This is a genomic window from Streptomyces sp. NPDC046860 (genome assembly GCF_040645115.1).
Classification (GTDB): Bacteria; Actinomycetota; Actinomycetes; order Streptomycetales; family Streptomycetaceae; genus Streptomyces.
In genome coordinates this window covers 222640-271481 of sequence record NZ_JBEYXQ010000009.1, presented here as the reverse complement: position 1 = coordinate 271481, position 48842 = coordinate 222640, and the positions used below count along the sequence as shown (strand labels likewise).

Genomic DNA, 48842 nt, shown 5'->3' with positions numbered 1-48842 from the left:
CACTCGCCGTCCGGCACCAGCGGGAACCGGGAGACCCGCAGCGTCTCCAGGTCCAGCAGCCACACCCACGGATGCCGTACGGCCCGACGCCGACGCCGCCGGCCGCCGTGCGGGGCGGGCCCCGGCGGGCTCGACGGCGGCGAGCACGCCAGCGGGGAGCAGCACGGTGGCGGTCGTACCGCCGTAGGGGGAATCCCCGAGGGCGACCTCGATGCCGTGCCGGGCGGCGAGGCGGCCGACCACGTACAGGCCGAGCCGTTCGTGCCGGGTGGGGTCGAAGGTGTCCGGGTCGCTGAGGGTGCTCGCGGCCTCCTCGCGCTGCCCGGGGTCGAGGCCGAGGCCGCGGTCGTCGACGCGCAGGACGAGCCGGCCGTCCTCGTGCCCGGTGCGCAGGGTGACCTCGGTGTGCGGGGGCGAGAACAGGGTGGCGTTCTCCAGCAGTTCGGCGAGCAGGTGCACCACGTCGGCGACGGCGTCGGCGGCGATCCCGTCCCCCGGCATGGGCGGCACGACCACGCGGGCGTACGCCTCGATCTCGCTCACCGCCGAGGCGACCACGTCCGCGACCGGGACCGGGCCGCGCCAACGGCGGCCGGGTGCCGCGCCGGAGAGGATGATCAGGCTTTCGGCGTGGCGGCGCATCCGGGTGGTGAGGTGGTCGATCCGGAAGAGTTCGCTCAGCACGTCCGGGTCGTCGGTGCGGCGCTCCAGGGTGTCGACGAGTTTCAACTGCCGGTGCACCAGCGCCTGGTTGCGGCGGGCGATGTTGAGCAGCACGGCGGACAGGCCCCGGCGCAGGGCGGCCTGGTGGACGGCGGCCTCGACGGCGGCGAGGCGGGCGGTGTTGAAGGAGCGGCCGACCTGGCCGATCTCGTCGTCGCGCACCTCGTCGGCGGCCAGCGGCGGCGCCTCGGCCGCCGCGTCGACCCGTTCGCCCGCGCTCAGGCGCCGCATGACGTCGGGGAGCTGGCGGGTGCTGAGCAGGTCGGCCGCGTCGCGCAGGTTCTCCAGGCGGCGCGAGACGCGCCCGGCGCCGCGCACGGCCAGCCACAAGGAGAGCGAGGCGGCGGCGAGTCCGACCGCGCCGACGACGGCCGCCTTGGTCAGCTCCCGGTAGGCGAAGGCGCGTCCGCGTGCGGCGGAGTTCTCGGCGGCGCTGGAGCACAGCCGCATGTAGCGGTGGACGGCCCGGTCCGCGACCGACCGCCAGGTGTCGGCGGCCACCGCCCGGTCCGCGCCGTCGACCCCGGCGGCGAGCAGCGCGTCCTCGGCCTGTTCCAGCGCCCGGTGGAGGTCGCCGTCGCGGAACTCCTCGTACAGGGCGTAGGAGTCGGCGGGCAGGTCGGGCGCGTAGGTCCGCTCGAAGAGGCGGCGGTCCTCGATGGTGGCGGTCAGCAGGGCGTACTGGGCCGGGGTGAGGGTGCCGGCGGCCCGCGCCCCGGCGACCAGGGCGTCCTCCCGGGAGACGAACTCCCGCACCCGCACCAGCTCGATGACGGTCTGCGACTCCCGGGCGAGCTGTCCGGCCTGGAGGGCGGTGAGGGCGGACTGCACGGCGAAGCCGGGTTCGACGAGTGCGCTGTACTCGGTGACGGCCCGGTCCCAGCCGATCCGCCGGGACAGGACGTCGCGGCGCAGCGCGTCCAGCCCGCCGGCGGCGGTGGCCATGGTGTCCAGGGCGCGGCGCTGGCGTGCCGAGAGCCGGTCCCGGTCGCCGCCCGCGACGGCCCGCCGCATCGCGGCGACCGCGCGGTCGGTGCGGCGCTGCTGGGCGAGGAGCGCGGCCGCGGGGGCAGCCGCGCGGGGGTCGCCGAGGTAGGCGGCGGTGACGCGGCGCTCGATCTGGATCTGTCCGATCGCGGTGTCCACGGGGGTGCCGTAGTCCTCGTACACCCCCTGGAGCCGGATCAGGGACCGTAACTCCCCGGTGACGGAGACCATGGCGAAGCTCCACAGCACGGTCAGCGCGAGGGCCGGGGCCAGGGCGAGGGCGACGATACGGCCGCGGACGGTACGGGGACGGCAGACGGGCCAACGCATGGATCACCTGCCGGTTACCAGTCGGTAGAAAGTGCCGGACAACCTACGGGATCGCTCCGGGGAGCGCAATGGTCACCTTGGGTGGCCCGGCCCCTGCCGATCAGCCCGGCGCGCCCGAGGAGAAGCGCCGCAGCAGCGGCGAGAGCACCAGCACCGACTTGGTCCGCTCCACGAAGGGCTCACCGGCGATGCGCTCCAGGACCCGCTCGAAGTGGCGCATGTCGGAGGCGAAGACCTGGGCGATCGCGTCCGCGTCCCCGGTGACGGTGGAGGCGGCCACGACCTCCTGGTACCGCTCCAGGCCGCGCAGGATGGTCTCCGGCGAGGTGTTGCGGCGGCAGTAGATCTCGATGTACCCCTCGGTCTCCCAGCCGAGGGCCGCCGGGTCCACGCGGACGGTGAACCCGGTGATGGCTCCGGTGGCCCGCAGCCTGTCCACGCGCCGCTTCACGGCGGGCGCCGACAGGCCGACCAGTTGCCCGATGTCCGCGTAGGAGCGGCGGGCGTCCTCGGCGAGGGCGTGCACGATGCGTTCGTCGAGATCGTTCAGCACAGGGGGTCGTTCACTTCTCCGGGCGGGTCGTGTTCTCTACGAAGTAGAACACGACCCCCGGCCCTCGCCGAACCCGGAGACCTCCCAGGTGGGAGGCGTGGACCGGGTCAGCTCCAGCTGGCGTGCAGGGGCATGCCCTCGGCGTACCCGGCCGCGCTCTGGATGCCGACGACGGCCTTCTCGGCGAACTCCTCCAGCGAGCCGGCGCCCGCGTAGGTGCAGGAGGAGCGGACGCCCGCGATGATCGAGTCGACGAGGTCCTCCACGCCCGGGCGGGCCGGGTCGAGGAACATCCGGGAGGTGGAGATGCCCTCCTCGAAGAGACCCTTGCGGGCGCGGTCGTACGCCGACTCCTCGGAGGTGCGGTTGCGCACCGCGCGGGCCGACGCCATGCCGAAGGACTCCTTGTACAGGCGGCCTTCGGCGTCCTGCTGGAGGTCGCCCGGCGACTCGTAGGTGCCGGCGAACCAGGAGCCGACCATCACGTTGGAGGCGCCGGCCGCGAGGGCCATGGCCACGTCGCGGGGGTGGCGGACACCGCCGTCGGCCCAGACGTGCTTGCCGTACTTCTTCGCCTCGGCGGCGCACTCCAGCACGGCGGAGAACTGCGGGCGGCCCACACCGGTCATCATCCGGGTGGTGCACATGGCGCCCGGTCCGACACCGACCTTGATGATGTCGGCGCCGGCCTCGATCAGGTCGCGGACGCCCTCGGCGGAGACGATGTTGCCCGCGACGATCGGGATCTCCGGGTCGAGGGCGCGCACGGTGCGGACCGCGCTGATCATCGACTCCTGGTGGCCGTGCGCGGTGTCGATGACGAGGGTGTCCACGCCCGCGTCCAGCAGCTGCTTGGCCTTGCCGGCGACGTCGCCGTTGATGCCCACGGCCGCCGCGACGCGCAGCTTGCCGCCGGCGTCCACGGCCGGGGTGTACAGGGTGGCGCGCAGGGCGCCCTTGCGGGTCAGGATGCCCGCGAGACGGCCCTCTGCGTCGACGGCCGGGGCGTAGCGGCGGTTGGCCGCGTCGAGGGTGTTGAACGCCTCGCGCGGGTCGATGCCGGCGTCGAGCAGCAGCAGGTCGCGGGACATGACCACTTCGAGCTGGGTGAAGCGGTCGACCCCGCTGAGGTCCTGGTCGGTGACGACACCCACGGGCCGGTAGTCGGCGTCCACGACGACCCCGGCGTTGTGCGAGCGCTTGGGCAGCAGGGCCAGCGCGTCGGCGACGGTCTGGTGCGGGGACAGCACGATCGGGGTGTCCAGCACGAGGTGACGGCTCTTCACCCAGGTGACGACCTCGGTGACCACGTCGATGGGGATGTCCTGGGGGATGACCACCAGGCCGCCGCGCCGGGCCATCGTCTCCGCCATGCGGCGTCCGGCGATGGCGGTCATGTTGGCGACGACCAGCGGGATGGTGGTACCGGTGCCGTCCGGGGTACCGAGGTCCACCGCCTGCCGCGAGCCGACCGCGGAGCGGCTCGGCACCATGAAGACGTCGTCGTACGTCAGGTCGTAGGCGGGCTGGATGTCATTGAGGAAACGCACGTGCCGCACATCCCAGTCGATCAGAGGTGACCCCCTGACGGGTGCGCCAGGGGGAAAGAGCACGTACTTCATTCTCCCATGGCAGGGCCCGGGACATGCCCCCACCGAACCTCCAGGGACGGCGGTCAGCCCTTGGAGGAACCTCCGAGGGCGAGCACGACGTCGAGGAACGCGCTGCGGTCGGCCGCCTCGGACAGCACCTCGCGAGCGATGCGCCACTCCCCGGGACTCGACTCGGCGAACGGCTCCCAGTTCCGTACGACGACCAGCAGACCGCGCTCGACGGCGGCCGGGGGCCAGACGGTGGTGTCGGAGAGCGAGTCCAGCAGGGCGTCCCAGTTGCGGCCGAACCAGTCGGGCAGGTCCAGGGCGCGCGCGGCCCGGTCCATCAGGCCGGCCTTGTCGTGGACACCCCCGAGGTCGAGGGTGACCGCGTACCGGTCCCCCAGGTCTTCGCTCATCTCAGCACCGCCCGGAACGAGTTGTAGTGGTCTTCGGTGTAGTAGAACTCCCCGCCGTCCCCGGTGACGATGCGCCGGGCGCCCCGGTCGCGGGCGGCGGGGGTGGGCACGGTGTACTCGTGGTAGTAGCCGCGCGGATGCTTCGGCAGGTGGCCCTCGAAGTTCGAGAAGACGATCCCGTCGCGCCCGTACGGGTACGGGCCGCCCCGGTCGATCAGGGCGAGGGTCCGCCGGGCCTCGGCGGGCAGCCGGGACTCCGGGACGGTGGCCATGCCCTTCGCCCACACCGGGGCCGAGCCTGCGGGGGCCGCCGTCCGCGAGGCGGACGGGGGCGCGGTGGTGGTGCCGGACCCGCCGCAGCCGGCCAGCAGGACGCCGAGGACGGCCAGCACGGCGGCGAACAGCCGCAGGGGCGCTCGGGTTCCGGTGGGGACCTGGGGGACGGACCGCGACAGCATGCCGCCGATGCTGCCACGGCCGGCCGGCCGTGGCAGCGTCGCGCCGCTCCGACGGCGTGTGGCCGTCAGATCCCGTCAGATCCCGTCTGGTCCCATCAGATCCCGTCCGGGTCCGCGCGGCTGAGCGCGGGCTTCGGAGCGGGACCCGCGGTGAGCAGGTAGTCCGCGGCCGAGGTGTCCGTCACCAGGCTGGTGACCAGCCCGGAGCGGAGCACCGCGTCGATCGCCGGGGCCTTGCGCTGGCCGCCCGCGATGGCCACGACCTCGGGGATACGGCGCAGTTGGTCGGTCTTGACCGTGATGCACCGCTCCCCCAGGTCCCGTCCGATCCGGCGGCCCTCGGCGTCGAAGAGGTGCGCGGACATCTCGGCGGCGACACCGAGCGAGGCGTAGTGCGCTCGCTCCTCGTCGCTGAGCATGTCGTGCACCGTGGAGATGCCCGGCTCCCAGGAGCCGATGGAGACGCAGGCGACCGTGACCTTGTCGAAGTACTCGAAGGCACGGGCGATCCCGGTCTGGTTGCGCAGGGCGGCGGCGGTGGCCTCGTCCGGCAGCAGCATCGGCGCGTAGATGGGGTGGGCGTCCCCGCCGGACACCTGGGCGGCGCGGCGCACGGCCTCCACGGAGCCGCGCTCCGCGGTCCCGGCGTCGTACACGCCCGTCAACTGCACCACCGTGCACGGCGGCAGCCGGTCGAGCGCGGCCGCCATGTGGATGGTGGAGCGGCCCCAGGCGAGACCGAGGACGTCGCCCTCGTCGACGAGTTCACCGAGCAGGTCGGCCGCGACCTCGCCCAGGTTCTCCGGGTCGGGGGTCTCCTCGGCGTCGGCCGGGGACTCGACCACGACGGCGTGTCTGAGGCCGTACCGGGCGCGGAGCGCGTCGGAGCGCTCGGCGTCCAGCTCGGCCGGGACGCGGATCTCGATGCGTACGAGATCCCGTTCGAGGGCGGTCTCCAGGACCCGGGCCACCTTGAAGCGGCTGACGCCGAACTCCTCCGCGATCTGGATCTTGGACTTGCCCTCCAGGTAGAAGCGGCGGGCCATGGCCGCCGCCTGCACCAGCTCAGCGGGTCCCATCCGCATGGCTGACCGGCCCGCCGACATACCCGACACGGCGATCTCCTCACTGCTGTTCACACTCTGGATTCGCCGTTCATCCTCGCAGATCCGGCGCTGCGAATCCGCCCTGATGGGCGGCCTTCTCTCAACCGTTCACCTCGGTGTGGCTCAGTGGCCGCACGCCCAGGACGAATCGGCGATCGCGCGGTCCGCCTGAGCGCGCAGCGCGCGCACCGCTTCGGCCGGGTCCTGGGCGCCGTAGACGGCCGATCCGGCCACGAAGACGTCCGCTCCGGCCTCCGCGCACCGCTCGATGGTCTCGGCGGAGACACCCCCGTCGACCTGCAGCCACATCTGCAGCCCGTGCCGGGCGATCAGCTCGCGGGTGCGGCGGATCTTGGGCAGCGTGATGTCGAGGAACGCCTGCCCGCCGAAGCCCGGCTCGACCGTCATGATCAGGAGCATGTCCAGCTCGGGGAGCATGTCCTCGTACGACTCGATCGGCGTCGCCGGCTTGAGGGCCATGGCCGCGCGGGCCCCCTTGGCGCGGATCTCGCGGGCGAGCCGGATCGGGGCGTGGGCGGCCTCCACGTGGAAGGTCACGGAGGATGCGCCCGCCTCGACGTACTGCGGTGCCCAGCGGTCGGGGTCCTCGATCATCAGGTGGCAGTCCAGCGGGATGTCCGTGGCGCGGGCCAGGGACTCCACGACCGGGGTGCCGAGGGTGAGATTCGGGACGAAGTGGTTGTCCATGACGTCGACATGGAGCCAGTCGGCGCCCTCGACCGCCTTCGCCTCGTCGGCGAGGCGGGCGAAGTCTGCGGACAGGATGCTGGGGTTGATCTGCGCGGCCATGTGCCAAGCCTGCCATGCCCCTCCGGGGGGTGCGGAGTCAGGCCCTGGGTGGTGGGGGCGGTGTTCGGGTGCGGGCCCGCTGTGGCTTGTCGCGCAGTTCCCCGCGCCCCTGGGTGGGCTCGCCTCGGCGGAGTCCCAGAGGTGCTCCCGGCTTCTCACGCCGTGCGGCGGATCAGGGCCAGGTACATCGCGTCGGTGCCGTGGACGTGGGGCCAGAGCTGGATGTCGGGGCCCTCGCCCAGGCCGGGGACGCCGGGGAGGAGGGGGCGGGCGTCGATCAGTTCGGCCCCGGGGTGCTCCTTGAGGAGGTCGGAGACGACCGCGCGGGTCTCGGCGAGGTGGGGGGAACAGGTCGCGTAGCCGACCACGCCGCCGACGCGGACGGACTCCAGGGCGGTGCGGAGCAGGCCGCGCTGGACCGGGGCGAAGTTCTCCAGGTCCTCGGGGCGGCGGCGCCAGCGGGCCTCGGGACGGCGGCGCAGGGCGCCCAGACCGGTGCAGGGGACGTCCATCAGGACGCGGTCGAAGGTGCCGGGGCGCCACGGGGGACGGGTGCCGTCGGCGGTGATCACCTGGTACGGGCCGGGGTTGCCCGCCAGCGCCTTGGCGACCAGGCCCGCGCGGTGCGGCTGCTTCTCCGAGGCGAGGAGCGAGGCGCCGCGCTCGGCGGCGAGGGCGGCCAGCAGCGCGGCCTTGCCGCCGGGGCCGGCGCAGCCGTCGAGCCACTTCTCGTCCGGGCCGTCCAGCGGCGCGTTGGCGAGGGCGAGGGCGACGAGCTGGCTGCCCTCGTCCTGCACACCGGCCCGCCCCTCGCGCACCGCGTCGACCGCGCCCGGCTCGCCGCCCTCGGTCAGGCGCACCGCGTACGGCGACCAGTCGCCGGCGACGGCGGCCTCCTCGGCCAGCAGCTCCTCGGCGGTGGAGCGTCCGGGCCGCGCGACGAGGGTGACCTCGGGCCGCTCGTTGTCCGCGGCGAGGAGTTCCTCGATGCCGGCGCGGCCGCCGCCGAGGGAGTCCCACAGCGCGGAGACGACCCAGCGCGGGTGGGAGTGGACGACGGCGAGGTGGTCCTCGGGGTCCTCGTCGTAGGGCGGCGCGACCCGCTCCAGCCAGCCGTCCAGGTCGTGCTGGGCGATCTTGCGGAGCACGGCGTTGACGAACTTGGCCCGCCCGTCGCCGAGCACCACGCGGGCCAGCTCGACGGTGGCCGAGACGGCGGCGTGGGTGGGGATGCGGGTGCCGAGCAACTGGTGCGCGCCGAGGCTCAGCACGTCCAGCACCGGCGGGTCCACCTCGCGCAGCGGGCGGTCGACGCAACCGGCGATGATCGCGTCGTAGGTGCCCTGGCGGCGCAGCGTGCCGTAGACCAGCTCGGTGGCCAGAGCGGCGTCCCGTGCGTCGAAGTCGCCCTTCTCGCGCGCCTTGCGCAGCAGCGGGGGCAGCACGAGGTTGGCGTAGGCGTCGCGTTCGTCCACCGCGCGCAGCGCGTCGAAGGCGAGGACCCGGACGGGGTCCTTCTTGGGGCGCCGGTAGGGCTTGGCGGGCCGCTGCGGACCGCGGGACTGCTCGCTCACGAGAAAGGTGCTCCGGATGTGCGTCAAGGGGGGTGCGATCACCAGCGTACGTCGGCGGACCGTCACCCCCCACTCGCGGGGTGTCAGGCTCCGAGCGTCTCGCCCTCGGCGATGCGCGCGCCGCGCGCCCAGTCGGCGGCCCGCATCGGCTTCTTGCCCTGGGCCTGCACCCACAGCAGTTCGACGGCGTACGAGCCGGTGCCGACGTGCACGCTGTTCTTGCCGACGGCGAGCTGTCCGGGCGCGAGACCGGTCCGCTCGGGCGCGGGCGCGGCCTGGACGAGCTTGAGCCGCTCGCCGCGGAAGACGGTCCAGGCGCCGGGGGCGGGCGTGCAGCCGCGCACCACCCGGTCGACGCGCAGCGCGGGCGCCGCCCAGTCGACCCTGGCGTCCTCGACCGTGATCTTCGGCGCGAGGGTGATGCCGTCGGCGGGCTGCGGTACGGCCTTCAGGGTGCCGTCCTCGATGCCGTCCATGGTGGCCACGAGCAGCCCCGACCCGGCGAAGGCGAGCCGGGTGAGCAGGTCGCCGCTGGTGTCGGTGGGGCGGATCTCCTCGGTGACGGTGCCGTACACCGGGCCGGAGTCCAGGCCCTCCTCGATGAGGAAGGTGGAGGCGCCGGTGATCTCGTCGCCCGACATGATCGAGTGCTGCACGGGCGCCGCGCCGCGCCAGGCGGGCAGCAGGGAGAAGTGCAGGTTGACCCAGCCGTGGGCGGGGATGTCGAGGGCGACGCGGGGCAGCAGGGCTCCGTAGGCGACGACCGGGCAGCAGTCCGGGCCGATCTCCTTCAGCCGCTCCAGGAAGGCGGCATCGCGCGGGCCGGCCGGCTTGAGCACCTCGATGCCGGCCTCCTCCGCCCGGTCGGCCACGGGCGAGGCGACCAGCCTGCGTCCCCGGCCCGCGGGCGCGTCGGGCCGCGTGACGACGGCGGCCACCTCGTGCCGCCCGGAGGCGATCAGAGCGTCCAGAGCGGGAACGGCGACCTCGGGGGTACCGGCGAAGACGAGCTTCATGGGAGGGATCGAGCCTCTCGAGCGGCGGCGGACGGGCAGCGGACAAGTCTATGACCGCCTCCGGCCCCGGGGTTCCGCCCCCTGGGGTCCTCCGGCCTCCCGGGCCGGCCGGGAACGGGTGGTGCGCGGGTGGGCGACCCGGCGTACGGACACACCCCGCGCGCCCCACCCCGTGACCAGCGGAGCGTCCACGCGTTGTCAAAAGAGAGTTGACCACCTCGGGGCCGCTTCGGCCGCCCAACTTCCTTTCAACGCCGGTTCGAGAGGCTTGTCCATGGCCGACCACGCAACCCACGACGCCCAGGCCCGTGCCAGCCTGCACTTGCTGGTGCGGGACATCGAGCGGGTCCGCCGGCAGGTGGACGCGCTGCGCACCCTCACCGCCCAGCTCGGCAACGTCTACCGCCCCCGCCGCTCCGGCCCGTCCACCGGCTTCGTCGTCTACGGCCGCGCCCCGGCCCCGACGGTGCGCCTCGCCCAGGAACTGAGGGACAGCGTCGAGACCCTGGTGACGGCGGCCGTGGACTTCGACCGTTCGCTCGGCTTCTCGTGGGACGCGGTGGGTTCCGCGCTCGGCGTCACCAAGCAGGCCGTGCACCGCCGTTACGGCGCCCGCCGCGCGGCCGCCCAGGCCGCGGCCGAGGCGGAGCGCGCCACCGAGCCGTCGGGGACCCGCACCATCAACACCGGCATGCCGACCGTCCCCGCGGCCCGGTCCATGCCGACCCAGCCGACCGCGGGCAGCCCGACGCTACGCGACGACCCCCGGCCCCCCGCCTTCCCCGGCCCGCGCAGCGGCTGACCCGGCCCCGGTCCACGCCCTCCCGGCCCCACCCGGGAGGGCGTTCGCACGCCCCACTCCATGCGGACCCCGCAGGTGGGCGTCTAGCCGATGTCGGGCGGGTCGATCCGCACCCGAACCGGCTCCGCGTTCCCGCGGGCCATGCGGGCCGCCTGGGCCGTCTTGAGGGCGGCGGCCAGGGCGGAGCCGCTGCCCGGCGGCACCCTGATCAGCGCGCGTTCCCACTGCTCCCCCGGCGGGGGCGCGCCGGGCCTGCGCGGCCGGCCCGGAAGGGTCGGGGGCAGGGGCACCGGGCCGAGCACCTCGGCGTCCGGGGGCAGGGCGACGGCGGCCAGGAATCCGGCGACCGCCTCGGGCGTGCCGGACACGGCGGCCATCCGCGACACGGGCGGGAAGCCCAGCTCGGCCCGTTCGGCCAGCTCGCGCACCGCGAACCCGGCGGGGTCCCAGCGCACCAGCGCCTGCACGGGCCGCAGCGTCGGTTCGGCCACGACCACGACGGTCCCGCCCGCGCCCTGCGGCCGCACCAGCGCCGCCGCCGCGATCCACCGGCGCAGCGCGTCCTCGCCGGAGCGCAGGTCAGGGCGTCCGAGCATCGCCCAGCCGTCGAGCAGCAGCGCGGCCGCGTAGCCGCCCTCGGCGACCGGTTCGGCGCCCGGTGTGCTCACGACCAGGGCGGGCGCGTCCGGCACGGTGTCGAGCACGTGCTCCCGGCCGGAGGTGCGCACCGGGACGGCGGGGAACGCCCGCCCCAGCTCCTCGGCGGTCCGGCGGGCGCCGACGACCTGGGCGCGCAGCCGGAAGCCGCCGCACTCGGGGCAGTGCCAGGAGCGCTCGCCCCGCCCGCACCACTCGCAGCGCAGCGCCCCCGAGTCCTGCGCCTGGAGCGGCCCCGCGCAGTGCGCGCACCGCGCGGGCGCCCGGCACTGGGCGCAGGCCAGGCGCGGTACGTATCCGCGCCGGGGCACCTGCACCAGCACCGGTCCGCTCTTGAGCCCCTCGCGGACCGCCTGCCAGGCGAGGCTGGGCAGGCGGGCGGCGCGGGCGGCCTCGTCGCGCGCGAGGTCGCCGTCGCCGACGGTCCGCACCAGCGGGGCGGCGCGGCGGACCTGGTCGCGGCCGGCGGCCAGGGGGCGCGCCCAGCCGCTCTCGACGAGCTGCGCGGCCTCCACCGTGCAGCTCCGGCCGCCCACCAGGAAGGCGCACCGGTCGAGCGAGGCGCGCAGCAGCAGGACATCGCGGGCGTGCGGCTGGGGTGCGTGCTGTTCGCTGTGGCTGTCGTCGCCGTCGTCCCAGATGGCGACCAGTCCGAGGTCGCGTACGGGCGCGAACATGGCGGCGCGGGTGCCGACGGCGGCACGGACGGAGCCGCGCCGCACCGCGAGCCACTGCGCGTACCGCTTCTCGGGTCCGGCGTCGGCGGTGAGCAGGGCGTGCCGGCCCTCGCCGAGCAGCGCGGTCAGGGCGGCGTCGACCCGCGCGGCGGCCCGCCCGTCGGGTACGACGACCAGCGCGCCGCGTCCGGAGGCGAGGGTGGCGGCGACGGCTCGGGCGGTCTCCTCGCTCCACTCGGGTCCCGGCAGGGCGTTCCACACCGCGCGGGGGGAGCCGCCGGAGGCCAGGGCGTCGAGGAAGGCGGGGCCGTGCTCGTAGCGCGTCCAGGTGCCCGCGTCCGGGGCGGGGGGCGCGGGCAGGGGCTCCGGGGAGGGGCGTTTCTCCGCGCGGGCGCTGCGCGGCGGCACGGCCAGTTGCAGCACGTCGGCGAGGCTGCCCGCGTACCGGTCGGCGACGGCGCGGGCGAGGCCGAGGAGTTCCTCGCCGAGCACCGGCTCCGGGGAGACGACCTGGGCGAGGGCGGCCAGCGGGCCGGAGTAGTCGGACTCGGCCCGGCGTTCGATCAGGTAGCCGTCGATGAGGCCGCCGCCCTCGCGGCGGCCGTCGCGCACCCGGTGCCGTCCGGCGCCGAACCGCACCCTGACCCGCACGCCGGGCTGGGCGTCGGCGTCCATCTCGGCGGGCACCGCGTAGTCGAAGCAGCGGTCGAGGTGGAGGACGCCCTTGTCGACGAGCACCCGGGCGACGGGCAGATGCTCCGCCAGCGCCGCCCCGCGCCAGGTGCGGGGCTTGGCCCGCGGTACGTCGGCCTCGCGCACGCTCTCCCGGATGAGCGCGAGCTGCTCCGGCGGCGGCCCCTCGGCCCCGCCGTCCCCCGGCCCGTTCTCGCTGCTCACGCTTGCATTCTTACCAAACACCACCGACAGTGCCGCCCGCCCGGGCGCCCGGAGCGCGCCGAGGCCCGGCGCCCCTCGGAGGGGAGCCGGGCCTCGGTTCTCGCGGTGCGGGTCAGACGCCGGCGGCCTTGCGCAGCGCGTCGACGCGGTCCGTGCGCTCCCAGGTGAAGTCGGGGATCTCACGGCCGAAGTGGCCGTAGGCCGCCGTCTGGGCGTAGATCGGGCGCAGCAGGTCGAGGTCGCGGATGATCGCGGCCGGGCGGAGGTCGAAGACCTCGTCGATGGCCTTCTCGATCTTCTCGGGCTCGATCTTGGCGGTGCCGAAGGTCTCGACGAAGAGACCGACGGGCTCGGCCTTGCCGATCGCGTAGGCGACCTGGACCTCGCAGCGGGAGGCCAGGCCCGCCGCCACCACGTTCTTCGCGACCCAGCGCATCGCGTAGGCGGCGGAGCGGTCCACCTTGGACGGGTCCTTGCCCGAGAAGGCACCGCCGCCGTGGCGGGCGAAGCCGCCGTAGGTGTCGATGATGATCTTGCGGCCGGTGAGGCCGGCGTCGCCCATCGGGCCGCCGATCTCGAAGCGGCCGGTCGGGTTGACCAGCAGGCGGTAGCCCTCGGTGTCGAGCTTGATGCCCTCGTCCAGCAGGGCCTTCAGCTCGGGCTCGACCACGAACTCGCGGATGTCGGGCGCGAGCAGCGACTCCAGGTCGATGTCGGAGGCGTGCTGGCTGGAGACCACGACGGTGTCGAGGCGGACGGCCTTGTCGCCGTCGTACTCGATGGTGACCTGGGTCTTGCCGTCGGGGCGCAGGTAGGGGATGGTGCCGTTCTTGCGGACCTCGGAGAGGCGCTTGGACAGGCGGTGCGCCAGGAAGATCGGCAGCGGCATCAGCGTCGGCGTCTCGTCCGAGGCGTAGCCGAACATCAGGCCCTGGTCGCCCGCGCCCTGCTTGTCCAGCTCGTCCTCGTCGCCCTCGACACGGGACTCGTACGCCGTGTCGACGCCCTGCGCGATGTCCGGGGACTGCGCGCCGATGGACACCGAGACGCCGCAGGAGGCGCCGTCGAAGCCCTTCTTGGAGGAGTCGTAGCCGATCTCCAGGATCTTCTCGCGCACGAGCTGGGCGATGGGCGCGTAGGCCTTGGTGGTGACCTCGCCGGCCACGTGCACCAGGCCGGTGGTGATCAGCGTCTCGACGGCGACGCGGGACGAGGGGTCCTCGCGGAGCAGCGCGTCGAGAATGGTGTCGCTGATCTGGTCAGCGATCTTGTCGGGGTGACCTTCGGTCACGGACTCCGAGGTGAACAGGCGACGGGACACAACGCTCCCTGGGGTTGCAGCGGCTGCTGGCTGATCATTGAAGGACCACGCCGGGAGCTGCGCCCAGCGTCGTCCGTGAACAGTTTATCGGTCGCACCTGACTCCGCGGCCACCCGTTCTCGCCCAGCGAGAACGCTGTGACCTGCGGCACAGGCATTCTGCACGCTGGTGCGCGGCGTTGAACAGATCCGCCACGCGCCATCGCGGTGTGAAAAAAAGACTCCGAGTGGCCGAAAATGACCGTCCCGTACGGCCCAGCCCGGTCAGGCCAGCCGGGGCGCCACGAGGTCCCAGACGATGTCGGCGAGCGCCTCTTTCGGTCCGTGCGGTACGGCCGTCTCGGTGCCGTCGGCGCCGAGGACCACCGCCTCGTTCTCCTCCGAGCCGAACGTCCGGCGCTCCCCCACCTCGTTCACCACGAGCAGGTCGCAGCCCTTGCGGGCGAGCTTGGCACGGCCGTTGGCGAGGACGTCGTCGGTCTCGGCGGCGAAGCCGACGACGACCTGGCCGGGGCGGGCGCGCTCGGCGGAGATCTCCGCGAGCACGTCGGGGTTGCGCACCAGGGCGACCGGCTCGGGCTCCTGGCCGTCCTTCTTCTTGATCTTCCCGCCCGCGTAGACGGCCGGGCGGAAGTCGGCGACGGCGGCGGCCATGACCACCGCGTCGGCGTCGGCCGCGGCCTTGAGCACCGCCTCGCGGAGCTGGACGGCGGTGCCGACGCGCACGATGTCCACCCCGGCCGGGTCGGGCAGCTCGGCGTTGGCCGAGACCAACGTCACGCGGGCGCCGCGCGCGGCGGCGGTCCGGGCGAGGGCGTACCCCTGTTTGCCGGAGGAGCGGTTGCCGAGGAAGCGCACCGGGTCGAGCGGCTCACGGGTGCCACCCGCCGAGACGACCACGTGCCGCCCGGCGAGGTCGGGTGCCCGCACGCCGCGCGCCAGGACCCTGCGGCAGACCTCGAAGATCTCCGCCGGGTCGGGCAGCCGCCCCTTGCCGGTGTCGACGCCGGTGAGGCGGCCGACGGCCGGCTCGATGACGACGGCGCCCCGGCGGCGCAGGGTGGCCACGTTCTCCTGGGTGGCCGGGTGCTCCCACATCTCGGTGTGCATCGCCGGGGCGAAGACCACCGGGCAGCGCGCGGTGAGCAGGGTGTTGGTGAGCAGGTCGTCGGCCAGGCCGTGGGCGGCCTTGGCGAGCATGTCGGCGGTGGCGGGCGCGACGACGACCAGGTCGGCGTGCTGGCCGATGCGGACGTGCGGGACCTCGTGGACGGCGTCCCAGACCTCGGTGGAGACCGGGTTGCCGGACAGCGCGGACCAGGTGGCGGCGCCGACGAACTGCAGCGCGGACGCGGTCGGCACCACCCGCACGTCGTGCCCCGACTCCGTGAACCGCCGCAGCAGCTCACAGGACTTGTACGCGGCGATGCCGCCGCTGACGCCCAGCACGACCTTCGGCTTGTCCACCGTCTCCACCGTCTCCCACCGTCCCCACGGACTTTCGAGAACCTTTGACACCCATGACACACCACAGGCCCGGCAGGGTGTCTGCCGGGCCTGTGGACAAGTCGACCGCGATCTGGAAGTACGACCGCGAACGGCGGGAACTACTGGACCGGGCCCTCGATGGCCTCGGAGGTCAGCAGACCGGCGTTGATCTCACGCAGCGCGATCGAGAGCGGCTTCTCGTGCACGTGCGTGTCGACGAGCGGACCGACGTACTCGAGGAGGCCCTCACCGAGCTGCGAGTAGTACGCGTTGATCTGACGGGCGCGCTTGGCCGCGTAGATCACGAGGCTGTACTTCGAGTCGGTGGCCTCGAGGAGCTCGTCGATCGGAGGGTTGATGATGCCCTCGGGCGCGGTGATGGAAGAGGACACGCTCTGCCTTCCGATGGATGGGAAAGAATCAGTCGGTGCGCGTCTCAGGAAGAGACGCGGTGGCCGGTCCGTACCGTTCGAGGGACGGCGGTCACGATCACACAACGTCCATCAAGGCTAGCAGCTCCCCGGCCACGTCCTCGACGGAGGTGTTGACCAGTGTCACGTCGAACTCGGGCTCGGCCGCCAGTTCCGTCCTGGCCGCCTCCAGCCGGCGCTCGATGACCTCGGCCGACTCGGTGCCGCGGCCGGTGAGCCGGCGCACCAGCTCCTCCCAGGAGGGCGGGGCCAGGAACACCAGCTGCGCCTCGGACATCGACTCGCGCACCTGCCGGGCACCCTGGAGGTCGATCTCCAGCAGCACCGGCTCCCCCTTGTCGAGCCGCTCCAGCACGGCCGCGCGGGGCGTGCCGTAGCGGTTGCCGGCGAACTCGGCCCACTCCAGCAGCTCGCCGTTGGCGATCAGCTTGTCCATCTCCTCGTCGCTGACGAAGAAGTAGTGGACGCCGTGCTCCTCGCCGGGGCGCGGCTTGCGGGTGGTCGCGGACACCGACAGCCAGACGTCGGGGTGCGCCTTGCGCATATGGGCGACGACCGTGCTCTTGCCGACCCCGGAGGGGCCGGAGAGCACGGTCAGCCGCGGACGTGCGTCCGGGGGTACGGGGGTCGCGCCCCGGATTGATGAAGCCATGCAGCGATTATTCCAGCAATCCCGGAGTGTCCGGGACTCCGGTCCGGGCCGTGCCCGGACTCAGGAGCCGGTGCTGCCGAACTCACGCTCCAGGGAAGCGATCTGGTTGGAACCGAGGCCGCGCACCCGGCGGCTCTCGGAGATGCCCAGACGCTCCATGATCTGCTTGGCGCGGACCTTGCCCACGCCCGGCAGGGACTCCAGCAGGGCCGAGACCTTCATCTTGCCGATGACCTCGTTCTCCTGGCCCTGCTTGATGACCTCGTGCAGCGAGGCGCCGGAGTGCTTGAGTCGATTCTTGACCTCGGCCCGCTCCCGGCGAGCCGCGGCGGCCTTTTCGAGCGCGGCTGCGCGCTGTTCAGGGGTAAGGGGCGGAAGAGCCACGCCTACGTCACCTCGGATGTCGAACTGTCGGATACGGACCGGTGAGGAACCTAGTCGCCCCACACCTGGGGAGCGGAGAGCAACACGCTCGCCCGCTCTCACTGCTCGGAGACTAGCGGGCAAGTCCGCCAGAGTCAGCGAGAACAGAGGAAAAGTCCTGGTCAGCCTCTGCGAGGCCGGACTTTTCCGGCATACTGCCCATGATTCGGGGATGTATTCGCCACTCGGACCCCCGGTCGAGCGCGTCCGCCGTGCTCAGACGCCCGCGACGACGGCCCGGATCTCCCGCGCGAAGTCCTCGGTCGCCGCACGCAGCGCCGCCCGGTCCGGACCGTGCCGCAGCACGCCCCGGCTGACGTTCGGCACCACGTTGCCCACGGCGTCCCCGAACACCGCCGGGAGGTCGGCCGGGGTGGCGCCCTGGGCGCCGACGCCGGGGGCGAGCAGCGGGCCGTTGATGGCGAGGTCGTAGGAGGACAGGTCGCCCACGGTGGCGCCCACGACGGCGCCGAAGGAGCCGAGGGGCCCGGCACCCGCGTTCTCCGCCGCGAGGTGGGCCAGCACGGTCGCGGCGACCGTACGGCCGTCCGCGCGGACCGCGTGCTGCACTTCCGGCCCCTCCGGGTTGGAGGTCAGCGCGAGCACGAACAGCCCGGTGCCGTTCTCCCGGGCCAGCTCGAACGCCGGGGCGAGCGAGCCGAAGCCGAGGTAGGGCGAGACGGTGAGCGCGTCCGAGAACAGCGGGGCGTCCTTGTGCAGGAACGCCTCCGCGTACCCGGCCATGGTGGAGCCGATGTCGCCGCGCTTGGCGTCCATCACGACCAGGGCGCCGGCCGCGCGGGTCTCCGCGACCGTGCGCTCCAGGACGGCGACACCGCGCGAGCCGAACCGCTCGAAGAAGGCGCTCTGCGGCTTGACGACGGCGACCCGGTCCGCGATCGCCTCGACGACCGTGCGGCTGAACCGCTCCAGACCGCCGACGTCGTCGTTCAGGCCCCAGTCGGCGAGCAGCGAGGGGTGCGGGTCGATGCCGACGCAGAGCGGGCCCCGCTCGTCCATGGCACGGCGCAGCCGGGTACCGAAGGGCTCGGTCATGCGGGGTTCCTGACGTCGGCGCCGACCGCGTCGGCGAGGGTGGCGTGGGGGCTGGCGGCCAGCCGGGCGGCGAGGCCCTTGTGGACGGCGCGGGTCCAGAAGGGGCCCTGGTAGACGAAGGCGCTGTAGCCCTGGACCAGCGTGGCGCCGGCCAGGATGCGCTGCCAGGCGTCCTCGGCGGTCTCGACGCCGCCGACGCCGATGAGGGTGATGCGGTCGCCCACGCGCGCGTACAGGCGGCGCAGCACCTGCAGGGAGCGTGCCTTCAGGGGGGCGCCGGACAGCCCGCCGGTCTCCTTGACCAGCGAGGGCGTGGAGCGCAGACCCAGGCCCTCGCGGGCGATGGTGGTGTTGGTGGCGATGATGCCGTCCAGCCCGAGTTCCACGGCGAGGTCGGCGACGGCGTCGATGTCCTCGTCCGCGAGGTCGGGGGCGATCTTCACCAGGAGCGGGACACGCCGGTCGCCGGTGGCGCGGTCGGCGGCCTCGCGCACGGCGCTCAGCAGCGGGCGCAGCGCCTCGGTGGCCTGGAGGTTCCTGAGGCCTGGGGTGTTCGGGGAGGAGACGTTGACGACGAGGTAGTCGGCGTGCGGGGCGAGCCGCTCGGCGGACTTCACGTAGTCGGCGACCGCGTCCGCCTCGGCGACGGCCTTGGTCTTGCCGATGTTGACGCCGACGACCGTGCGGAACACCGGGCGCCGCGAGGCCAGGCGGGCGGCGACGGCGAGGGAGCCCTCGTTGTTGAAGCCCATGCGGTTGATCAGCGCGCGGTCGGCGACCAGCCGGAACAGCCGCTTCTTCGGGTTGCCGGGCTGGGCCTCACCGGTGACGGTGCCGATCTCGACGTGGTCGAAGCCGAGCATCGACAGCCCGTCGATGCCGACGGCGTTCTTGTCGAAGCCGGCGGCGAGGCCGAAGGGGCCGTGCATGCGCAGGCCGAGGGCCTCGGTGCGCAGGGCCTCGTACCGGGGGGCGAGCGCGGCGGCGGCGAAGGTGCGCAGGACGGGGACGCGGGCGAGCAGGCGGATCCAGCGGAAGGCGAGGTGGTGCGCCTGCTCCGGGTCCATCCGTTTGAAGACGAGGTCGAAGAAGAACTTGTACATGGGTGTCCTCATGACAGGGCGGTGCTCATGAAGAGGGGGACACCGTTTCCGGTGTCCCCCTCGGGTCGGCTAGTCGCGGGCGGCGTTCAGGTGTTCCGCGTGTTCCTGCAGCGACCGGACGCCCACGTCACCGCGGCCGAGGGCGTCGATGCCCTGGACGGCGGCGGCGAGCGCCTGGACCGTGGTCAGGCAGGGGACCGAGCGGGCCACGGCCGCCGTACGGATGTCGTAGCCGTCGAGGCGGCCGCCGGTGCCGTAGGGCGTGTTGACGATGAGGTCGACCTCGCCGTCGTGGATGAGCTGGACGATGGTCCGCTCGCCGTCGGGGCCGGTGCCCTCGGACTGCTTGCGCACGACGGTGGCGTTGATGCCGTTGCGCTTGAGGACCTCGGCGGTGCCGGAGGTGGCCAGCAGCTCGAAGCCGTGGGCGACCAGCTCACGGGCCGGGAAGATCATCGAGCGCTTGTCGCGGTTGGCGACCGAGATGAACGCGCGGCCCTTGGTGGGCAGCGGGCCGTACGCGCCCGCCTGCGACTTGGCGTACGCCGTGCCGAAGACGGAGTCGATGCCCATGACCTCGCCGGTGGAGCGCATCTCCGGACCGAGCACGGTGTCCACGCCGCGGCCCTGGATGTCCCGGAAGCGGGACCAGGGCATGACGGCCTCCTTGACGGAGATCGGCGCGTCCAGCGGGAGTTCGCCGCCGTCGCCGGTGGCGGGCAGCAGGCCCTCGGCGCGCAGCTCGGCGATGGTCGCGCCCAGCGAGATGCGGGCGGCGGCCTTGGCGAGCGGGACGGCGGTCGCCTTGGAGGTGAAGGGGACCGTGCGGGAGGCGCGCGGGTTGGCCTCCAGGACGTAGAGGATGTCGCCGGACATGGCGAACTGGATGTTGATCAGTCCGCGGACACCGACGCCCTTGGCGATGGCCTCGGTGGAGGCCCGCAGCCGCTTGATGTCGAAGCCGCCCAGCGTGATCGGGGGCAGGGCGCACGCCGAGTCGCCGGAGTGGATGCCGGCCTCCTCGATGTGCTCCATGACGCCGCCGAGGTAGAGCTCCTCGCCGTCGTAGAGGGCGTCGACGTCGATCTCGATGGCGTCGTCCAGGAAGCGGTCCACGAGGACCGGCCGGGAGGGGCTGATCTCGGTGGACTCCTCGATGTACGCGGAGAGGCGCTCCTCCTCGTACACGATCTCCATGCCGCGTCCGCCGAGGACGTAGGAGGGGCGGACCAGGACCGGGTAGCCGATCTCGTCCGCGATGGCCTTGGCCTCGGCGAAGGTGGTGGCGGTGCCGTGCTTGGGCGCGGGCAGGCCGGCCTCGGCGAGGACGCGGCCGAAGGCGCCGCGGTCCTCGGCGGCGTGGATGGCCTCGGGCGGGGTGCCGACGACCGGCACGCCGTTGTCCTTCAGCGCCTGGGCGAGGCCCAGCGGGGTCTGGCCGCCGAGCTGGACGACCACACCGGCGATCGGGCCCGCGAGGGACTCGGCGTGGACGATCTCCAGCACGTCCTCCAGGGTGAGCGGCTCGAAGTAGAGCCGGTCGGAGGTGTCGTAGTCGGTGGAGACGGTCTCCGGGTTGCAGTTGACCATCACGGTCTCGTACCCGGCGTCGGAGAGCGCGAAGGAGGCGTGGACGCAGGAGTAGTCGAACTCGATGCCCTGGCCGATGCGGTTGGGCCCGGAGCCGAGGATGATCACGGCGGGCTTCTCGCGCGGCGCGACCTCGCTCTCCTCGTCGTAGGAGGAGTAGAAGTACGGCGTCTGCGCGGCGAACTCGGCGGCGCAGGTGTCGACCGTCTTGTAGACCGGGCGGATGCCCAGCACGTGCCGGACCTCGCGGACGACGTCCTCGCGCAGGCCGCGGATCTCGGCGATCTGGAGGTCGGAGAAGCCGTGCCGCTTGGCCTCGGCGAGCAGCCCGGCGGTCAGCTCGGGAGCCTCGGCCAGCTCGTCGGCGGTCTCCTTGATGAGGAAGAGCTGGTCGACGAACCAGGGGTCGATCTTCGTGTAGTCGAAGATCTCCTCCGGGGTGGCACCCGCGCGGATCGCCTGCATGACGGTGTTGATGCGGCCGTCGGTGGGGCGTACCGCCTCTTCGAGGAGGGCGGTCCTGTCGCCGGGGTCACCGATGAAGGTGAACTGGCTGCCCTTCTTCTCCAGCGAGCGCAGCGCCTTCTGGAAGGCCTCGGTGAAGTTGCGGCCGACGGCCATGGCCTCGCCGACCGACTTCATGGTGGTGGTCAGCGTGGAGTCGGCCTGCGGGAACTTCTCGAAGGCGAACCGGGGGGCCTTGACGACGACGTAGTCGAGCGTGGGCTCGAAGGAGGCCGGGGTCTCCTTCGTGATGTCGTTCGGGATCTCGTCCAGGGTGTAGCCCACGGCCAGCTTGGCGGCGATCTTGGCGATCGGGAAGCCGGTGGCCTTGGAGGCGAGCGCCGAGGACCGGGAGACGCGCGGGTTCATCTCGATGACGATGACCCGGCCGTCCTCGGGGTTCACCGCGAACTGGATGTTGCAGCCGCCGGTGTCCACGCCGACCTCGCGGATGATGGCGATGCCGACGTCGCGCAGGAGCTGGTACTCGCGGTCGGTGAGCGTCATCGCGGGGGCGACGGTGATCGAGTCGCCGGTGTGCACGCCCATCGGGTCGAAGTTCTCGATGGAGCAGACGACCACGACGTTGTCGTTCTTGTCGCGCATCAGCTCCAGCTCGTACTCCTTCCAGCCGAGGATGGACTCCTCCAGGAGCACCTCGGTGGTCGGGGAGAGCGTGAGGCCCTGGCCGGCGATGCGGCGCAGCTCGTCCTCATCGTGGGCGAAGCCGGAGCCGGCGCCGCCCATGGTGAAGGAGGGGCGGACGACGACGGGGTAGCCGCCGAGCGTCTCGACGCCCTTCAGGACGTCGTCCATGGTGTGGCAGATGACCGAGCGGGCGGACTCGCCGTGGCCGGTCTTCTTGCGGACCTCCTCCACGACGTCCTTGAAGAGGTCGCGGTCCTCGCCCTTGTGGATCGCCTCGGGGCGGGCGCCGATCAGTTCGACGCCGTACTTCTCCAGCACCCCGCTGTCGTGCAGCGAGATGGCGGTGTTCAGGGCGGTCTGGCCGCCCAGGGTGGGCAGGAGGGCGTCGGGGCGCTCCTTGGCGATGATCTTCTCGACGAACTCGGGGGTGATCGGCTCGACGTAGGTGGCGTCGGCGATCTCCGGGTCGGTCATGATCGTCGCCGGGTTGGAGTTGACGAGGACCACGCGCAGGCCCTCGGCCTTGAGCACGCGGCACGCCTGGGTGCCGGAGTAGTCGAACTCGGCGGCCTGACCGATGACGATCGGGCCCGAGCCGATGACCAGGACGGACTGGATGTCGGAGCGCTTAGGCACGCTGGCCCTCCATCAGGGAGACGAAGCGGTCGAACAGGTAGGCGGCGTCGTGGGGACCCGCTGCCGCTTCGGGGTGGTACTGGACGGAGAAGGCGGGCTGGTCGAGCAGCTGGAGACCTTCCACCACGTCGTCGTTGAGGCAGACGTGGGAGACCTCGGCGCGGCCGAACTTCGTGTCGCTGACCCGGTCGAGCGGGGCGTCGACGGCGAAGCCGTGGTTGTGCGCGGTGACCTCGACCTTGCCGGTGGTGCGGTCCTGGACCGGCTGGTTGATGCCGCGGTGGCCGTACTTCAGCTTGTACGTGCCGAAGCCGAGGGCGCGGCCGAGGATCTGGTTGCCGAAGCAGATGCCGAACAGCGGGGTCTTCCGCTCCAGGACGGCGGTCATCAGGGCGACCGGTCCGTCGGCCGTGGCCGGGTCGCCGGGGCCGTTGGAGAAGAACACGCCGTCGGGGTCCACGGCGTAGAGGTCGTCGGCGGTGGCGGTCGCGGGGAGCACGTGGACCTCGATGCCGCGCTCGGCCATCCGCTGCGGGGTCATGCCCTTGATGCCGAGGTCGACGGCGGCGACGGTGAACTTCTTCTCGCCGACCGCGGGGACGACGTACGCCTCCTTGGTGGCGACCTCCTCGTAGAGGCTCGCGCCCTTCATGTGCGGCTGGGCCTGGACCCGCGTGACGAGGTCGGCGTCGGACGCCAGCGTCTCGCCGGAGAAGATCCCGGCGCGCATGGAGCCGCGCTCGCGCAGGTGGCGGGTGAGGGCGCGGGTGTCGATGCCGCTGATGCCGACGACGCCCTGGGCGGTCAGTTCGTCGTCCAGGGAGCGCTTGGCGCGCCAGTTGGACGGCACGCGCGCGGGGTCGCGCACGACGTAGCCGGAGACCCAGATGCGGCCGGACTCGTCGTCCTCGTCGTTCCAGCCGGTGTTGCCGATCTGGGGGGCGGTGGCGACTACGATCTGGCGGTCGTAGGAGGGGTCGGTCAGGGTCTCCTGGTAGCCGGTCATGCCGGTGGAGAACACGGCCTCGCCGAAGGTCTCCCCCACGGCCCCGTAGGCGCGGCCGCGGAAGGTGCGGCCGTCCTCCAGGACGAGTACGGCGGGAGTCCTGGAGGCTCCCCTGGTGGAGGTCGTCATCGTGCGCCTTCCGTGTGGTCGGTCATCTGGTTCAGGGTCTCGACCCAGGTGGTGTGTTCGGCGGCCCGGTCGGAGCGGAAGCCGGAGTCGATCAGCTTCTCGCCGTGCGCCCAGGTCACCACGAGCAGTCCGCCCTCGGTGAGGACCTTGCCCGCGATGCCCTTGTCGAGCCGGGCGCCGCGCAGGGCCGCGGCGGGGATGAAGAAGTCCGTGGCGCCGGGGCGCTCGACGGCCAGGCCCGCGTCGGTGAGGGTCAGCTCGGCCCGGCTGCGGGAGCCCAGGCCGTGGGCCACGATCCGGTCCAGCCACTGCCCGGCGGTGGTGGAGCCGTGGTAGCGGCCGCTCATCGTCAGTTTCTCGGTGCCGGGGGCGTCCGGCACCTCGGGCAGTGCGGGCAGGTCGTTCTGGAGGGCGCCGCGCCACTTCCAGCCCTCGCGCATCAGCCAGTACAGGAGGGCGACGAAGAGGGCCAGGCCGACGAGCCAGCCCAGGCGGGCGGCCCAGTCGGTCACCTCGGCCGACTTCTTCTCGTCCGCCAGGGTCGTGGCGAGCGATACGGCGAGCTGAGTTGCAGGTGTCACGTGAGCTTCCCGTCCATGAGCGTGGCCTTGCCCCGCAGCCAGGTGTGCGTGACACGGCCCGGCAGCTCGCGGCCCTCGTAGGGGGTGTTGCGGCTGCGCGAGGCGAAGCGCGCGGGGTCCACCTGTCCACGGTAGGCCGTGTCCACGAGGGTGAGGTTGGCGGGCTCTCCCGCGGCGACCGGGCGGCCGTGGCCGGTGGCCCCGCCGATCCGGGCGGGGGTGAAGGACATCCGGTCGGCGACCTCGGCCCAGTCGAGCAGGCCGGTCTCGACCATGGTCTCCTGCACCACGGACAGCGCGGTCTCCAGGCCGACCATGCCCATGGCGGCCGCGGCCCACTCGCAGTCCTTGTCCTCGTGCGGGTGCGGGGCGTGGTCGGTGGCGACGATGTCGATCGTGCCGTCGGCCAGCGCCTCGCGCAGGGCGCGCACATCGCGCTCGGTGCGCAGCGGCGGGTTGACCTTGTAGGCCGGGTTGTAGGTGCGCACCATCTCCTCGGTCAGGAGCAGGTGGTGCGGGCACACCTCGGCGGTGACGTCGATGCCGCGGGACTTGGCCCAGCGGATGATCTCCACCGAGCCGGCCGTGGACAGGTGGCAGATGTGCAGGCGGGAGCCGACGTGCTCGGCGAGCAGCACGTCCCGCGCGATGACGGACTCCTCGGCGACGGCCGGCCAGCCGCCGAGGCCCAGCTCGGCGGAAACCACGCCCTCGTTCATCTGGGCGCCCTCGGTGAGCCGGGGCTCCTGGGCGTGCTGGGCGACGACCCCGCCGAACGCCTTCACGTACTCCAGCGCGCGGCGCATGATCACCGCGTCGTCCACGCACTTGCCGTCGTCGGAGAAGACGCTGACCTCGGCGGCCGAGTCGTGCATGGCGCCCAGCTCGGCGAGCTTCTTGCCCTCCAGGCCGACGGTGACGGCGCCGATGGGGCGTACGTCGCAGTAGCCGGACTCCTTGCCGAGCCGCCAGACCTGCTCGACCACGCCGGCGGTGTCGGCGACGGGGAAGGTGTTGGCCATGGCGAAGACGGCGGTGAAACCGCCGGAGGCGGCGGCGCGGGTGCCGGTCAGCACGGTCTCGGAGTCCTCGCGGCCCGGCTCGCGCAGATGGGTGTGCAGGTCGACCAGGCCCGGCAGCAGCACGCGGCCCTCGGCCTCGACGACCTCGGCGCCCTCGGCGGACAGGCCGGTGCCGACCGCCTCGATCAGCTCGCCGTCGATCAGGACGTCCTGCGGCTCGCCCCCGAGCACCTTCGCACCGCGGATCAGGATCTTGCTCATGTTCTTACTTCTCCTCGGTACGAAGGTGGGAGGTGCCGGCGGGCTCGTTGCCGCCGAGCAGGAGGTAGAGGACGGCCATGCGGACGGAGACGCCGTTGGCGACCTGCTCCACGACCGTGCAGCGGTCGGAGTCGGCGACCTCGGCGGTGATCTCCATGCCCCGGACCATCGGGCCGGGGTGCATGACGATGGCGTGCTCCGGCAGCCGCGCCATGCGGTCGCCGTCGAGGCCGTAGCGGCGGGAGTACTCGCGCTCGGTGGGGAAGAACGCGGCGTTCATCCGCTCGCGCTGGACCCGGAGCATCATCACCGCGTCGGTCTTGGGGAGGGTGGAGTCGAGGTCGTAGGACACCTCGCAGGGCCAGGTCTCCACGCCGACGGGGAGCAGGGTGGGCGGGGCGACGAGGGTGACGTCGGCGCCGAGGGTGTGCAGCAGGTCCACGTTGGAGCGGGCGACCCGGCTGTGCAGGACGTCGCCGACGAGGGTGACGCGCTTGCCCGCGAGGTCCTGGCCCAGTCCGGCGTCGGGGCCGATCAGGCGGCGCCGCATGGTGAAGGCGTCCAGCAGGGCCTGGGTGGGGTGCTGGTGGGTGCCGTCGCCGGCGTTGATGACGGGGGCGTCGATCCAGCCGGAGTTGGCGAGGCGGTAGGGCGCGCCGGACGCGCTGTGCCGGATGACGACGGCGTCCACGCCCATCGCCTCCAGCGTCTGGGCGGTGTCCTTCAGGGACTCGCCCTTGGAGACGCTGGAGCCCTTGGCCGCGAAGTTGATGACGTCGGCGGAGAGGCGCTTCTCGGCGGCCTCGAAGGAGATCCGGGTCCGGGTGGAGTCCTCGAAGAAGAGGTTGCAGACCGTGCGGCCGCGCAGGGTCGGCAGTTTCTTGATCGGCCGGTCGGCGACCCTGGCCATCTCCTCGGCGGTGTCGAGGATCAGGACGGCGTCGTCGCGGGTGAGGTCGGCGGCCGAGATGAGATGACGCTGCATCTGTCAGGCTCCGTAAGGCAGTTGAAACGGGAGGTTTCGGGCGGGCCGGGGCGCGTCAGGGCACGCCGAAGCGGCGGGACGCCCCGGATGCGCTACTGGTCGGCAGCCTTGGTGCCGAGCAGCACGGTGTCCCGGCCGTCCTCCTCGGCGAGCTGGACCTTGACCGTCTCCCGCAGCGACGTGGGGAGGTTCTTGCCGACGTAGTCGGCGCGGATCGGCAGTTCCCGGTGTCCGCGGTCGACCAGGACGGCGAGCTGCACCGCGCGGGGGCGCCCGATGTCGTTCAGGGCGTCGAGGGCGGCGCGGATGGTGCGGCCGGAGAAGAGCACGTCGTCGACGAGCACCACGAGGCGGCCGTCCACGCCGTCACCGGGGATCTCGGTGCGGGCGAGGGCGCGCGGGGGGTGCATGCGCAGGTCGTCGCGGTACATCGTGATGTCGAGCGAGCCGACGGGGATCTTCCGGCCGGTGACCTGCTCCAGCTTGACGGCGAGCCGCTGGGCGAGGAAGACGCCCCGCGTGGGGATGCCGAGGAGCACCACGTCGTCGGCGCCTTTGGCGCGTTCGACGATCTCGTGGGCGATGCGGGTGAGGACGCGGGCGATGTCAGGGCCTTCGAGCACGGGCCGGGCATCGGACGTCAGGGGACGGGCGTGCGAGTCCATACGAAACGGACCTCCTTCTCCGCCTCACGGGACGGACTTTAAAGGACGTCGGATTTGCGCCATCCACCCTAGCAGGTCATCCGGAGGCCCCGTTCACCCGCTCGGCGCAACGGGCGGCCACTACCACGGAAGCGTCGGTGTGGACCATTCGGCTTGACGCAGGAGAATCACGCTGCGTAACCTCACAGTGAGTTACCAGCCGCGCGGTGGGAACACCTGCCGACCGCGTCTACACAGTGTCCGGGGAGCTATATGTCCAGCGAATACGCCAAACAGCTCGGGGCCAAGCTCCGGGCCATCCGCACCCAGCAGGGCCTTTCCCTCCACGGTGTCGAGGAGAAGTCCCAGGGGCGCTGGAAGGCCGTGGTGGTCGGTTCCTACGAGCGCGGCGACCGTGCCGTGACCGTGCAGCGCCTGGCCGAGCTGGCCGATTTCTACGGCGTCCCGGTGCAGGAGCTGCTGCCGGGCACCACGCCGGGCGGGGCCGCCGAGCCGCCGCCGAAGCTCGTCCTGGACCTGGAGCGGCTGGCCACGGTGCCGGCCGAGAAGGCGGGCCCCCTCCAGCGGTACGCGGCGACGATCCAGTCCCAGCGCGGTGACTACAACGGCAAGGTGCTGTCGATCCGCCAGGACGACCTGCGCACCCTCGCGGTCATCTACGACCAGTCCCCCTCGGTCCTGACCGAGCAGCTCATCAGCTGGGGCGTCCTGGACGCGGACGCGCGCCGCGCGGTCGCCCACGAGGACAACTAGCCGCTGGTTCCATCCGCAGAAACGTGCCGCCGGGGTGGCAGGGAGACGATCCCTGCCACCCCGGCGGCATTTCGGCGTACTAAGGCCGGAGAAACTCAGGGGCGCGGGGAACTGCGCGACCAGCCCCGACGGGCCGGCACACGTAGCTCTCCCGCGCCCCTGACGGCGCTGCTACGGCTCCTCGCGCCGCAGGCTCGCCTTGAGCTCCTTGAAGCGGCCCAGGAGGCCGTTCACGAAGGCCGGCGACTCGTCCGTCGAGAACTCCTTCGCGAGCTGCACCATCTCGTCGAGGACGACCGCGTCCGGGGTCTCGTCCTCCCAGATCAGCTCGTAGGCGCCGAGGCGCAGCAGGTTGCGGTCGACGACCGGCATCCGGTCGATCGTCCATCCCACCGCGTACTGCGCGATCAGGTCGTCGATGCGCCGGGCGCGCTCCGCGTACCCCTCGACGAGCTGCATCGTGTACTCGCTCACGGGGGGCTGGCGGGTGTCGGTCCGGGAGAGCCGGACCCAGTCGGCGAGGACCGTGAGGACGTCGGTGCCGCGCTGGTCACCCTCGAAGAGGATCTGGAAGGCGCGCTTGCGGGCCGTGTTGCGGGCGGCCACGGTTAGCTGTTCACCCGGCCGAGGTAGTCGCTCGTGCGAGTGTCGACCTTGATCTTCTCGCCGGTCGTGATGAAGAGCGGGACCTGGATCTGGTGGCCGGTCTCCAGCGTGGCGGGCTTGGTGCCACCGGTGGAGCGGTCGCCCTGGACGCCCGGCTCGGTCTCCTGGATGACGAGCTCGACGGCGGCCGGCAGCTCGACGAAGAGCACCTCGCCCTCGTGCTGCGCGACGACGGCGGTGAAGCCCTCGATCAGGAAGTTCGCGGCGTCGCCGACGGCCTTCGGGTCGATGTGGAGCTGGTCGTACGTCTCCATGTCCATGAAGACGTAGTACTCGCCGTCCTTGTACGAGAACTGCATGTCGCGCTTGTCGACGGTGGCCGTCTCGACCTTGACACCGGCGTTGAAGGTCTTGTCGACCACCTTGCCGGAGAGGACGTTCTTGAGCTTGGTGCGCACGAAGGCCGGGCCCTTACCGGGCTTGACGTGCTGGAACTCGACGACGGACCAAAGCTGGCCCCCGTCGAGCTTGAGCACCATGCCGTTCTTGAGGTCGTTCGTGGAAGCCACGGTTGCGGAATCTCCTGGACTGACGTACGACCCCGGCGCGCGCCTCTGGCTACAGGGCGAGCAGTTCCTTGGTCGTGATGGTGAGTAGCTCGGGACCGCCGTCCGCCTCGGGGCGGACGACGAGCGTGTCATCGATCCGGACTCCGCCCCGGCCCGGAAGGTGGACCCCCGGCTCGACGGTGACCGGCACGCAAGCGTCAAGTTTACCCATGGCCGCGGGGGCCAGCTGCGGGTCCTCGTCGATTTCGAGCCCGACGCCGTGTCCGGTGACCGGCTGGAGGGCCGCGCCGTACCCGGCGGAGTCCAGCACCTGGCGCGCGGCGCGGTCCACGTCGCGGCAGGCGGCGCCCGGATGGAGGGCCTCGCGCCCGGCGCGCTGGGCGGCGAAGACCAGGTCGTACAGCTCGATCTGCCAGTCGGCGGGCGAGGTGCCGATGACGAAGGTACGGCCGATCTCGCAGCGGTAGCCGCGGTAGGCGGCGCCGAGGCAGACGGAGAGGAAGTCGCCCTCCTCCACCCGGCGGTCGGTGGGCCGGTGGCCCGGGCGGCCGGAGTTGGGGCCGGTGGCCACCGAGGTCGGGAAGGCGGGCCCTTCCGCGCCGTGGTCGACCAGGCGGCGCTCCAGCTCCAGCGCGAGATGCCGCTCGGTGCGGCCGACCAGGATGGACTCCAGCAGTTCGCCGAGGGCCTGGTCGGCGATCTCGGCGCCGATGCGCAGGCAGGAGATCTCCTCCTCGTCCTTGACCAGCCGGAGCTGCTCGACCGCCGTGCCGAGCCCCGCGAGCCGCACCCCGGGCGCGACGGAGTCGAGGGCGCGGTACCGGGCGACGGTGAGGTGGTGCTCCTCCACGGCGAGGGCGTCGCTGCCCTGGCTCCCGGCGAGGCCCGCCGCGGCGACGGCGGGGTCGCGGCCCGGCGTGGACAGCACGTGCAGCACCAGGGACTCGTCGGGGCGCCCGTCGACCGGCCGGTCCTCCGGCGGGACGGGGCACACCAACTGGTCCTCGTGCCTGCCGAGCAGCAGGACGGCACCTTGGGGCGCGGCTCCCGCCAGGTAGCGCACATTGGCGGGGCGGGAGATGAGCGCTGCCGCGGTACCGGCCGCGTTGCAGCGTTCCCTCAGCCGGGATCGGCGGGTCGCGTACACCTCTGACATGAGACGAGCGTAGAAGTTGTGCCCGGTTTGTGCCGGTTGGCGGGGGCCGAGTGGGCGGCACCCCGCTCCGCTACCAGTTCGGCGGGCTGGCGATCGCGCGGGCCAGCACCTCGTCCAGCACCCGCGCGGTGCCGGGCACGTCGAGCTGGGAGTTGTCGATGATGGGCAGCCCGGAGCCGTACCAGCCGGCCATGCGGCCGTGGATGCGGGCCACCTCCTCGTCGGTGAGGCGGCGGTTGCCCGAGCGTTCGGCGTTGCGTTCCAGGACGATGTCCAGGCCCGGCAGCAGCACCACCGGGAGCAGGCCGGGGCCCACATGGCGCTTCCAGCCGCCGAGTCCGACGACCGGGCGGTCGGGGAAGACCGCGTCGTCGAGGATGCAGGAGATCCCGTTGGCCAGGAAGTTGCGCGCGGCGAAGCCGCAGGTGCGGCGGGCCAGGCGGTACTGGGCCTCGGAGTGGTCGTTCCACCCGGTCTGGGGGTCGGCGAAGCCGGAGCGGACCCACTCGCGCACGTCGTCCAGGCTGATGTGGGCGGTGGGCACCCGGCGATGGTCCGCCCAGAACTTGGCCACGCTGGTCTTGCCCGCGCCCGCCGGGCCGATCAGCAGCACGGCGAGGGTGGTCGCGGAGGCGTCGGGCGCGGTCATGGCGGGCGCCCCGACGGGGCCGCCGGGCGGCAGCGTCACATGCCCGGACACGTCCGGCGCGGACGGCGCCAGGGGGTGGTGCGGAACCGGGTGCTGAGGGACCGGGGCCTGCGGGGGCGGGCCCTGCGGAGCCGGCGGCGTGGGCGGAGCGGGCGGGACGGGGCCCGCGCCGGAGAATCCCGGCGGCGGGGGTGGGACGGCCGGACCCTGCGGCGCTCCCGCGGCCGGCGCCCAGCCGATGTGCGGCCCGTGCCCCGGCTGGTGGGGCGGCGGCAGCGGAGACCCCACTGCGTGCTGCATCCGTTGCCACTCCATCTCGTACACACACTCGGCGCCGGAAGGCGGGTACGGAGCCCGCACCCTACCGAACGGTACCGCCCCCGGCCGTCCTTTGGTGAACGGCAGGGGGCGGTGCGAAGTGCCCGCCCCACGTGGGGAATCGGGCACACCAGACGGTACGGGACCTACTGCCCGACCTCGCCGTACGCGGCGAGGAGCACGGCCGGGTCGGGGCCCTCCAGCACGGTCGGCCGGGCGAGGCCGTCCAGGACGATGAAGCGCAGCATGTCGCCGCGGGACTTCTTGTCGACCTTCATCGCCTCCACCAGCCGGGGCCACTGGTCGTGGCGGTAGTGCAGCGGCAGGCCCACCGACTCCAGGATCGCGCGGTGCCGGTCGGCGGTGGCGTCGTCCAGCCGGCCCGCCAGCCGGCCCAGTTCGGCGGCGAAGTGCATGCCGACGGCGACGGCCGCGCCGTGCCGCCACTTGTACCGCTCGTTCTTCTCGATGGCGTGGCCGAGGGTGTGGCCGTAGTTGAGGATCTCCCGGCGGCCGGACTCCTTGAGGTCGGAGGAGACCACGTCGGCCTTGACCCGGATCGACCGCTCCAGCAGCTCGGCGGTGTGCGGTCCCGCCGGGGTGCGGGCGGCCTCCGGGTCGGACTCGATCAGGTCGAGGATCACCGGGTCGGCGATGAAGCCGGCCTTGATGACCTCCGCCAGCCCGGAGACGTAGTCGTTGACCGGGAGGGAGTCCAGCGCGGCCAGGTCGCACAGGACGCCGGCCGGCGGGTGGAAGGAGCCGACGAGGTTCTTGCCCTCGGCGGTGTTAATGCCGGTCTTGCCGCCGACCGCCGCGTCCACCATGGCCAGCACGGTGGTGGGGACGGCGATCCAGCGCACCCCGCGCAGCCAGGTCGCCGCGACGAACCCGGCCAGGTCGGTGGTGGCGCCGCCGCCGACGCCCACGACCACGTCGGTGCGGGTGAAGCCGGACTGGCCGAGCGCCTTCCAGCAGTAGGCGGCGACCTCGGCGGTCTTCGCCTCCTCGGCGTTCGGCACCTGGATGGCGACCGCCTCGTAGCCCTGCTCGGCCAGGTCGGCGCGGAGCGCGTCCCCGGTCTCGGCGAGGGCCTCGGGGTGGATGACGGCGACCCGCTTGGCCTTCGGACCGATCAGTCCGGCCAGCTCACCGAGCAACTGGCGGCCCACCAGGACCTCGTAGGGCTCGGTGCCCGCCGTGCCCGCGATCTGGATGCGGGTGACTGCCTCGCTCATGCTTCCTTCAACTCCAGTGCGTCCAGGACGGCTCGGGCGACGTCCGCGGGAGCGCGCCCGTCGGTCGCCACGACGGCGGTGGCGACCTCCTCGTACAGATGGCGGCGGGCCTCCATCAGCGTGCGCCACTGCTGGCGCGGATTGACGGCGAGCAGCGGCCGGGCGGCGTTCAGCCCGGTGCGGCGCACCGCCTCCTCGACATCCATCGACAGGTAGACGACCCGCTGGGCGGTGAGCAGCGCCCGGGTGTCCGCGTCGAGGACGGCGCCGCCGCCCAGGGCGAGGACGCCCGTGTGCCCGGTGACGGCGGCGGCCACCGCGCGCTTCTCCAGCACGCGGAAGGCGTCCTCGCCGTCGTCCACGAAGATCTCGGCGATGGTGCGGCCCTGCTGGGCCACGATGTCGTCGTCGGTGTCCCGGAAGGCCGCGTCCAGCCGTTCGGCCAGCAGCCGCCCGACGGTGGACTTGCCCACCCCCATCGGCCCCACCAGGACGACCACGGGGCCGGCGCTCATCCGATCGCCAGGTTGTCGAGGTAGGAGCGGACGTTGCGGCGGGTCTCGGCGACGCTGTCGCCGCCGAACTTCTCCGCGACCGCGTCCGCGAGGACCAGGGCCACCATCGCCTCGGCCACGATGCCGGCGGCCGGCACCGCGCACACGTCGGAACGCTGGTGGTGGGCCTGCGCGGCCTCGCCGGTCGCCACGTCCACCGTGGCCAGCGCGCGCGGCACGGTGGCGATCGGCTTCATGGCGGCGCGCACCCGCAGCAGCTCGCCGGTGGTCAGCCCGCCCTCGGTGCCGCCGGAGCGGCCGGTGGCGCGCTTGATGCCCTCGGGGGTGGTGAGGATCTCGTCGTGCGCCTTCGAGCCGGGCACCCGCGCCAGGTCGAAGCCGTCGCCGACCTCGACGCCCTTGATCGCCTGGATGCCCATGAGGGCGGCGGCGAGCCGGGCGTCCAGCCTGCGGTCCCAGTGGACGTGCGAGCCGAGGCCCACGGGGACGCCGTAGGCCAGCACCTCGACCACACCGCCGAGGGTGTCGCCGTCCTTGTGGGCCTGGTCGATCTCCGCGACCATCGCCTTGGACGCGTCGGCGTCCAGGCAGCGCACCGGGTCCTCGTCGAGCCGCTCGACGTCGGCCGGGGTCGGGTAGACGCCGTAGGGCGCCTTGGCGGAGGCCAGCTCCACGACGTGGCTGACGATCTCGATGCCGGCGGTCTCCTTCAGGTACGACCGCGCCACCGCGCCGAGCGCGACCCGCGCCGCCGTCTCCCGCGCGGAGGCCCGCTCCAGGATCGGCCGGGCCTCGTCGAAGCCGTACTTCTGCATGCCGGCGAGGTCGGCGTGACCGGGACGCGGGCGGGTCAGCTTGGCGTTGCGCGCGAGGCCGGCCAGCACCTCCTCGTCCACCGGGTCGGCCGCCATGACCTGCTCCCACTTGGGCCACTCGGTGTTGCCCACCATGACCGCCACCGGGGAGCCGAGGGTGAGCCCGTGCCGCACCCCGCCGAGGAACGTGATCTCGTCACGCTCGAACTTCATCCGCGCGCCGCGTCCATAGCCGAGCCGCCGCCGCGCGAGATGATCCGCCACCATCTCCGTGGTGATCGGCACACCGGCGGGAAGACCCTCCAGCGTCGCGACGAGTGCGGGACCGTGGGACTCCCCCGCGGTCAGCCAACGCAGCCTGCTCAACGTTGCTCCTCAGTTTTCGCGCCCACCACTGCCCCGCGCACGCGTCGTCCGCGTGTACGGCGGCGGCCCGGCCGGGTGCGCGATCCCGGCCCGCCACCTCCGATCCTCCCACGCCGTGCCCGGTATCCGGGCCTCGGTCCGGATACCGGGACCCGGGTGCGGGGCCGGGCGACGGGGGCCCCGTGGGCTCCCGGCGGGCTCTCAGCGGGCGGCGAGGGCCTTCTCGCCCGCGCGCCGCATGGCCTCCAGCGGGGCCGGGGCGCGGCCGGTCATCCGCTCCACCTGGAGCACGGCCTGGTGGACGAGCAGGTCCAGGCCGCCGACCACGGCCCCGCCGAACATGGACCAGCGGGCGGCCAGCTCGGTGGGCCAGGGGTCGTAGAGCACGTCGAAGAGGGTGGCCGGGCGTTCGGGCACGGCGGAGGCGAGGGCGTCCGCGGTCCCGGCGGGCGTGGTGGCGATCACCAGGGGCGCCCGCAGGGCCTCGGCGGCGTCCGCCCAGTCGGCGGTGCGGACCTCCACGTCGAGCCGCTCGCCCCACTCCAGCATCTCGGCGGCGCGGGCGGCGCTGCGGACGTAGACGACCACCTCGCCCGCGCAGACCCGGGACAGCGCGGCGAGCGCGGAGGAGGCGGTGGCCCCGGCGCCGAGGATCGCGGCGGACTCCACCTCCTCGATGCCGTGCTCGCGCAGCGCGGCCACCATGCCGGGGATGTCGGTGTTGTCGCCGACTTTGCGGCCGTCCTCGGTGAACACCACCGTGTTGACCGCGTCCACGGACGCGGCCGTCACGCTCACCTCGTCCAGCAGCGGCATGACCGCCCGCTTGAGCGGCATGGTCAGCGACAGCCCCGCCCACTCGGGACCGAGCCCCTCGAAGAAGGCCGGCAGCCCCGCCTCGTCGACCTCGAACCGGTCGTACGACCAGTCGGCGAGCCCGAGTTCGGCGTAAGCGGCCCGGTGCAGCACCGGGGAGAGCGAGTGGGCGATGGGCTTGCCGAGCACGGCGGCCCGGCGCGCGTCAGTTGCCCGAGTTGGCATTGAACTTGTCCTTGAGCTTCTCGAACTCCGCGTTGGTCCGCGCGAATTCGGTCTTGTTCATACCGTCCGTCGCCACGAAGTACATCCAGCCCTCGCGCGTCGGGGACAGGGCCGCGTTGAGCGCCTCGTCACCCGGGTTCCCGATCGGGCCGGGCGGCAGACCCTTGTTGGTGTACGTGTTGTAAGGGCTGCGGTCGCCGTTGATCTCCGTCTCGGAGATGTGGATGTTGCTGGCGCCCTTGAGGTAGTTGTACGTCGAGTCGAACTGCAGGAGCCGGTTCGTCTCGGTGTTGTCCGGCTTGAGACGGTTGTAGACCACTTCCGCCATCTTGCGGAAGTCGTCGTGCGTCTTGCCCTCCGCCTGCACCAGGCTGGCCGTGGTGAGGAGCTCCCAAGGCGACTCCAGGCCGAGCCCGGACGCCTTCTTCTCCAGACCGAGGGTGGAGTAGCGCTCGTTGGCCCGCTGCACCATGGACTTCAGGACGTCCTCGGGCTTCTGGTCCTTGCCGATCGCGTAGCTGGACGGGAAGAGGAAGCCCTCCAGCGGGTCCTTCAGACCGGGGTGGTTGAGCGCCCAGGCGGGCAGGCCGAGGGACTTGTACTCCGTCTTGGCCACCTTCTGGGTGGTGCCGTTCGGCAGCTTCATCCGCTTGTCGATCAGCGCGTAGACGGCCACGTTGCGCGTGCCCTCGGCGATGATCAGGTTGTTGCGGCTCTTCGGGCTGAGCATCAGTTCGACCGCGCTCGCGGCCGACATGTGCTTCTGCAGGATGTAGACGCCGTCCTGGAGGGCTTTCGCCTTCGGGTTCGCCGCCTGGGCGGAGACGAAGGCGTCCACGCTCTCGACGACGCCCGCCTCCTTGAGCTTGTTGCCGATGTCGTAGCCGCCGGCGCCCTTGGGGATCTCGACCGTCACGGTCTGGCCGTTGCCGCTGCCCGCGTAGTCCGGGGCCGGGGCGAAACGATCCTGGTAGAACTGGTAGCCGAAGTACGCGACACCGCCGAGGCCCCCGCCGAAGACCACGACGACCAGCATCAGGGCGCAGCCGGTGCGCCCCTTCTTGTTCTTGACGGGCTTGCGGCCCTTGCCGCGCCGCTCGGTGCGCGGCTCCCGGCCGTCGGCCTCGGGGTCGGCGTCGTCGTCCCCGGCGGGCAGGGGGTGCTCCTCGGGCTCCGCCTGGGGGTCCCAGCCGGCCTCCGGCTCCGGCTCGGGGTGCCGGCGACCGGGGGGCTGGGGCGGCGGGTAGGCGTCCTCGGTGCCGTACAGGTCGGGCTGTTCGGCCCCGTAGGCGGCGGGCTGCTGCCCGTAGGGGTCGCCCGGATCGGCGGCGTAGGGCACATGGCCGTGGGTACCCGTCGCGTCCCAGCCGCCCTGGTGCTGCTGGTGGTGCTGGTGGTGCTGACCGGTCTGCTGGGGATCGAAGTGCTGCTGGCCCTGCCCGTCGTACTGCGGGTACTGCTGGCCGCCGTAGCCCTGGTGCTGACCCTGCTGGCCCTGCTGCCAGTCGCCGTAACCCTGGTGCTGCGGATGCTGCGGCTGGCCGCCGTACGGGTGCTGCTGGCCCGCGTGGGCCTGCTGCGCTCCCCATCCGCCGTCCCCGTACAACGGGTCCTCCGGATGCCACGGTTCGGTGCCTGGGCCCCGGCCATACTCAGTCATCGATCCCCTACGAGCCGCGAGGCCGACGGTCGCCCGGCTCCAGGACCGGCTTCCGTTCCGCCTCTTGCTGTGCGGCGGCTGTTCGAACACCGCCGCATCGCGCGGAACGTTACCGCACTGCGATCAGATGACCACTTCGACGCCCTCACCGGGTGCCGCGCCTGACACCCGTTCGGATTCGAGGGCCTGCTGCAGGATGATGACCGCGGCCGCCTGGTCGATGACGGAACGGCCCTTCTTGGACTTCACGCCCGAGGCCCGCAGTCCCTGACTGGCCGTCACCGTGGTCATCCGCTCGTCCACCAGCCTGACCGGCACGGGCGCGATGCCGCGTGCCAGCTCCTGGGTGAACGCGCGCACCTTGACCGCCGCCGGGCCCTCGCCCCCCTTGAGGGAGCGAGGGAGCCCGACGACGACCTCGATCGGTTCGTACTCCTCGACCAGCTGCCGCAGTCTGCGGTGCGCGGCCGGGATGTCACGTCCGGGAACCGTCTCCACCGGGGTGGCCAGGATCCCGTCGGGGTCGCACGAGGCGACCCCGATCCGGGCGTCCCCGACGTCGATGGCGAGGCGGCGTCCTCTTCGCATGCCGCCCGGCCTACTTCGCCGTGTCGGCGACGAGGCGCTCGACGGCCTCGACGGCCTCGCCGACGGCCGCCGGGTTCTGGCCGCCGCCCTGGGCGACGTCCGGCTTGCCGCCACCGCCGCCGCCGAGGGTCTTGGCGGCGGTGCGGACCAGCTCACCGGCCTTGAGACCGCGCTCGCGGGCCGCGTCGTTGGTGGCGATGACGGTGAGCGGCTTGCCGTTGTTCACGGTGAACAGGGCGACCACGGCGGCCCGGCCGCCCTGGATGCGGCCGCGCACGTCGAGCACCAGCCTGCGCAGGTCGTCCGGGGTGGTGCCGTCCGGGACCTGACCGGTGACGACGGCCACGCCGCGCACGTCCTTGGCGGACTCGGCGAGACCGGCGGCGGCCTGGAGGACCTTCTCCGCGCGGAACCTGTCGATCTCCTTCTCGGCGTCCTTCAGCTTGCCGAGCATCGCGGAGACCTTCTCCGGCAGCTCCTCCGAGCGGCCCTTCAGCAGCTCGGTGAGCTGGTTGACGACCGTGTGCTCGCGGGCGAGGAAGTTGTAGGCGTCGACGCCGACGAGGGCCTCGATACGGCGCACACCGGAGCCGATGGAGGACTCGCCGAGCAGCTTCACCAGACCGAGCTGGGCGGTGTTGTGCACGTGGGTGCCGCCGCACAGCTCCTTGGAGAAGTCGCCGATGGTGACGACGCGGACCCGCTCGCCGTACTTCTCGCCGAACTCGGCGATGGCGCCCTGCTTGCGGGCCTCGTCGATGCCCATGACCTCGGCGTGCACGTCGAGGTCGTGCGAGAGCACCTCGTTGATCTTCTGCTCGACGTCGGTCATCACGGCCGTCGGGACGGCGGAGGGCGAGCCGAAGTCGAAGCGGAAGCGGCCGGGCTGGTTCTCGGAACCGGCCTGGGCGGCCGTCGGGCCGAGGGCGTCGCGCAGGGCCTGGTGGGTCAGGTGGGTGGCGGAGTGGGCGCGGGCGATGGCCTTGCGGCGCAGCCGGTCGATCGACGCCTGGGCCTTGGCGCCCACGGTGACCTCGCCGACCTGGACGACGCCCTTGTGGACGTACACGCCGGGCACGGGCTTCTGGGTGTCGCGGATCTCGATCACGGCACCGGTGTCGGCCTTGATGCGGCCGGTGTCGCCGATCTGGCCGCCGCCCTCGGCGTAGAACGGGGTGCGGTCCAGGACGATCTCGACCTCGTCGCCCTCGGTGGCGACCGGGGAGGAGACGCCGTCGACGAGGATGCCGACGATCGTGGTCTCGCCCTCGGTGTCGGCGTACCCGATGAAGTCGGTGGCACCGGCCCGGTCGGCGATCTCGCGGTAGGCGCCCATGTCGGCATGCCCGGTCTTCTTGGCCTGGGCGTCGGCCTTGGCGCGCTCGCGCTGCTCCCGCATCAGGCGGCGGAAGCCGTCCTCGTCCACGGCGAGGCCCTGCTCGGCGGCCATCTCCAGGGTGAGGTCGATCGGGAAGCCCCAGGTGTCGTGGAGCAGGAACGCCTTGTCGCCGGAGAGGACGCTGCCGCCGGACTGCTTGGTCTCGGTGACGGCGGTGTCGAGGATGTTGGTGCCGGCCTTCAGCGTCTTGAGGAAGGCGGCCTCCTCGGCGAGGGCGACCTTCTCGATGCGCTCGCGGTCGGTGATCAGCTCGGGGTACTGCTGGCCCATCATCGCGATCACGGTGTCGACCAGGTCCTTGACGACCGGACCGGTGGCGCCGAGCAGACGCATGTTGCGGATGGCGCGGCGCATGATGCGGCGCAGCACGTAGCCGCGGCCCTCGTTGCCCGGGGTGACGCCGTCGCCGATGAGCATCACGGAGGTGCGCATGTGGTCGGTGACCACGCGCAGGGAGACGTCCGACTGCTGGGCGGCGCCGTACTCGACGCCGGTCAGCTCGGTGGCCTTCTTGATGACGGCCATCGAGGTGTCGATCTCGTACATGTTCTGCACGCCCTGCAGAATCATGGCGAGGCGCTCCAGGCCGAGGCCCGTGTCGATGTTCTGGCTCGGCAGGTCCCCGAGGATCTCGAAGTTGTCCTTGCCGATGCCCTCGCCCCGCTCGTACTGCATGAAGACGAGGTTCCAGATCTCGACGTACCGCTCGTCGTTGACGGCGGGGCCGCCCTCGACGCCGAACTCGGGGCCGCGGTCGTAGTTGATCTCGGAGCAGGGGCCGCAGGGGCCGGGGACGCCCATGGACCAGTAGTTGTCCTTCATGCCCAGGCGCTGGATGCGCTCCTTGGGCACGCCGACGACGTCGTGCCAGATGCGCTCGGCCTCGTCGTCGTCCTTGTAGACGGTGATCCACAGACGCTCGGGGTCGAGGCCGTAACCGCCCTTGTCCTGGTCGCCGGTGAGCAGCTCCCAGGCGTACTTGATGGCGCCTTCCTTGAAGTAGTCGCCGAAGGAGAAGTTGCCGCACATCTGGAAGAACGTGCCGTGGCGGGTGGTCTTGCCGACCTCTTCGATGTCCGGCGTGCGCACGCACTTCTGCACGCTGGTGGCGCGGTCGAAGGGGGGCTTGACCTCACCCAGGAAGTAGGGCTTGAAGGGCACCATGCCGGCGGGGACGAGGAGCAGAGTCGGGTCGTCCGCGATGAGCGACGCCGAAGGGACGACGGTGTGCCCGCGCTCCTCGAAGAAGCTCAGCCAGCGGCGGCGAATCTCGGCCGACTCCATCAGTGGTCCTCATTCCGGTTGTACGAGTACGTCGTGTTCTCGATGTACTTCACTGTGCTGCGGTTGTTCTCGATGGCGGTCACCCGCCGGGGCTCGGGCAGTTCGGGGCTCTCGTGGATGCCGAGCGCCTCCCCCAGCTCCGCCTCACGCTGGACCATGTTGTCGCGGACGTCGAGCGCGAACCCGACCGCGGCGTCCTTGAGGCGGTGCCCGGTCTCCAGGGCCTTGTTGGCCGCGGTGGCGGCGAGGCTCTCCGGCGTGAGCTGCTTGAGCTTGCGGTTGACCTTGGTGGTGGCCCAGACACCGGCGGCGACACCCGTGCTGAACCAGAACGTACGGCGGAACATCGCGGTCCTCAGTCCTTCTTTCGCTTGCCCCGCCGTGCGGCCGGGACCGTCCGGCCCACGATCACCGTGCGTCGCGGTGCCTTCGCGGGCGTGGCCTCGTCACGGCCGCCGAGCGCGCGGCGGACGCCGTAGCCGAAGGCGGCCACCTTGACCAATGGGCCGCCGAAGGTGGAGGCGACGGTGGAGGAGAGCGCGGAGGCGTTCGACGTCACCTCCTGGACGTCGGAGGCGATCGCGTCGACGCGTTCGATCTGGGTCTGCGCCGAGCGCACCGCCGTGGACGCGTCCGCGAGCAGCGGGACGGCCTGGTCGGTCACGTCCGCCACGAGCTTGGTGGTCGCCTTGAGCGTCTGGGCCAGCCTCGCGAGCGCTACGGCGAGGAAGGAGACCAGAATCGCCCAGAAGACGGCCACCAGAATCCCGGCAACCTCTCCACCGGACACTGTGCGCACCAGCTCCCTGAAACGTGCTTGGGCATCGGAAAAGTCGTGTCACCGAGCCTATCGCGCCGGTGGCGGGGCTCCGTACCCGATTACCCGGCCCCGCGCCGCGGGGTCCGGGAACGCGCGAGCCCGCCGTCCCGCCCGCCGGGGAGGCGGGGGGACGGCGGGCCGTGGTGCTGCGCCGGGGCTGGGATCAGCGGGCGTAGTACTCGACGACGAGCTGCTCGTCGCAGATCACCGGGATCTCCTTGCGGTTCGGCTCACGGTCCAGGCGGAACGCCAGGGCCTTGAGGTTCACCTGGAGGTAACGCGGGGTCTCACCGTCGGCGGCGAAGCCACCCTCACGCGCGACCTGGAAGAGCGTCTTGTCCTTGGAGCGGTCGCGGACCTGCACGACGTCGTCCGGACGGACACGGAAGGACGGCTTGTCGACCTTCTGGCCGTTGACCTGGATGTGGCCGTGGACGACCATCTGGCGGGCCTGGTAGATCGTGCGGGCGATGCCCGAACGCAGGACCAGCGCGTCGAGGCGGCGCTCGAGCTCGATGATCAGGGCCTCACCGGTCTTGCCCTGGACCTTGGCGGCACGCTCGTAGGCGCGGACGAGCTGACGCTCGGACACGTCGTACTGCGCGCGCAGACGCTGCTTCTCGAGCAGACGGACCTTGTAGTCCGAGTTCTGCTTGCGGCCGCGGCCGTGCTCGCCCGGCGGGTAGGGGCGGGCCTCGAAGTACTTGACGGCCTTCGGGGTCAGCGCGATGCCGAGGGCACGCGACTTCTTGACCTTGGGACGGGACTGGTTCGCCATGGAACCGACACCTCGTTCTTCTTATGCGAATACGGCTTCACCAGGGTTAGGGGAGGTCGCATCCGCAGCCGGGGAGACCCTCCTGGTCCGCTGGGCGGTCCGGGCGGGCAGCCGTTCCCTGGTCTGGGCACATACGTGCAGCACGCGAGTGGCCCACCGGCCTGGCCCGGGATTCCGGGAGGTGGTGGGCTGCCCGCGACACCTTCGACGGTGCGCGACGCTCCTGGAGAACCCCGCCCTGGGGCCGGACTCTCCGGCTGGATGTCCCGCTCTGGTGAGCCGTTCCCCCGGTCACGAGGGCCCGGACACGGGACTCAGCACTTCGAGGCAGTCTACAGGGCGCTCAGGACCGCTTTCGACCGAGGTGCTTCCTCGTCCATTCGACCGCGTCCGCGTACCGCGCCTCGGCGCCGTGCCGGGTCGGGGTGTAGTACTCGCGGTCCTTGAGGGCGTCCGGGGCGTACTGCTGGGCGGCGATGCCGTCGCTCTGGTTGTGCGGGTAGACGTAGCCCTTGGCGTGGCCCAGCTTCTTGGCGCCCTGGTAGTGGCCGTCCCGCAGGTGGGCCGGGACCGGGCCCGCGAGGCCCTTGCGCACGTCGGCCATGGCCTCGCCGATCGCGGTGGTCGCGGAATTGGACTTGGGTGCGAGCGCCAGGGCGATGGTGGCGTGGCTGAGGGTGAGGGACGCCTCGGGGAACCCGATCATGGCGACGGCCTGGGCGGCTGCCACGGCGATGGGCAGGGCGCCCGGGTCGGCGACGCCGATGTCCTCGCTGGCGGAGATCATCAGGCGCCGGGCGATGAAGCGGGGGTCCTCGCCGGCCTCGATCATCCGGGCCAGGTAGTGCAGGGCCGCGTCCACGTCGGAGCCCCGGATGGACTTGATGAGGGCGCTGGCCACGTCGTAGTGCTGGTCGCCGTCGCGGTCGTACTTGACGGCGGCGCGGTCGACGGTCTCCTCCAGCGTCGTCAGGCCGATCTCGGTCTCGCCCTTGTCGAGGGCGGCGCCCGCGGCGGCCTCCAGGACGGTCAGGGCCCGCCGGGCGTCGCCGCCGGCGACCCGCAGGATGTGTTCCTCGGCCTCACCGGGCAGGGTGAGCGCCCCGCCGAGCCCGCGCTCGTCGGTGAGGCTGCGGCGCACCAGGTCGCGCACGTCGTCGTCGGTGAGCGGTTCGAGGGTGAGGAGCAGGGAGCGGGAGAGCAGCGGGGAGATGACGGAGAAGTACGGGTTCTCGGTGGTCGCCGCGATCAGGGTGACCCAGCGGTTCTCCACGGCCGGGAGCAGGGAGTCCTGCTGGGCCTTGCTGAAGCGGTGGATCTCGTCCAGGAAGAGGACGGTCTCCTTGCCGAAGCCGCCGGTGGCCCGGCGGGCGCCGTCGATGACCGCGCGGACCTCCTTGACGCCGGCGCTGATGGCGCTCAGCTCCACGAACCGCTGGTCGGTCGCCCTGGAGACCACGTGGGCGAGGGTGGTCTTGCCGGTGCCGGGCGGGCCCCACAGGACGACCGAGGAGGGTCCGGCGGGACCCCGGCCGCCGCTCTCGCCGACCAGGCGGCGCAAAGGGGAGCCGGGCTTCAGCAGATGCCGCTGACCCACCACCTCGTCCAGGGTGCGCGGGCGCATGCGGGCGGCGAGGGGGCTGCCCGCGGGGTCCTTCTCCTGGCGTTCTTCTGCTGCGGCGGTGAACAGGTCGGCTTCCACGCTGAAACCCTAGAACACGCCACTGACAACCGGCCCGGCCGTCAGCTCGTCCAGAAGCTCCACCAGCGGGTCAGGATCAGCATGCCGATGATCCCGACGTGCAGCACGGGCAGAACCCAGGTGAACTCGCCGAAGAACGACTTCAGCGGGCGCGGGGCGGGCAGGAAGCCCTGTCGCACGTTGAAGGAGGTGACATACCAGAACATGATGATCGTGGCGACCCAGGCCAGGGAGCACCACAGGCACAGGGCGTTGATCCGGTACAGGGACTGGAACTGGAGCCAGGTGCAGAAGGCGACGCCGAAGAGCGTGCCGGCGTTGAAGGTCAGCCAGTACCAGCGGGGGTAGCGGGCGCGGGCGAGCAGGCTCACACCGACGCAGATCACGATGCCGTAGGCGACCAGGCCCAGCATGGGGTTGGGGAAGCCGAAGGCGGCGGCCTGCTTGCTCTCCATGACGCTGCCGCAGGAGACCACCGGGTTGAGGCTGCATCCGGGGGTGAAGGTCTTGCCCTCGACCTTGGCCTCGAGGAGCTTGAACTTGTCGATCGTGATGACCCAGGCGGCGAGCAGTCCGGCCGCACCGGTGATCATCAGCATCAGGGCGAAGGCGCGGCTGCCGCCCTCGGCACGAGCCGTGCCGCGAGTGCGCTCGGGCTCCGCGGAGACGTCGTTGACTGTCGTCTTGCTCATCACGCCGGTTTCCGTCACTCGATAGGTCGGGCCTGCTTCGGGCATCGGTCATTGTGCCGCACAGGTGCCCCCGCGCACCGTTCGCTGGGGATAAGTGCGAAGCGGGCCGGGCACGCTGCCTCCATTTTCGGCCGTTTCCGGTCGCGCGGCAGCACAGGCGATCGAACGGTGACGGGCCGGACGGCTGTACGTCCGGCCCGTCACCGTTCGGTGTCCGCGGGTCAGAACCGGGACTGGATCTCCGCCACGACCTCGTCGATGCCGACCGCCGTCTGCTCGCCGGACTCCATGTCCTTGAGCTGGACGGAACCCTCGGCGAGATCACGCTCGCCGAGCACCAGCGCGTACCGGGCACCGGAGCGGTTGGCGGCCTTCATCGCGGCCTTCAGACCCTTGCCGCCGTAGGCGAAGTCCGCCGCGACGCCGACCTTGCGCAGCTCGGTGACCTTGGCGAACAGCACCCGGCGGGCCTCCTCGCCGAGCGGGACGGCGAAGACGCTGGTGGTGGCGGGCAGGTCCAGCTCCACGCCCTCGGCCTCCAGGGCGAGGACGGTGCGGTCGACGCCGAGCGCCCAGCCGACGGAGGGCAGCGCGGGGCCGCCGATCATCTCGGACAGGCCGTCGTACCGGCCGCCGCCGCCGACGGCGGACTGGGAGCCGAGGCCGTCGTGGACGAACTCGAAGGTGGTGCGGGTGTAGTAGTCCAGGCCGCGGACCAGCCGGGGGTCGTCCTCGAAGGCGACGCCCGCCGCGGTGACCAGCTCGCGGACCTCCTCGTGGTACGCCTTGCAGGCGTCGCACAGGTAGTCGCGCAGCAGGGGCGCGCCGGTGAGCTGCTTCTGGACCGACTCGCGCTTGTCGTCCAGGACGCGCAGCGGGTTGATCTCGGCGCGGCGCAGGGTGTCCTCGTCGAGGTCGAGTCCGCGCAGGAAGTCCTGGAGCGCGGCCCGGTACACCGGACGGCATTCCTTGTCGCCCAGGCTGTTGAGCAGGATGCGGAACTCGCGCAGGCCCAGCGAGCGGTACGCCTGGTCGGCCAGGATGATCAGCTCGGCGTCGAGCGCGGGGTCCTCGGCGCCGATCGCCTCGGCGCCGACCTGGGAGAAGTGCCGGTAACGGCCCTTCTGCGGGCGCTCGTAGCGGTAGTAGGAGCCGGAGTACCAGAGCTTGACCGGGAGGTTGCCCGCCTTGTGCAGGCTGGCCTCCAGGGCGGCGCGCAGGACGGAGGCGGTGCCTTCGGGGCGCAGGGCGAGGCGGTCGCCGCCCTTGGTCTCGAAGGCGTACATCTCCTTGGTGACGATGTCGGTGGACTCGCCGACACCGCGCGCGAACAGCTCGACGTTCTCGAAGCCGGGGGTCTCGATGTAGCCGTACCCGGAGTCGCGCAGGGGGGCCGCGATGGCCTCACGGACGGCGAGGTACTTGGCGGACTGCGGCGGGATCAGGTCGTACGTGCCCTTGGGGGCCTTGAAGGTGCTCACGGAAGTTCTCTCGTCACATTCCTCGTCGGGGAGCCGGGTCGGTTCCCTGGCCGGCGGCCACCTGCCGCAGATAGGGGTTGGTGGCGCGTTCCCGGCCGATGGTGGTCTGGGGGCCGTGGCCGGACAGCACCACGGTGGAGTCGTCGAGCGGCAGGCACACGCGTGCCAGCGACCCGAGCATGTCCTCCATCGATCCGCCCGGCAGGTCGGTGCGTCCCACGGAGCCGGCGAACAGCAGATCCCCGGAGAAGAAGACCGACGGGATGTCGGCGTTCTCGGGCATCGCGAACGTCACCGACCCCTTGGTATGGCCCGGCGCGTGGGCGACGGAGAACTCCATCCCGGCGAGCTGGAGCGCGGCCCCGTCGGTCAGCTCGCGGACGTCGTCCGGCTCCCCCACGGTCAGTTCGCCCATGAGCGGCATGCCGATGGACCGGCCGAGCGCCTTCTCGGGGTCGCTGAGCATGTAGCGGTCGTCGGGGTGGATCCAGGCGGGCACGCCGTGCGCGCCGCAGACCGGGACGACGGAGGCGACGTGGTCGATGTGGCCGTGGGTGAGGACGACGGCGGCGGGCTTGAGGCGATGCTTCTTCAGCGCTTCCTCGACGCCGGGGGCGGCCTGATGGCCGGGGTCGATGATCACGCACTCCTCACCGGCGGCGGGGGCGACGAGATAACAGTTCGTCCCCCAGGCCCCGGCGGGGAACCCGGCAATGAGCACGATCGTCCTTCGTTGTGTCGGTACGGGAGGGCTCGCGCGCGGGCGGCCCGTGGACCCAGAGCCTACCGGCGCTGCCGTTTCCTCAGCGAACCCATATACGGTACGGGGCTACACGCGCCTGTCGGATCACAGGACCCACGCGTACCGGTCGGCACACGACACGCATGAGGAGAGAACCCGGTGGTCAGCCAGGAGCAGCGACGGCGTCAGCTCGCACGGGAGAAGTTCTTGCGGCAGCAGCAGCGGCGCACGGACTCGCGACGCAAGGCGCGCATGCGCAACTCGGTGATCGCGTCGGTGCTCGGCGTGATCGTGATCGGCAGTGTCGCGCTGTACACGACGGGCGTGATGAAGGGCGACGACAAGAAGGTGGACGCCGCCGGGTCGTCGCCGAGCGCGAGCCCGAGCCCGAGCAAGGTCGCGGACCCCTGCGAGAAGCCGGCCAAGGGCTCGGTGAAGAAGCAGCAGTGGAAGAAGGAGCCGGCGATGTCGATCGACACGTCGGCCGACTACACGATGAAGCTGGACACCACCTGCGGTGACATCGGCGTGGCCCTGAAGACGGCGGCCCCGCACACGGTGAACTCCTTCGCGTTCCTCGCGGACAAGGGCTTCTTCGACCACACCAAGTGCCACCGGCTGACCACGAACGGGATCTACGTCCTGCAGTGCGGCGACCCCACGGGCACCGGCACGGGCGGGCCGGGCTACACGATCCCGGACGAGAATCTGAAGGACAAGAGCCTCAAGAAGAACACGTACCCGGCGGGCACGGTGGCCATGGCCAACACCGGGCAGCCGCACACCGGCGGCAGCCAGTTCTTCCTGGTCTACAAGGACAGCCCGCTGCCTCCGCAGTACAGCCCCTTCGGCACGATCGACAAGGCCGGGCTGAAGGTGCTCGACAAGATCGCGAAGGCGGGCGACAGCACCGGCCAGGGCGACGGCGCCCCGAACGCGACGGTCGTCATCGACAAGGCGACGGTCACGAAGTCCTGACGCGGTCCGCCGGGTTCCGGTCCGCGTCCGCGGGCCGGTCGCCTGCGGAATTGGGTGCCGCTGGATGCGGACAGGCCACCCGATGGTCGCCTATGTTGGCGATGACGAAACTGTGGACGATGCCAGGGGGCCGGGAGGCTCCCCGCAGGCATCATGTGGAGGAGGCGCTGTGAGCAGCGACCCGTGGGGCCGCGTCGACGAGACGGGGACCGTGTACGTGCGTACGGCCGATGGCGAGCAGGTCGTCGGATCGTGGGCGGCCGGCTCCCCCGAGGAGGCGCTTGCCTACTTCGAGCGCAAGTACGAGGGCCTGGTTGTCGAGATCGGCCTCCTCGAGAAGCGTGTGCAGACCACCGATCTGTCCGCGAAGGACGCCCAGACCGCGATCGGACACATCCGCGAGCAGGTGGACGCCCACCACGCGGTCGGTGACCTGGACGCGCTGCGGACCCGCCTGGACAAGCTCGTCCAGAAGGTCGAGTCGCGTCGCGAGGAGCGCAAGGCGCAGCGGGCCCGGCAGTCCGACGAGGCCCGCAAGGCCAAGGAGGAGCTGGTCGCGGAGGCGGAGCAGCTCGCCGCGTCCGACCAGTGGCGGGTGGCCGGTGAGCGCCTGCGCGCCCTGGTGGACACCTGGAAGGGGCTGCCCCGTCTCGACCGCAAGTCCGACGACGAGCTGTGGCACCGCTTCTCGCACGCCCGCTCGGCGTTCTCCAAGCGCCGCAAGGCGCACTTCGCGCAGCTGGACTCGCAGCGCGAGGAGGCCCGGCGCGTGAAGGAGCGGCTGGTCGCGGAGGCCGAGGCGCTGTCCGGTTCGACGGACTGGGGCGCCACGGCGGCCCGGTACCGCGAGCTGATGGCGGACTGGAAGGCCGCGGGCCGCGCCCAGCGCGAGCACGAGGACGACCTGTGGAACCGCTTCCGCGGCGCCCAGGACGTGTTCTTCGCCGCGCGCAGCGGTGTGTTCGCCGAGCGGGACGCGGAGCAGGCGGAGAACCTGAAGCTGAAGGAGGTGCTGGCCGAGGAGGCCGAGCAGATCCTCCCGGTGCGGGACCTGAAGGCCGCGCGTGCCGCCTTCCGCTCGGTCAACGAGCGGTGGGAGGCCATCGGCCATGTGCCGCGGGACGCCCGGGGCAAGGTCGAGGGCCGGATGCACGCGGTCGAGCGCGCGATCCAGGAGGCCGAGGAGGCCGAGTGGCGCCGGACCAACCCGGAGGCACGCGCGCGTGCCGCGGGTCTGACCGGTCAGCTCCAGGCCGCCGTGGACAAGCTCCGCGGCCAGGCCGAGCAGGCGCGCGCCCAGGGCAACAACTCCCGCGCCGACAAGCTGGAGCGTGAGCTGGAGGGCCGTCAGGCGCTGCTGGACCAGGCGCTGAAGGGCCTGGAGGAGTTCGGGGGCTGAGACCCCGGCTCCGGCCACCGCATACGCCGAGGGGCTCCGTACACACCGTACGGAGCCCCTCGGCGTATGTGCCGCTAGCCCCGGTTGCGGGCCGAGGTGACGCGGTAGACGTCGTAGACGCCCTCCACGCCCCGGACGGCCTTCAGGACGTGGCCGAGGTGCTTGGGGTCGCCCATCTCGAAGGTGAAGCGG

The 48842-nt window shown here is 72.2% G+C and carries 46 protein-coding genes (1 of these 46 running past the window's edge); 4 read left to right on the top strand and 42 right to left on the bottom strand.

From position 1 onward, the window contains the following. The 9 genes from ABZ898_RS16340 to fmt form a co-directional block, all read right to left on the bottom strand. On the bottom strand, positions 1-2040 hold a 2040-nt coding region (locus tag ABZ898_RS16340), incomplete at its 3' end, for a nitrate- and nitrite sensing domain-containing protein (RefSeq protein WP_361658388.1). Positions 2041-2140: 100 nt separating this feature from the next. After that, on the bottom strand, positions 2141-2593 hold the full coding sequence (locus tag ABZ898_RS16335; protein ID WP_361658385.1) for an Lrp/AsnC family transcriptional regulator: 453 nt from the start codon (positions 2591-2593) through the stop codon (positions 2141-2143). 107 nt (positions 2594-2700) lie between these two features. Beyond that, positions 2701-4143: a GuaB1 family IMP dehydrogenase-related protein gene (locus ABZ898_RS16330; protein WP_361658382.1), complete on the bottom strand. Its 1443-nt coding sequence runs from the start codon at positions 4141-4143 to the stop codon at positions 2701-2703. Positions 4144-4268: 125 nt separating this feature from the next. After that, positions 4269-4604 (bottom strand): barstar family protein, encoded by a 336-nt coding sequence (locus ABZ898_RS16325; protein WP_361658379.1) that lies wholly within the window; start codon positions 4602-4604, stop codon positions 4269-4271. Then, positions 4601-5062 carry a ribonuclease domain-containing protein gene (locus ABZ898_RS16320; protein WP_361658376.1) on the bottom strand — a complete coding sequence of 154 codons (462 nt, stop codon included), beginning with the start codon at positions 5060-5062 and terminating at the stop codon, positions 4601-4603. The genes ABZ898_RS16325 and ABZ898_RS16320 overlap by 4 nt, the downstream gene beginning before the upstream one ends. A 95-nt stretch (positions 5063-5157) precedes the next feature. Continuing rightward, positions 5158-6201, bottom strand: coding sequence for a sugar-binding domain-containing protein (locus ABZ898_RS16315; protein ID WP_361658373.1), 1044 nt, complete (start codon positions 6199-6201; stop codon positions 5158-5160). Between the two features lie 90 nt (positions 6202-6291). Then, complete coding sequence (gene rpe, locus ABZ898_RS16310; protein WP_361658370.1) at positions 6292-6978, bottom strand: ribulose-phosphate 3-epimerase; 687 nt, start codon at positions 6976-6978, stop codon at positions 6292-6294. A 155-nt stretch (positions 6979-7133) separates the two neighbouring features. Beyond that, complete coding sequence (locus ABZ898_RS16305; RefSeq protein ID WP_361658368.1) at positions 7134-8552, bottom strand: transcription antitermination factor NusB; 1419 nt, start codon at positions 8550-8552, stop codon at positions 7134-7136. Between the two features lie 83 nt (positions 8553-8635). Beyond that, positions 8636-9568 (bottom strand): methionyl-tRNA formyltransferase, encoded by a 933-nt coding sequence (gene fmt / locus ABZ898_RS16300; protein WP_361658365.1) that lies wholly within the window; start codon positions 9566-9568, stop codon positions 8636-8638. A 274-nt stretch (positions 9569-9842) separates the two neighbouring features. Between fmt and ABZ898_RS16295 the strand changes: the two genes are divergently transcribed. Next, positions 9843-10370 carry a hypothetical protein gene (locus ABZ898_RS16295; protein WP_361658363.1) on the top strand — a complete coding sequence of 176 codons (528 nt, stop codon included), beginning with the start codon at positions 9843-9845 and terminating at the stop codon, positions 10368-10370. 83 nt (positions 10371-10453) lie between these two features. Here the strand turns inward: ABZ898_RS16295 and ABZ898_RS16290 are convergent, their stop codons facing one another. The 14 genes from ABZ898_RS16290 to pyrR form a co-directional block, all read right to left on the bottom strand. Beyond that, positions 10454-12601: a primosomal protein N' gene (locus tag ABZ898_RS16290; protein WP_361658360.1), complete on the bottom strand. Its 2148-nt coding sequence runs from the start codon at positions 12599-12601 to the stop codon at positions 10454-10456. Between the two features lie 112 nt (positions 12602-12713). Then, a complete protein-coding gene (gene metK / locus ABZ898_RS16285) occupies positions 12714-13922 on the bottom strand; it encodes a methionine adenosyltransferase (RefSeq protein WP_361658357.1) in 1209 nt (402 codons plus the stop codon). Positions 13923-14185: 263 nt separating this feature from the next. Continuing rightward, positions 14186-15388, bottom strand: coding sequence for a bifunctional phosphopantothenoylcysteine decarboxylase/phosphopantothenate--cysteine ligase CoaBC (gene coaBC, locus ABZ898_RS16280; RefSeq protein ID WP_361658354.1), 1203 nt, complete (start codon positions 15386-15388; stop codon positions 14186-14188). Positions 15389-15528: 140 nt separating this feature from the next. Continuing rightward, complete coding sequence (gene rpoZ / locus ABZ898_RS16275; RefSeq protein WP_030810584.1) at positions 15529-15801, bottom strand: DNA-directed RNA polymerase subunit omega; 273 nt, start codon at positions 15799-15801, stop codon at positions 15529-15531. A 97-nt stretch (positions 15802-15898) separates the two neighbouring features. Continuing rightward, a complete protein-coding gene (gmk, locus tag ABZ898_RS16270; protein ID WP_361658351.1) occupies positions 15899-16492 on the bottom strand; it encodes a guanylate kinase in 594 nt (197 codons plus the stop codon). A gap of 60 nt (positions 16493-16552) precedes the next feature. Continuing rightward, complete coding sequence (locus ABZ898_RS16265; protein ID WP_030810589.1) at positions 16553-16876, bottom strand: integration host factor; 324 nt, start codon at positions 16874-16876, stop codon at positions 16553-16555. Positions 16877-17131: 255 nt separating this feature from the next. After that, positions 17132-17971, bottom strand: coding sequence for an orotidine-5'-phosphate decarboxylase (pyrF, locus tag ABZ898_RS16260; RefSeq protein WP_361658347.1), 840 nt, complete (start codon positions 17969-17971; stop codon positions 17132-17134). Next, on the bottom strand, positions 17968-19074 hold the full coding sequence (locus ABZ898_RS16255; protein ID WP_361658424.1) for a quinone-dependent dihydroorotate dehydrogenase: 1107 nt from the start codon (positions 19072-19074) through the stop codon (positions 17968-17970). The genes pyrF and ABZ898_RS16255 overlap by 4 nt, the downstream gene beginning before the upstream one ends. 69 nt (positions 19075-19143) lie before the next feature. After that, complete coding sequence (gene carB, locus ABZ898_RS16250) at positions 19144-22452, bottom strand: carbamoyl-phosphate synthase large subunit (protein ID WP_361658344.1); 3309 nt, start codon at positions 22450-22452, stop codon at positions 19144-19146. Continuing rightward, the gene (gene carA, locus ABZ898_RS16245) at positions 22445-23587 is read right to left on the bottom strand and encodes a glutamine-hydrolyzing carbamoyl-phosphate synthase small subunit (RefSeq protein ID WP_361658342.1); all 1143 of its coding nucleotides are present in this window, start codon (positions 23585-23587) and stop codon (positions 22445-22447) included. Before carA ends, carB begins: the two co-directional genes overlap by 8 nt. Beyond that, positions 23584-24168 (bottom strand): hypothetical protein, encoded by a 585-nt coding sequence (locus ABZ898_RS16240; protein ID WP_361658339.1) that lies wholly within the window; start codon positions 24166-24168, stop codon positions 23584-23586. Before ABZ898_RS16240 ends, carA begins: the two co-directional genes overlap by 4 nt. Continuing rightward, the gene (locus ABZ898_RS16235) at positions 24165-25451 is read right to left on the bottom strand and encodes a dihydroorotase (protein WP_361658336.1); all 1287 of its coding nucleotides are present in this window, start codon (positions 25449-25451) and stop codon (positions 24165-24167) included. The genes ABZ898_RS16240 and ABZ898_RS16235 overlap by 4 nt, the downstream gene beginning before the upstream one ends. A 4-nt stretch (positions 25452-25455) precedes the next feature. Next, entirely contained in the window at positions 25456-26436 is a 981-nt protein-coding gene (locus ABZ898_RS16230; RefSeq protein ID WP_361658333.1) for an aspartate carbamoyltransferase catalytic subunit, read from the bottom strand. Between the two features lie 92 nt (positions 26437-26528). After that, complete coding sequence (pyrR, locus tag ABZ898_RS16225; protein ID WP_361658330.1) at positions 26529-27101, bottom strand: bifunctional pyr operon transcriptional regulator/uracil phosphoribosyltransferase PyrR; 573 nt, start codon at positions 27099-27101, stop codon at positions 26529-26531. Positions 27102-27353: 252 nt separating this feature from the next. On the opposite strand from pyrR, the gene bldD reads away from it, so the two are divergent. Next, positions 27354-27854 (top strand): transcriptional regulator BldD, encoded by a 501-nt coding sequence (gene bldD / locus ABZ898_RS16220; RefSeq protein WP_031180174.1) that lies wholly within the window; start codon positions 27354-27356, stop codon positions 27852-27854. 171 nt (positions 27855-28025) lie between these two features. On the opposite strand, the gene nusB is transcribed toward bldD, so the two are convergent. From nusB to ABZ898_RS16130, 18 genes are all read right to left on the bottom strand, one after another. Then, on the bottom strand, positions 28026-28460 hold the full coding sequence (gene nusB, locus ABZ898_RS16215; protein ID WP_361658327.1) for a transcription antitermination factor NusB: 435 nt from the start codon (positions 28458-28460) through the stop codon (positions 28026-28028). Between the two features lie 2 nt (positions 28461-28462). Continuing rightward, the gene (efp, locus tag ABZ898_RS16210; RefSeq protein WP_361658325.1) at positions 28463-29029 is read right to left on the bottom strand and encodes an elongation factor P; all 567 of its coding nucleotides are present in this window, start codon (positions 29027-29029) and stop codon (positions 28463-28465) included. Between the two features lie 49 nt (positions 29030-29078). Continuing rightward, positions 29079-30185: an aminopeptidase P family protein gene (locus tag ABZ898_RS16205; protein WP_361658322.1), complete on the bottom strand. Its 1107-nt coding sequence runs from the start codon at positions 30183-30185 to the stop codon at positions 29079-29081. Between the two features lie 70 nt (positions 30186-30255). After that, entirely contained in the window at positions 30256-31134 is an 879-nt protein-coding gene (locus ABZ898_RS16200) for a Pro-rich N-terminal domain-containing protein (RefSeq protein ID WP_361658319.1), read from the bottom strand. A 164-nt stretch (positions 31135-31298) separates the two neighbouring features. Next, positions 31299-32390, bottom strand: coding sequence for a 3-dehydroquinate synthase (gene aroB / locus ABZ898_RS16195; protein WP_361658316.1), 1092 nt, complete (start codon positions 32388-32390; stop codon positions 31299-31301). After that, a complete protein-coding gene (locus tag ABZ898_RS16190; protein WP_361658313.1) occupies positions 32387-32905 on the bottom strand; it encodes a shikimate kinase in 519 nt (172 codons plus the stop codon). Before ABZ898_RS16190 ends, aroB begins: the two co-directional genes overlap by 4 nt. Further along, positions 32902-34086, bottom strand: coding sequence for a chorismate synthase (aroC, locus tag ABZ898_RS16185; protein ID WP_361658310.1), 1185 nt, complete (start codon positions 34084-34086; stop codon positions 32902-32904). The genes ABZ898_RS16190 and aroC overlap by 4 nt, the downstream gene beginning before the upstream one ends. A 201-nt stretch (positions 34087-34287) precedes the next feature. Continuing rightward, entirely contained in the window at positions 34288-35127 is an 840-nt protein-coding gene (locus ABZ898_RS16180) for a shikimate dehydrogenase (protein WP_361658308.1), read from the bottom strand. Continuing rightward, complete coding sequence (mltG, locus tag ABZ898_RS16175) at positions 35108-36787, bottom strand: endolytic transglycosylase MltG (RefSeq protein WP_361658305.1); 1680 nt, start codon at positions 36785-36787, stop codon at positions 35108-35110. The genes ABZ898_RS16180 and mltG overlap by 20 nt, the downstream gene beginning before the upstream one ends. Positions 36788-36910: 123 nt before the next feature. Then, positions 36911-37375 (bottom strand): Holliday junction resolvase RuvX, encoded by a 465-nt coding sequence (gene ruvX, locus ABZ898_RS16170; RefSeq protein ID WP_361658302.1) that lies wholly within the window; start codon positions 37373-37375, stop codon positions 36911-36913. A gap of 10 nt (positions 37376-37385) precedes the next feature. Next, entirely contained in the window at positions 37386-40058 is a 2673-nt protein-coding gene (gene alaS, locus ABZ898_RS16165; protein WP_361658299.1) for an alanine--tRNA ligase, read from the bottom strand. Then, positions 40058-40405 (bottom strand): hypothetical protein, encoded by a 348-nt coding sequence (locus ABZ898_RS16160; RefSeq protein WP_361658296.1) that lies wholly within the window; start codon positions 40403-40405, stop codon positions 40058-40060. The genes alaS and ABZ898_RS16160 overlap by 1 nt, the downstream gene beginning before the upstream one ends. 8 nt (positions 40406-40413) lie before the next feature. Continuing rightward, entirely contained in the window at positions 40414-40848 is a 435-nt protein-coding gene (locus tag ABZ898_RS16155; RefSeq protein ID WP_361658421.1) for a DUF948 domain-containing protein, read from the bottom strand. A gap of 193 nt (positions 40849-41041) precedes the next feature. Beyond that, on the bottom strand, positions 41042-41656 hold the full coding sequence (gene rpsD, locus ABZ898_RS16150) for a 30S ribosomal protein S4 (protein WP_018549020.1): 615 nt from the start codon (positions 41654-41656) through the stop codon (positions 41042-41044). Between the two features lie 343 nt (positions 41657-41999). Next, positions 42000-43358 carry a replication-associated recombination protein A gene (locus ABZ898_RS16145; RefSeq protein ID WP_361658293.1) on the bottom strand — a complete coding sequence of 453 codons (1359 nt, stop codon included), beginning with the start codon at positions 43356-43358 and terminating at the stop codon, positions 42000-42002. Positions 43359-43399: 41 nt separating this feature from the next. After that, positions 43400-44050 carry a vitamin K epoxide reductase family protein gene (locus ABZ898_RS16140; protein WP_361658290.1) on the bottom strand — a complete coding sequence of 217 codons (651 nt, stop codon included), beginning with the start codon at positions 44048-44050 and terminating at the stop codon, positions 43400-43402. 221 nt (positions 44051-44271) lie between these two features. Continuing rightward, entirely contained in the window at positions 44272-45531 is a 1260-nt protein-coding gene (hisS, locus tag ABZ898_RS16135; RefSeq protein ID WP_361658287.1) for a histidine--tRNA ligase, read from the bottom strand. A 13-nt stretch (positions 45532-45544) separates the two neighbouring features. Next, entirely contained in the window at positions 45545-46252 is a 708-nt protein-coding gene (locus ABZ898_RS16130) for an MBL fold metallo-hydrolase (RefSeq protein WP_361658284.1), read from the bottom strand. Positions 46253-46432: 180 nt separating this feature from the next. On the opposite strand from ABZ898_RS16130, the gene ABZ898_RS16125 reads away from it, so the two are divergent. Continuing rightward, positions 46433-47251: a peptidylprolyl isomerase gene (locus ABZ898_RS16125; protein ID WP_361658281.1), complete on the top strand. Its 819-nt coding sequence runs from the start codon at positions 46433-46435 to the stop codon at positions 47249-47251. Positions 47252-47420: 169 nt separating this feature from the next. Next, positions 47421-48650 (top strand): DUF349 domain-containing protein, encoded by a 1230-nt coding sequence (locus ABZ898_RS16120; RefSeq protein ID WP_361658278.1) that lies wholly within the window; start codon positions 47421-47423, stop codon positions 48648-48650. Positions 48651-48724: 74 nt separating this feature from the next. On the opposite strand, the gene ABZ898_RS16115 is transcribed toward ABZ898_RS16120, so the two are convergent. Then, positions 48725-48842 carry the final stretch of a RelA/SpoT family protein gene (locus tag ABZ898_RS16115; RefSeq protein WP_361658275.1) on the bottom strand. It continues 2396 nt past the right edge of the window, so the window shows 118 of its 2514 coding nt (coding positions 2397-2514); its start codon lies off the right edge, out of view; its stop codon occupies positions 48725-48727.

Coding starts and splice junctions, on each gene's coding strand:
- ABZ898_RS16325 (WP_361658379.1), bottom strand. CDS start 4,604: ATGAGCGAAGACCTGGGGGACCGGTACGCGGTCACCCTCGACCTCGGG.
- ABZ898_RS16320 (WP_361658376.1), bottom strand. CDS start 5,062: ATGCTGTCGCGGTCCGTCCCCCAGGTCCCCACCGGAACCCGAGCGCCC.
- rpe (WP_361658370.1), bottom strand. CDS start 6,978: ATGGCCGCGCAGATCAACCCCAGCATCCTGTCCGCAGACTTCGCCCGC.
- fmt (WP_361658365.1), bottom strand. CDS start 9,568: ATGAAGCTCGTCTTCGCCGGTACCCCCGAGGTCGCCGTTCCCGCTCTG.
- ABZ898_RS16295 (WP_361658363.1), top strand. CDS start 9,843: ATGGCCGACCACGCAACCCACGACGCCCAGGCCCGTGCCAGCCTGCAC.
- gmk (WP_361658351.1), bottom strand. CDS start 16,492: ATGGCTTCATCAATCCGGGGCGCGACCCCCGTACCCCCGGACGCACGT.
- pyrF (WP_361658347.1), bottom strand. CDS start 17,971: ATGACCGAGCCCTTCGGTACCCGGCTGCGCCGTGCCATGGACGAGCGG.
- ABZ898_RS16255 (WP_361658424.1), bottom strand. CDS start 19,074: ATGTACAAGTTCTTCTTCGACCTCGTCTTCAAACGGATGGACCCGGAG.
- carA (WP_361658342.1), bottom strand. CDS start 23,587: ATGACGACCTCCACCAGGGGAGCCTCCAGGACTCCCGCCGTACTCGTC.
- ABZ898_RS16235 (WP_361658336.1), bottom strand. CDS start 25,451: ATGAGCAAGATCCTGATCCGCGGTGCGAAGGTGCTCGGGGGCGAGCCG.
- ABZ898_RS16230 (WP_361658333.1), bottom strand. CDS start 26,436: ATGCAGCGTCATCTCATCTCGGCCGCCGACCTCACCCGCGACGACGCC.
- pyrR (WP_361658330.1), bottom strand. CDS start 27,101: ATGGACTCGCACGCCCGTCCCCTGACGTCCGATGCCCGGCCCGTGCTC.
- bldD (WP_031180174.1), top strand. CDS start 27,354: ATGTCCAGCGAATACGCCAAACAGCTCGGGGCCAAGCTCCGGGCCATC.
- ABZ898_RS16205 (WP_361658322.1), bottom strand. CDS start 30,185: ATGTCAGAGGTGTACGCGACCCGCCGATCCCGGCTGAGGGAACGCTGC.
- ABZ898_RS16200 (WP_361658319.1), bottom strand. CDS start 31,134: ATGCAGCACGCAGTGGGGTCTCCGCTGCCGCCGCCCCACCAGCCGGGG.
- aroB (WP_361658316.1), bottom strand. CDS start 32,390: ATGAGCGAGGCAGTCACCCGCATCCAGATCGCGGGCACGGCGGGCACC.
- ABZ898_RS16190 (WP_361658313.1), bottom strand. CDS start 32,905: ATGAGCGCCGGCCCCGTGGTCGTCCTGGTGGGGCCGATGGGGGTGGGC.
- ABZ898_RS16180 (WP_361658308.1), bottom strand. CDS start 35,127: ATGCCAACTCGGGCAACTGACGCGCGCCGGGCCGCCGTGCTCGGCAAG.
- mltG (WP_361658305.1), bottom strand. CDS start 36,787: ATGACTGAGTATGGCCGGGGCCCAGGCACCGAACCGTGGCATCCGGAG.
- ruvX (WP_361658302.1), bottom strand. CDS start 37,375: ATGCGAAGAGGACGCCGCCTCGCCATCGACGTCGGGGACGCCCGGATC.
- alaS (WP_361658299.1), bottom strand. CDS start 40,058: ATGGAGTCGGCCGAGATTCGCCGCCGCTGGCTGAGCTTCTTCGAGGAG.
- ABZ898_RS16160 (WP_361658296.1), bottom strand. CDS start 40,405: ATGTTCCGCCGTACGTTCTGGTTCAGCACGGGTGTCGCCGCCGGTGTC.
- rpsD (WP_018549020.1), bottom strand. CDS start 41,656: ATGGCGAACCAGTCCCGTCCCAAGGTCAAGAAGTCGCGTGCCCTCGGC.
- ABZ898_RS16140 (WP_361658290.1), bottom strand. CDS start 44,050: ATGAGCAAGACGACAGTCAACGACGTCTCCGCGGAGCCCGAGCGCACT.